General features: G+C 73.4%; 56 protein-coding genes (1 of these 56 only partly in view). 21 read left to right on the top strand and 35 right to left on the bottom strand.

From position 1 onward, the window contains the following. The 5 genes in view from BGP03_RS32035 to BGP03_RS32015 are tightly spaced (at most 17 nt apart) and all read right to left on the bottom strand, a layout consistent with a single transcriptional unit that may run on beyond the window. Nucleotides 1–714 carry the 5' portion of a cysteine desulfurase gene (locus tag BGP03_RS32035; protein WP_296376302.1) on the bottom strand. The gene continues 534 nt to the left of window position 1, outside the view, so 714 of the gene's 1,248 nt are visible here — the first part of the coding sequence; it begins with the start codon at nt 712–714; its stop codon lies beyond the left edge, outside the window. Next, a complete protein-coding gene (gene sufC, locus BGP03_RS32030) occupies nt 714–1,478 on the bottom strand; it encodes a Fe-S cluster assembly ATPase SufC (protein ID WP_296376303.1) in 765 nt (254 codons plus the stop codon). The genes BGP03_RS32035 and sufC overlap by 1 nt, the downstream gene beginning before the upstream one ends. A 17-nt stretch (nt 1,479–1,495) precedes the next feature. Further along, nucleotides 1,496–2,671, bottom strand: coding sequence for a Fe-S cluster assembly protein SufD (sufD, locus tag BGP03_RS32025; RefSeq protein ID WP_296376305.1), 1,176 nt, complete (start codon nt 2,669–2,671; stop codon nt 1,496–1,498). Next, nucleotides 2,668–4,095 (bottom strand): Fe-S cluster assembly protein SufB, encoded by a 1,428-nt coding sequence (sufB, locus tag BGP03_RS32020; RefSeq protein WP_296376307.1) that lies wholly within the window; start codon nt 4,093–4,095, stop codon nt 2,668–2,670. Before sufB ends, sufD begins: the two co-directional genes overlap by 4 nt. Further along, complete coding sequence (locus BGP03_RS32015; protein ID WP_296376323.1) at nt 4,079–4,774, bottom strand: transcriptional regulator; 696 nt, start codon at nt 4,772–4,774, stop codon at nt 4,079–4,081. Before BGP03_RS32015 ends, sufB begins: the two co-directional genes overlap by 17 nt. 295 nt (nt 4,775–5,069) lie before the next feature. On the opposite strand from BGP03_RS32015, the gene mptB reads away from it, so the two are divergent. The 3 genes from mptB (at nt 5,070) to BGP03_RS32000 (ending at nt 8,371) form a co-directional block, all read left to right on the top strand. Beyond that, nucleotides 5,070–6,638, top strand: coding sequence for a polyprenol phosphomannose-dependent alpha 1,6 mannosyltransferase MptB (mptB, locus tag BGP03_RS32010; protein WP_296376308.1), 1,569 nt, complete (start codon nt 5,070–5,072; stop codon nt 6,636–6,638). A 9-nt stretch (nt 6,639–6,647) separates the two neighbouring features. Then, a complete protein-coding gene (locus BGP03_RS32005; protein WP_298800566.1) occupies nt 6,648–7,583 on the top strand; it encodes an ABC transporter ATP-binding protein in 936 nt (311 codons plus the stop codon). 71 nt (nt 7,584–7,654) lie between these two features. Then, entirely contained in the window at nt 7,655–8,371 is a 717-nt protein-coding gene (locus BGP03_RS32000) for an ABC transporter permease (protein WP_298800636.1), read from the top strand. Nucleotides 8,372–8,906: 535 nt separating this feature from the next. Here BGP03_RS32000 and BGP03_RS31995 read toward each other — a convergent pair. From BGP03_RS31995 to BGP03_RS31975, 5 genes are all read right to left on the bottom strand, one after another. Then, a complete protein-coding gene (locus BGP03_RS31995; RefSeq protein ID WP_298800567.1) occupies nt 8,907–9,179 on the bottom strand; it encodes a hypothetical protein in 273 nt (90 codons plus the stop codon). A 2-nt stretch (nt 9,180–9,181) separates the two neighbouring features. Next, on the bottom strand, nt 9,182–9,835 hold the full coding sequence (locus BGP03_RS31990) for a cation transporter (RefSeq protein WP_298800568.1): 654 nt from the start codon (nt 9,833–9,835) through the stop codon (nt 9,182–9,184). Further along, nucleotides 9,814–10,935, bottom strand: coding sequence for a DUF2332 domain-containing protein (locus BGP03_RS31985; RefSeq protein ID WP_296376314.1), 1,122 nt, complete (start codon nt 10,933–10,935; stop codon nt 9,814–9,816). Before BGP03_RS31985 ends, BGP03_RS31990 begins: the two co-directional genes overlap by 22 nt. 5 nt (nt 10,936–10,940) lie before the next feature. Then, a complete protein-coding gene (locus BGP03_RS31980; RefSeq protein ID WP_298800569.1) occupies nt 10,941–11,438 on the bottom strand; it encodes a DUF6069 family protein in 498 nt (165 codons plus the stop codon). 73 nt (nt 11,439–11,511) lie between these two features. Further along, complete coding sequence (locus BGP03_RS31975) at nt 11,512–12,624, bottom strand: polysaccharide deacetylase (RefSeq protein WP_298800570.1); 1,113 nt, start codon at nt 12,622–12,624, stop codon at nt 11,512–11,514. A gap of 169 nt (nt 12,625–12,793) precedes the next feature. Here BGP03_RS31975 and BGP03_RS31970 point away from each other — a divergent pair, with 169 nt between their 5' ends. Genes BGP03_RS31970 through BGP03_RS31950 form a run of 5 tightly spaced genes read left to right on the top strand, consistent with a single transcriptional unit; the run spans nt 12,794 to nt 19,217 of the window. Next, complete coding sequence (locus BGP03_RS31970) at nt 12,794–14,629, top strand: acyltransferase family protein (protein ID WP_298800571.1); 1,836 nt, start codon at nt 12,794–12,796, stop codon at nt 14,627–14,629. 39 nt (nt 14,630–14,668) lie between these two features. Beyond that, nucleotides 14,669–15,205 carry a hypothetical protein gene (locus BGP03_RS31965; protein ID WP_298800572.1) on the top strand — a complete coding sequence of 179 codons (537 nt, stop codon included), beginning with the start codon at nt 14,669–14,671 and terminating at the stop codon, nt 15,203–15,205. A gap of 37 nt (nt 15,206–15,242) precedes the next feature. Further along, a complete protein-coding gene (locus BGP03_RS31960) occupies nt 15,243–16,208 on the top strand; it encodes a COX15/CtaA family protein (RefSeq protein ID WP_298800573.1) in 966 nt (321 codons plus the stop codon). A gap of 7 nt (nt 16,209–16,215) precedes the next feature. Continuing rightward, nucleotides 16,216–17,226: a quinone oxidoreductase gene (locus tag BGP03_RS31955; RefSeq protein WP_298800574.1), complete on the top strand. Its 1,011-nt coding sequence runs from the start codon at nt 16,216–16,218 to the stop codon at nt 17,224–17,226. Next, entirely contained in the window at nt 17,223–19,217 is a 1,995-nt protein-coding gene (locus tag BGP03_RS31950; RefSeq protein WP_298800575.1) for an alpha/beta fold hydrolase, read from the top strand. Before BGP03_RS31955 ends, BGP03_RS31950 begins: the two co-directional genes overlap by 4 nt. Before the next feature lie 230 nt (nt 19,218–19,447). Here the strand turns inward: BGP03_RS31950 and BGP03_RS31945 are convergent, their stop codons facing one another. Continuing rightward, nucleotides 19,448–20,341 (bottom strand): hypothetical protein, encoded by an 894-nt coding sequence (locus BGP03_RS31945; protein ID WP_298800576.1) that lies wholly within the window; start codon nt 20,339–20,341, stop codon nt 19,448–19,450. Nucleotides 20,342–20,485: 144 nt separating this feature from the next. Further along, the gene (locus BGP03_RS31940) at nt 20,486–21,406 is read right to left on the bottom strand and encodes a heme o synthase (protein ID WP_296377102.1); all 921 of its coding nucleotides are present in this window, start codon (nt 21,404–21,406) and stop codon (nt 20,486–20,488) included. A 271-nt stretch (nt 21,407–21,677) separates the two neighbouring features. Between BGP03_RS31940 and tkt the strand changes: the two genes are divergently transcribed. The 7 genes from tkt to BGP03_RS31905 all read left to right on the top strand — a co-directional run bounded on the left by tkt (nt 21,678) and on the right by BGP03_RS31905 (nt 30,207). After that, the gene (gene tkt, locus BGP03_RS31935; protein WP_296377089.1) at nt 21,678–23,765 is read left to right on the top strand and encodes a transketolase; all 2,088 of its coding nucleotides are present in this window, start codon (nt 21,678–21,680) and stop codon (nt 23,763–23,765) included. A gap of 8 nt (nt 23,766–23,773) precedes the next feature. Continuing rightward, entirely contained in the window at nt 23,774–24,892 is a 1,119-nt protein-coding gene (gene tal / locus BGP03_RS31930) for a transaldolase (RefSeq protein ID WP_298800577.1), read from the top strand. 68 nt (nt 24,893–24,960) lie between these two features. Then, on the top strand, nt 24,961–26,451 hold the full coding sequence (locus BGP03_RS31925) for a glucose-6-phosphate isomerase (RefSeq protein ID WP_296377087.1): 1,491 nt from the start codon (nt 24,961–24,963) through the stop codon (nt 26,449–26,451). Between the two features lie 70 nt (nt 26,452–26,521). Continuing rightward, nucleotides 26,522–28,060 (top strand): glucose-6-phosphate dehydrogenase, encoded by a 1,539-nt coding sequence (gene zwf, locus BGP03_RS31920; RefSeq protein WP_296377086.1) that lies wholly within the window; start codon nt 26,522–26,524, stop codon nt 28,058–28,060. 28 nt (nt 28,061–28,088) lie between these two features. After that, a complete protein-coding gene (gene opcA / locus BGP03_RS31915; protein ID WP_296377085.1) occupies nt 28,089–29,051 on the top strand; it encodes a glucose-6-phosphate dehydrogenase assembly protein OpcA in 963 nt (320 codons plus the stop codon). Beyond that, the gene (gene pgl / locus BGP03_RS31910; RefSeq protein WP_296377101.1) at nt 29,051–29,833 is read left to right on the top strand and encodes a 6-phosphogluconolactonase; all 783 of its coding nucleotides are present in this window, start codon (nt 29,051–29,053) and stop codon (nt 29,831–29,833) included. The genes opcA and pgl overlap by 1 nt, the downstream gene beginning before the upstream one ends. After that, on the top strand, nt 29,830–30,207 hold the full coding sequence (locus tag BGP03_RS31905) for a hypothetical protein (protein ID WP_298800578.1): 378 nt from the start codon (nt 29,830–29,832) through the stop codon (nt 30,205–30,207). Before pgl ends, BGP03_RS31905 begins: the two co-directional genes overlap by 4 nt. Nucleotides 30,208–31,305: 1,098 nt before the next feature. Here BGP03_RS31905 and BGP03_RS31900 read toward each other — a convergent pair. Beyond that, the gene (locus BGP03_RS31900; RefSeq protein ID WP_298800579.1) at nt 31,306–31,806 is read right to left on the bottom strand and encodes an Lrp/AsnC family transcriptional regulator; all 501 of its coding nucleotides are present in this window, start codon (nt 31,804–31,806) and stop codon (nt 31,306–31,308) included. Between the two features lie 90 nt (nt 31,807–31,896). Between BGP03_RS31900 and BGP03_RS31895 the strand changes: the two genes are divergently transcribed. Continuing rightward, nucleotides 31,897–32,298 carry a rhodanese-like domain-containing protein gene (locus BGP03_RS31895; RefSeq protein ID WP_296377082.1) on the top strand — a complete coding sequence of 134 codons (402 nt, stop codon included), beginning with the start codon at nt 31,897–31,899 and terminating at the stop codon, nt 32,296–32,298. Here the strand turns inward: BGP03_RS31895 and BGP03_RS31890 are convergent. Then, complete coding sequence (locus BGP03_RS31890) at nt 32,295–33,557, bottom strand: TrpB-like pyridoxal phosphate-dependent enzyme (RefSeq protein WP_296377081.1); 1,263 nt, start codon at nt 33,555–33,557, stop codon at nt 32,295–32,297. The genes BGP03_RS31895 and BGP03_RS31890 overlap by 4 nt on opposite strands. A 33-nt stretch (nt 33,558–33,590) precedes the next feature. Between BGP03_RS31890 and BGP03_RS31885 the strand changes: the two genes are divergently transcribed. The 4 genes from BGP03_RS31885 (at nt 33,591) to BGP03_RS31870 (ending at nt 36,272) form a co-directional block, all read left to right on the top strand. Continuing rightward, on the top strand, nt 33,591–34,070 hold the full coding sequence (locus BGP03_RS31885) for a glutathione peroxidase (RefSeq protein WP_298800580.1): 480 nt from the start codon (nt 33,591–33,593) through the stop codon (nt 34,068–34,070). Between the two features lie 28 nt (nt 34,071–34,098). Then, on the top strand, nt 34,099–34,617 hold the full coding sequence (locus BGP03_RS31880; RefSeq protein WP_296377079.1) for a hypothetical protein: 519 nt from the start codon (nt 34,099–34,101) through the stop codon (nt 34,615–34,617). Between the two features lie 94 nt (nt 34,618–34,711). Further along, nucleotides 34,712–35,119 (top strand): YciI family protein, encoded by a 408-nt coding sequence (locus BGP03_RS31875; RefSeq protein ID WP_296377078.1) that lies wholly within the window; start codon nt 34,712–34,714, stop codon nt 35,117–35,119. 7 nt (nt 35,120–35,126) lie between these two features. Then, nucleotides 35,127–36,272: a DUF6596 domain-containing protein gene (locus BGP03_RS31870; RefSeq protein ID WP_296377100.1), complete on the top strand. Its 1,146-nt coding sequence runs from the start codon at nt 35,127–35,129 to the stop codon at nt 36,270–36,272. On the opposite strand, the gene BGP03_RS31865 is transcribed toward BGP03_RS31870, so the two are convergent. From BGP03_RS31865 to uvrC, 10 genes are all read right to left on the bottom strand, one after another. Beyond that, nucleotides 36,262–37,059, bottom strand: coding sequence for a class I SAM-dependent methyltransferase (locus tag BGP03_RS31865; protein WP_296377077.1), 798 nt, complete (start codon nt 37,057–37,059; stop codon nt 36,262–36,264). The genes BGP03_RS31870 and BGP03_RS31865 overlap by 11 nt on opposite strands. 6 nt (nt 37,060–37,065) lie before the next feature. Then, complete coding sequence (locus BGP03_RS31860) at nt 37,066–37,407, bottom strand: RNA polymerase-binding protein RbpA (RefSeq protein WP_296377076.1); 342 nt, start codon at nt 37,405–37,407, stop codon at nt 37,066–37,068. 10 nt (nt 37,408–37,417) lie between these two features. Continuing rightward, the gene (secG, locus tag BGP03_RS31855; RefSeq protein ID WP_296377075.1) at nt 37,418–37,654 is read right to left on the bottom strand and encodes a preprotein translocase subunit SecG; all 237 of its coding nucleotides are present in this window, start codon (nt 37,652–37,654) and stop codon (nt 37,418–37,420) included. 68 nt (nt 37,655–37,722) lie between these two features. Beyond that, nucleotides 37,723–38,508: a triose-phosphate isomerase gene (tpiA, locus tag BGP03_RS31850; protein WP_298800583.1), complete on the bottom strand. Its 786-nt coding sequence runs from the start codon at nt 38,506–38,508 to the stop codon at nt 37,723–37,725. Continuing rightward, a complete protein-coding gene (locus tag BGP03_RS31845) occupies nt 38,508–39,686 on the bottom strand; it encodes a phosphoglycerate kinase (RefSeq protein ID WP_298800584.1) in 1,179 nt (392 codons plus the stop codon). The genes tpiA and BGP03_RS31845 overlap by 1 nt, the downstream gene beginning before the upstream one ends. After that, nucleotides 39,683–40,696 (bottom strand): type I glyceraldehyde-3-phosphate dehydrogenase, encoded by a 1,014-nt coding sequence (gene gap / locus BGP03_RS31840; RefSeq protein WP_296377072.1) that lies wholly within the window; start codon nt 40,694–40,696, stop codon nt 39,683–39,685. Before gap ends, BGP03_RS31845 begins: the two co-directional genes overlap by 4 nt. A gap of 146 nt (nt 40,697–40,842) precedes the next feature. Next, nucleotides 40,843–41,829 carry a DNA-binding protein WhiA gene (gene whiA, locus BGP03_RS31835; protein WP_296377071.1) on the bottom strand — a complete coding sequence of 329 codons (987 nt, stop codon included), beginning with the start codon at nt 41,827–41,829 and terminating at the stop codon, nt 40,843–40,845. 46 nt (nt 41,830–41,875) lie between these two features. Continuing rightward, nucleotides 41,876–42,841: a uridine diphosphate-N-acetylglucosamine-binding protein YvcK gene (yvcK, locus tag BGP03_RS31830; protein WP_298800585.1), complete on the bottom strand. Its 966-nt coding sequence runs from the start codon at nt 42,839–42,841 to the stop codon at nt 41,876–41,878. Beyond that, entirely contained in the window at nt 42,838–43,713 is an 876-nt protein-coding gene (gene rapZ / locus BGP03_RS31825) for an RNase adapter RapZ (protein WP_298800586.1), read from the bottom strand. The genes yvcK and rapZ overlap by 4 nt, the downstream gene beginning before the upstream one ends. After that, nucleotides 43,710–45,719 carry an excinuclease ABC subunit UvrC gene (uvrC, locus tag BGP03_RS31820; protein WP_298800588.1) on the bottom strand — a complete coding sequence of 670 codons (2,010 nt, stop codon included), beginning with the start codon at nt 45,717–45,719 and terminating at the stop codon, nt 43,710–43,712. Before uvrC ends, rapZ begins: the two co-directional genes overlap by 4 nt. Before the next feature lie 155 nt (nt 45,720–45,874). Here uvrC and BGP03_RS31815 point away from each other — a divergent pair, with 155 nt between their 5' ends. After that, a complete protein-coding gene (locus tag BGP03_RS31815) occupies nt 45,875–46,597 on the top strand; it encodes a DUF2786 domain-containing protein (RefSeq protein ID WP_298800589.1) in 723 nt (240 codons plus the stop codon). Nucleotides 46,598–46,607: 10 nt separating this feature from the next. On the opposite strand, the gene BGP03_RS31810 is transcribed toward BGP03_RS31815, so the two are convergent. The 11 genes from BGP03_RS31810 to def all read right to left on the bottom strand — a co-directional run bounded on the left by BGP03_RS31810 (nt 46,608) and on the right by def (nt 56,057). Further along, a complete protein-coding gene (locus BGP03_RS31810) occupies nt 46,608–47,333 on the bottom strand; it encodes an HAD-IA family hydrolase (RefSeq protein ID WP_298800590.1) in 726 nt (241 codons plus the stop codon). A 69-nt stretch (nt 47,334–47,402) separates the two neighbouring features. Further along, nucleotides 47,403–48,437, bottom strand: coding sequence for a dihydroorotate dehydrogenase (locus tag BGP03_RS31805; protein WP_298800591.1), 1,035 nt, complete (start codon nt 48,435–48,437; stop codon nt 47,403–47,405). Between the two features lie 30 nt (nt 48,438–48,467). After that, a complete protein-coding gene (locus BGP03_RS31800; protein WP_298800592.1) occupies nt 48,468–49,373 on the bottom strand; it encodes a crotonase/enoyl-CoA hydratase family protein in 906 nt (301 codons plus the stop codon). A gap of 6 nt (nt 49,374–49,379) precedes the next feature. Then, entirely contained in the window at nt 49,380–49,838 is a 459-nt protein-coding gene (locus BGP03_RS31795) for a PH domain-containing protein (protein WP_298800593.1), read from the bottom strand. Beyond that, a complete protein-coding gene (ribH, locus tag BGP03_RS31790; protein ID WP_296377061.1) occupies nt 49,835–50,335 on the bottom strand; it encodes a 6,7-dimethyl-8-ribityllumazine synthase in 501 nt (166 codons plus the stop codon). Before ribH ends, BGP03_RS31795 begins: the two co-directional genes overlap by 4 nt. A gap of 4 nt (nt 50,336–50,339) precedes the next feature. Continuing rightward, the gene (locus BGP03_RS31785; RefSeq protein WP_296377059.1) at nt 50,340–51,641 is read right to left on the bottom strand and encodes a bifunctional 3,4-dihydroxy-2-butanone-4-phosphate synthase/GTP cyclohydrolase II; all 1,302 of its coding nucleotides are present in this window, start codon (nt 51,639–51,641) and stop codon (nt 50,340–50,342) included. Between the two features lie 11 nt (nt 51,642–51,652). Then, nucleotides 51,653–52,282 (bottom strand): riboflavin synthase, encoded by a 630-nt coding sequence (locus tag BGP03_RS31780; RefSeq protein ID WP_298800637.1) that lies wholly within the window; start codon nt 52,280–52,282, stop codon nt 51,653–51,655. 88 nt (nt 52,283–52,370) lie between these two features. Next, on the bottom strand, nt 52,371–53,057 hold the full coding sequence (rpe, locus tag BGP03_RS31775) for a ribulose-phosphate 3-epimerase (protein ID WP_296377057.1): 687 nt from the start codon (nt 53,055–53,057) through the stop codon (nt 52,371–52,373). An 18-nt stretch (nt 53,058–53,075) separates the two neighbouring features. Continuing rightward, on the bottom strand, nt 53,076–54,557 hold the full coding sequence (locus tag BGP03_RS31770; protein WP_296377055.1) for a transcription antitermination factor NusB: 1,482 nt from the start codon (nt 54,555–54,557) through the stop codon (nt 53,076–53,078). Between the two features lie 22 nt (nt 54,558–54,579). Next, on the bottom strand, nt 54,580–55,512 hold the full coding sequence (gene fmt, locus BGP03_RS31765; protein ID WP_298800594.1) for a methionyl-tRNA formyltransferase: 933 nt from the start codon (nt 55,510–55,512) through the stop codon (nt 54,580–54,582). Beyond that, the gene (gene def, locus BGP03_RS31760; RefSeq protein ID WP_298800595.1) at nt 55,512–56,057 is read right to left on the bottom strand and encodes a peptide deformylase; all 546 of its coding nucleotides are present in this window, start codon (nt 56,055–56,057) and stop codon (nt 55,512–55,514) included. Before def ends, fmt begins: the two co-directional genes overlap by 1 nt. Between the last annotated feature and the right edge of the window lie 146 nt (nt 56,058–56,203).

Here is a 56,203-nt window from a genome sequence, read left to right as displayed (position 1 = left end):
GATGCCGGTGGGGCCGAGCATCTTGTGGCCGGAGAACACCGCGAAGTCGACGCCCGCCGCCGTGAGGTCCACGGGCATGTGCGGCACCGACTGGCACGCGTCGAGCAGCACCAGCGCACCGACCGCGCGGGCCCGGCGCACCAGCTCCGCCACCGGCAGGATCGTGCCGAGCACGTTGGACTGGTGGGCGAACGCCACGAGCTTCGTGCGCTCGGAGAGCTCGATCGAGTCGAGGTCGAGCCGACCCTCGTCGGTGATCGAGTACCAGCGCAGCGTGGCCCCCGTGCGCCGGCACAGCTCCTGCCACGGCACGAGGTTGGCGTGGTGCTCCAGCTCGGTGACCACGATCTCGTCGCCCGGGCCCAGCACGAAGCGCTCGGCACCGTCGAAGCCGGTGGCGTTGCTCATCGCGTACGCCACCAGGTTGATGCCCTCGGTGGCGTTCTTCGTGAACACCAGCTGCTCGGGCAGCGCGCCGACGAACGCCGCGATCCGGGCACGCGCCGACTCGTAGGCGTCCGTGGCCTCCTCGGACAGCTGGTGCGCGCCGCGGTGCACGGCCGCGTTGTGCTGCTCGAGGAAGGCCCGCTCGGCCTCCACCACCTGGCGCGGGTGCTGCGAGGTGGCGCCGGAGTCCAGGTAGACGAGCGGCTTCCCCTCCCGCACGGTGCGCGACAGGATGGGGAAGTCCGCCCGGACCTTCTGGAGATCCATCAGACCGCGGCAGCCGGGCTGGTGAACCGCTCGTAGCCGTTCTTCTCGAGCTCGTCGGCCAGCTCGGGCCCGCCCGACAGGACGACCTTGCCGCCGGCGAAGACGTGCACGACGTCGGGCTTGATGTGCTGCAGGATCCGCGTGTAGTGCGTGATCAGTAGGACGCCGACGTCGCCGGAGGCCTTGTAGCGGTTGACGCCCTCACTCACGACGCGCAGCGCGTCGACGTCGAGGCCGGAGTCGGTCTCGTCGAGCACGGCGATCTTCGGGGCCAGCAGCGCGAGCTGCAGCACCTCCTGGCGCTTCTTCTCACCGCCGGAGAAGCCCTCGTTGACGTTGCGGTCGCCGAAGGCGGGGTCGATGTCGAGATTGGACATCGCGGTCTTGACCTCCTTGACCCAGGTGCGCAGCTTCGGCGCCTCGCCGCGGACGGCGGTGGCGGCGGCGCGCAGGAAGTTCGACGTCGAGACGCCGGGCACCTCCACCGGGTACTGCATGGCCAGGAAGAGGCCGGCGCGGGCGCGCTCGTCGACGGTCATGGCCAGCACGTCGACGCCGTCGAGCGTGATGGAGCCGGAGGTGACCTCGTACTTCGGATGCCCGGCGATCGCGTACGCGAGCGTGGACTTGCCGGAACCGTTCGGACCCATGATCGCGTGGGTCTGGCCGCCCTCGATGGTGAGGTCGACGCCCTTCAGGATCTCCTTGGGGCCGTCGTCGGTGGCGACCGAGACGTGCAGGTCCTTGATCTCCAAGGTGGACATGTAGCTACTGGCTCCGTTCAGATTCCGGTCACGGCGAGCTCGGCCTCGATGGCCGCCTCGAGCCGCTCGCGCAGGTCGGGAAGGGTGATCTTGGACAGGATCTCGCCGAAGAAGCCGCGGACGACGAGCCGGCGGGCCACGTCCTCGGGGATGCCGCGGCTCTGCAGGTAGAACAGCTGCTCGTCGTCGAACCGGCCGGTGGCGCTGGCGTGCCCCGCCCCGGCGATCTCGCCGGTCTCGATCTCCAGGTTGGGGACGGAGTCGGCGCGGGCGTGCTCGGTGAGCACCAGGTTGCGGTTGAACTCGAACGTGCGGGTGTTCTCGGCGGTGGCGCGGATGAGCACGTCACCGATCCACACCGTGCGGGCGTCGGTGGTGCCCTTCCGGCCCTGCAGCGCGTTCTTGTACAGCACGTTGGACGTGCAGCTGGGCTCGCCGTGGTCGACGAGCAGGCGCTGCTCCAGGTGCTGCCCGGCGTCGGCGAAGCCCAGGCCGGCCAGCTCGGCGTCGCCGCCGGGGCCGCGGTACTTGACGGTCGGGCTGATGCGCACGAGATCGCCGCCCAGGGCCACCGAGGTGGCACGCAGGGTGGCGTCGCGGCCGATGGAGAGGTGCTGCGCGCTGACGTGCACGGCGTCGTCGGCCCACTCCTCGGTGACGACGAGCGTGAGCTTGGAGCCGTCGGCGAGCACGACCTCGATGTTGTCGGCGAGCGTGCCGGAGCCCGAGAACTCGACGACGACCGTGCCCTCGGCGTGCGGGGTGGTGCGGATCTGCAGGTGCGCGGCCGCGACGGCGCCCTCCCCCGGGCCCGTCACGCGAACGGTGACGGGCTCGGGGGTGCCGTCGATCGTGACGACGGTCGCTTCGGTGAACGCGGTCCACGCGGCAGCGGCCACGCGGTCGGCGGGGACGCCGCCCTGGCCGATCCGCGCGTCGTCCCGGCCGACGGTCTCCGAGGAGCCGTCGACCGTGATCGTGGCCGAACCGTCGAACCGCGCCGTGCCGTCGTGCAGGCCGCGCAGCCGCTTCATCGGTGTGAAGCGCCAGTTCTCCTCACGACCGCCGGGGACCTCGAAGGCGTCCAGGTCGTAGGAGGTGAAACGCTCGCTCGCCGAGGCCAGGGGCTTGCTGCCCTGGCCTTCCTTGGCACCGGCCAGCTCAGGGGCGAGACCGGAAACTACGTCGGTCATCCGACCGAGCCCTCCATCTGCAGTTCGATGAGCCGGTTGAGCTCCAGCGCGTACTCCATGGGCAGCTCGCGCGCGATGGGCTCGACGAACCCGCGCACGACCATGGCCATGGCCTCGTCCTCGGTGAGCCCGCGGCTCATCAGGTAGAACAGCTGGTCGCCGCTCACCTTGGAGACCGTGGCCTCGTGGCCCATCGACACGTCGTCGGTGCGGACGTCCACGTAGGGGTACGTGTCGGACCGCGAGATCGTGTCGACCAGCAGCGCGTCGCACTTCACCGTGGAACGGGAGTTCCTCGCCCGCGCGTTGACCTGCACCATGCCGCGGTAGGACGTGCGACCGCCGCCGCGCGCCACCGACTTCGAGATGATCGTGGACGACGTGTTCGGCGCCATGTGCACCATCTTCGCGCCGGCGTCCTGGTGCTGGCCCTCGCCCGCGAACGCGATGGAGAGCACCTCACCCTTGGCGTGCTCGCCCATCAGCCAGACGGCCGGGTACTTCATGGTGACCTTGGAGCCGAGGTTGCCGTCGACCCACTCCATGGTGGCGCCCTCTTCGGCCTTCGCGCGCTTGGTCACCAGGTTGTAGACGTTGTTCGACCAGTTCTGGATGGTCGTGTAGCGGCAGCGGCCGCCCTTCTTCACGATGATCTCGACCACCGCGGAGTGCAGGGAGTCCGACTTGTAGATCGGCGCCGTGCAGCCCTCGACGTAGTGCACGTAGGCACCCTCGTCGACGATGATCAGCGTGCGCTCGAACTGGCCCATGTTCTCGGTGTTGATCCGGAAGTAGGCCTGCAGCGGGATGTCGACCTTCACGCCCTTGGGCACGTAGATGAACGACCCGCCCGACCACACGGCCGAGTTCAGCGCGGAGAACTTGTTGTCACCGCTGGGGATGACCGAGCCGAAGTACTCCCTGAACAGCTCCGGGTGCTCGCGCAGCCCGGTGTCGGTGTCCAGGAAGATGACGCCCTGCTCTTCCAGGTCGGCCCGGATCGAGTGGTAGACGACCTCGGACTCGTACTGCGCCGCGACACCGGACACCAGGCGGGCCTTCTCGGCCTCCGGGATGCCCAGCTTGTCGTAGGTGTTCTTGATGTCGGCGGGCAGGTCGTCCCAGGTGGCGGCCTGCTTCTCCGACGAGCGCACGAAGTACTTGATGTTGTCGAAGTCGATGCCGGAGAGGTCGGCACCCCAACGCGGCATCGGCTTCTTCTCGAACATGTCGAGGGCCTTGAGCCGGAAGTCGAGCATCCACTGCGGCTCGGACTTCAGGGCGGAGATGTCGGCGACGACGTCGGCGGACAGGCCGCGACGTGCCGTGGCGCCGGCGGCGTCCGGGTCGGCCCAGCCGAAGTCGTAGCGGCCGAGCGACGCGAGAGTCTCCTCCTGCGTGAGTTGCTCAGGAGCGGTCGTCATGTGCGGACTGCCTCCCTCTCGGGATTGTCGTTGCCACGGGGCGAAGCCCCGAGATCGTGGTGGTGGTGCTACCCCGCCGGCGTTCGGGAGCCGCTGGTGGGACGTGTGTGGTGCACGCGGAATCACCGCGCGCGATGGTGGAGAGGCGCTGGACGTGGGTGCCGAGCAGCTCCGCGAACGCGTGCGTCTCGGCCTCGCACAGCTCGGGGAACTCGGCGGCGACGTGGGCGACCGGGCAGTGGTGCTGGCACAGCTGCACGCCCGAGCCCGCCTCGCGGGTCTGGGCAGCGTAGCCGCGCGCCGTCAGGACGTCGGCGAGGACGTCGGCCCGGGCGTCGGCGCCGTCGGCCGCGTGGATGCGCGCGGCGCCGTCGCCGAGCATCTCGTCGACGCGGCCCTGCGCGAAGTCGGCGACGGCGTCGGGGCCGCCGTGCCGGGCGAGGTAGCGCAGCGCGGCCACCGCGAGATCGTCGTAGCCGTGCCCGAAACGGGCGCGGCCGGTGTCGGTGAGCAGGTACTGACGGGCCGGTCGGCCGCGGCCCCGGGGGCCCCGGTGCGACGCCTGGCGGGCCTCGGCCTCACCGTCGGCGATCAGGGCGTCGAGGTGCCGGCGGACGGCGGGTGCGGAGAGCTCCAGCGCCGACGCCACCGCGGCCGCGGTGATCGGCCCCTGCTCCATGAGGAGCCGGGCCACGGCCTCGCGGGTGCCGCCGTCGCCGGAGCCCGGCGCGTGCGCACCGACCTCCGGGAGCTGCTCTCCGCTTTTCACAACACCAGTGTTGCTTATATGGCGCGCCGGGGCAACGCGGCCCTCCCTTCGGGTGAGGGCGGTCACGATTCCGCCTCCACGGGAAGGAGTGTGTCGGCGGCACGATTCCGCCTCCACGGGAAGGAGTGTGTCGGCGGCACGATTCCGCCTCCACGGCAGAGAGTGTGTCGGCGGGCACGTCGGCACCCCTCGCTACTCTCCTCGTATGGTCGCACCGGAGCTGGAGGAGACGCCCCCGCCCCTGCGTACCGCTCCGCCGCGCGACCCCAGCCGCATCGCGCGGCGACTCGGGCTCACCGGCGCGTTGATGATGGCCGGCGGCGCACTGGGGGCGGGCGCCCTGCCGGTGCCCAACCCGCTTTTCGGCCTCCGCGTGCTCGGGCTTCCCGGTCGCAACATCACCGTCTCGCTGGCCGTCACCTACGCCGGAATCGGCCTGCTCGTCCTGTCCTGGCTGTGGGTGGGCAAGATGCTCCGCTCGCGCGGCGCCGTGGCCCCGGCCCCGACGCTGGCGCAGATCGGCCGCACCGCGATCATGTGGACGGTCCCGCTGGCCGTCGCGCCACCCCTGTTCTCCCGCGACGTCTACAGCTACCTCGCCCAGAGCGCCACGCTCGCCCGCGGCATCGACCCCTACGTCCTGGGCCCGGCGGAGGCGCTCGGCGTCGACGACCCGCTCACACGCAGCATCCCGACCATCTGGCGTGACACCCCCGCCCCGTACGGCCCCCTGTTCCTCATGCTGGGCCGCGGCATCACGGCGCTCACCGGCAACGACATCGTGCTGGGCATCCTGCTGCACCGGGTGCTGGCCCTGCTCGGGCTCGCGCTGGTGGTCTGGGCGCTGCCGCGGATCGCGAAGCGCTGCGGGGTCGACGCCGGGCTCGCCCTGTGGCTCGGCGCGGCCAACCCGCTGGTGCTGTTCCACCTGGTCAGTGGCATCCACAACGAGGCCCTGATGATCGGGCTGTTCCTCACCGGGATGGAGATCGGGCTGCGCGCCGGTGATCGGGTCCTCGATCCGCGGTTCCTGGGCGGGGCCGCGCTGATCGTCGCGGCGTCGGCGGTGAAGCTGCCGGCCCTGATGGTGCTCGGTTTCCTCGGCATGGAGATGGCGCGCCGCCGCGGCGGCCGGGTCGTCGACGTCGCGGCCGCCGCGGGGGTGCTGCTGGGCGTCACCCTGGTGCTCTACGTGCCGATGTCGCTGATCCCCGAGGTCGGGCTGGGCTGGGCCACCACGCTCGACGTCCCGGGGTTGATCCGCAGCTGGATGTCGGTGTCCACCGATCTCGGGCTGCTCGGCGGCCAGATCGGGGTGCTGGGCGGTCTCGGCGACCACACCGACACGATCCTGCCGCTGTTCCGCGGCATCGGGCTGGCCGCGGCCGCCGTCGTCACCGCGGTGCTGCTCTGGAAGACGCTCAAGGGCGGGATCGACCCGATCACCGCCATGGCGGCCGGGCTCGGTGCGGTCGTGCTGCTCGGCCCGGTCGTGCACCCCTGGTACCTGCTGTGGGGCCTCATCCCCCTCGCCGCCACGAAGACGCTCCCCCGCTACCGGCGCGCTCTCCTGGCCGTCTCCGCGATCCTCGCGCTCGTCGAGCCACCCACCGGGTCCGACTTCAACTTCCGCGCCTACCAGCTCCCGATGGCCGTCTTCGCCGGGCTGATCATCCTGGTCCTCGTGCTGGTCGTGCAGCGCCGTCAGCTCGACGGGCAGGAGGGCGTCGACATCGACGCCCTGCCCGGGCGGTCCGCGCACACCCCCTCCTAGAATCACGGGGTGAGTTCGCGCCCCGCACCGCCCGCCGTCTCGGTCCGGGGTCTTGTCAAGCGCTTCGGGCGCACGACGGCCGTCGACGGCCTCGATCTGGATCTTCCCGCCGGTTCGGTGCTCGCACTGCTCGGCCCGAACGGCGCGGGCAAGACCACCACCGTCGAGATCTGCGAGGGCTTCCTCGACGCCGACGCGGGCGAGATCCGGGTGCTCGGCACCGACCCCGCCGGTGCCCCCGAGGCCCTGCGCGCCCGCATCGGCGTCATGCCCCAGGGCGGCGGCGCCTACCCGGGCGTGCACGCGGGCGAGATGCTGCGGCTCGTGGCCGCGTGCGCCGCCCACCCGCTCGACCCGGCGTGGCTGCTCACGGTCCTGGGCCTCGACTCGGCGGCCCGCACGCCCTACAAGCGGCTGTCCGGCGGCCAGCAGCAGCGGCTGGCGCTGGCCTGCGCCGTGGTCGGGCGCCCGGAGCTGGTGTTCCTCGACGAGCCCACCGCCGGCATGGACCCGCAGGGGCGCCGGCTGGTGTGGGAGCTCATCGAGGCGCTGCGCCGCGACGGGGTGGCCGTGCTGCTCACCACGCACCTCATGGAGGAGGCCGAGGCGCTGGCCGACGACGTGGTGATCGTCGACCACGGCAAGGTCGTGGCACACGGCAGCCCGATGGCGCTGACGTCGGGCGGCCAGCAGCGCGAGCTGCGGTTCCGGGCCAAGCCCGGCATGGACCTCGACGGCCTGGCCGCCTCGCTGCCCGCCGACTACCGCGCCGCGGAGACGAAGTCGGGCCGCTACCTCGTGCAGGGGCGCATCGACCCGTCGGTGCTCTCCACGATCACCGCGTGGTGCGCCCAGCAGGGCGCGCTGGCCGACGACGTGCAGGTGGCGCGGCGCAGCCTGGAGGACGTGTTCCTGGAACTGACGGGCAAGGAGCTCAGACAGTGACCTCCGATCATGGGACGCGGTTCGACCCCGGCACCTTCACCCCGGACGCCGGCGCCGGGCGGCCGTTGCGGATGCTCGCGGCCCAGTCGGGCGTCGAGATGCGGCTGGCGCTGCGCAACGGCGAGCAGGTGCTGCTCACGCTGCTGATCCCGGTGGTGCTGCTCGTCGGGCTCACGCTGCTGGGCATCGTGCCGCTGCCCGAACCCCGGGTCGCGACGGTGGCGCCGGGGGTGCTCGCCCTGGCTGTGATGTCCACGGCGTTCACCGGGCAGGCCATCGCACTGGGCTTCGACCGCCGCTACGGCGTGATCCGGCGGCTGGCCGCCACCGCGCTGCCCCGCTGGCTGCTCGTGGCGGGCCGGCTCGTCGCGATGCTCGGTGTGGTCGTCGTGCAGATGGTGATCCTCGTCGCGATCGCGGTCGCGCTGGGCTGGCGGCCCGCCGCGGCCGGCATCGGGTGGGCCGTGCTGCTGGTGCTGCTGGGCGTCGCGGCGTTCGGGTCGCTGGGGATCCTCGTGGGCGGCACGCTGCGCGCGGATGTCACCCTCGCCGTCGCCAACCTGGTGTGGTTCGTGCTGCTGCTGGCCGGGGGCATCGTGATCCCGGTGGGTCAGCTGCCCGGCGCGATCGGGGCCGTGGCGCAGTACCTGCCCAGCGGTGCGCTGGCCGAGGGCCTGCGCACGGCGCTGGCCACAGGTACGGGGCCGGGTCTCACGCCGGTGCTCGTGCTCGTCGGGTGGACGGTGGTGGCGGGCGGCATCGCCGTCCGGGCGGTCCGCCTCCGCTAGCTCGCCACCATGATCGGCTTCGTCGCACGTTGTCGCCCTGCCGAGGACGATGCCGTGCGGAGGAACGCGATCATCCGGGGCACCGGCCGTTCATGATCGGCACGAGCCGCGCGGCGCCCCCACCGGGCGGACTCGTGCGACGGGATGCGATCACAGGGTAGGCCCGGCGACCATGATCGGCGCGGTTCGCACCTCAGCGCCCCCCGCGGGGCAGATTCGTGCGGACGGACGCGATCACCCCGCGCACCGGCCAACCGTGATCGGCGGCCACCGCACCCCTCGCGCCGGGGGCTGGGCGAGGAGTTGCGGCCGACAGCGTTCACCCGTCCGTTCCGCTACAGGCCTCCATGATCAGCCGCTCGGGACCCGCCACCGTCCAGCAGGCGGTCCCGCGTCCCCGATCGGCGATCATCACCGTGGAGATCGTCGTTTCGGGAGCGCTGGCCGGGCTCGACGCCATGATCGGCACCTCAGCGTCCCACCGGCGCGGGATTCGCGCGGCCCTCCGTGATCAGCGTGAACGATGATCATCGTGCTACAGCGCCCAGCGGCGGTCAGCCGTGAAACCGACCGACATCGACACCGGCAGCTCCTCCTCGGCGAACCGGGCCTCCAGCTCCGCCCGCACCCCGTCGAACTCGTGCACCGTGCGGGCCGTCGAGGCGTCGTCGAGCACGAAGTCGATCTCCACGTCGAGCCGCCCTCCCACCTTCGACGCCCGAACGAACGACTCGGCGAACCCGTGCGCGGCCTCCACCTCGCCCACGACATCGCGGATCCGGCCCAGCAGCTCCGGCGGGGGTGACATCGTCAGCACCTCGCGGAACCCGCGGACCACCAGCCGGGCGGGCACCGGCAGGAACGCCGCGGAGACCACCACGACCATCGCCGGGTCGACGTAGCGGGCCAGGTCGCCGCGGCCCACCGCGTCGAGCACGAACGCCAGCACGAACCCGGCCAGCACACCGAGCGAGAGCAGGGTGTCACCCGTCCACTCGGCCGCCTCGGCGCGCACCAGGTCGGAGCCGCCCGGCTGCGGCGCCGCAGCACCAGCGACACCGCGACGCCGCCGAGCGTGGCGACCACGCCGTAGGCCAGCGCCCACCCGACCTCGACGTCCCGGCCGCCGGCGAGGATCTCCCCCACGCCGCCGACCAGCGCGTACAGGCACAGACCGGCGATCGCGGCGGCCTTGACCACCACCGTGAGCGGCTCCCACACCTCGCGGCCCCACGGGTAGCGCTCGTCGGGGCCCTTGCGGGCGGTCCGCAGCGCCAGGACGGCGAGCAGCGACAGCCCGACGCCGGCGAACGAGTACAGCCCGTCGAACACGATCAGCTGCGAGCCCGTGGCCAGACCCCAGACCAGCGCCAGCACGGCGAACGCCACCGACGCCCACACGGAGATCAGCAGCGCCCGGCCGTCCGGGTCGGGGGCCACGCTCAGCCCGTCCAATCGAGCCACGCCGCCCCGGGGTGCGCGCGGCCGAGCACCGTGCCGGTGCGCACGCCGTCGCGGACCGAGACGCGGCCGACCACGCCGAACACCCCGCCGTCGCGGTTGTCCGCGACCCACTCCGGCGGCACGTCCAGGCCCTGCACCGTGCGGCTGCCCTCGGGGCCCAGCGGCACGAGCGGATCCACCGACACCCACTCGACGTCGCGGCCGAGCCCGTCCAGGAGGCGGTCGAACCGCTCGAGGTCCGCGGGTGGCAGGAACACGTGCACGTAGGTGTCCACCAGGCAGGGCAGCACGTCCGGCGGGATCGACGCGACGACGTCGGTGAGCACGGCGAGCAGGTCGCCCCGCACCGACCGGGCGGGGTTCTCCCGGGCCAGCTCGGCCGCGGCCGCGAACCGGGTGACGGCCCCGGCCTCCGGTGGGACGCACGCGGCGAGCCACGCGTGCGTGGCCGGATCACCGAGGTCGAGCGGCTCGACATCGACGCCGACCCGGTCCACGACCACCGGCACCGCCGCGGGAACGGGGGGTGCACCCGTGCGGACCGGGCACTCCAGCCGCACCGGCGACGCGGGGTCGCCGACCGAGCGCGTCGAGCCGTCGGGGGCGAGGTAGGTGTAGTGGTAGCGGTCCAGCCCCAACGTCAGGCCCGCCCCGGTGCCGAGGTCGACGACGGCGAGCGGCCGGTGGTCCCCGGCGGCGATCGTGGCGAGCACCGGGAGGACGTCGGCGCAGCGGCCCACCTCGTTCATCTGGTAGCGGTGCCCCGCGCACAGGGCGGCCAACGCGGGGGCGTGCTCGCGGGCGAACGCGGCCAGCTCGGCGCCGAACCCGGGGTCGCGCGGCGGCTGCGGCCCACCGGGTCGCGGGTAGTGCCGCCCGAGCGCGGTGCCCGGGGCGAGGTACCCGACGGCCGCGGCCAGCAGCAGTGGGGGCAGCCGGTCGGACGGGACCGCGACGGCGAGGTCGAGCAGCTCGTCGTGCTCGGCGATCGCCGCGAACGTGGCCGCCGTGAGCCACCAGCCCTCCGGGGCCCCCGGTGGCGACCAGGCGTGCGCGATCGCCCGCGCCTGCCCGGCCACGACGTCCCGCGCGCTCGGCACGGCGGCTAGCCGAGCCCGGGCGACCGGCGCGGCGGCCCGGCCGGGCGCAGGGCCGCCGCGGCGGCCCCGGTGACGAGGCTGCCGATCGCGAGGCCGATCACGAGGTGGATGATCGCGTGCGCCGCCTCCACGGGGAACGGGCCGCCGGAGATGAACGGCAGGAGCACGGCCACGGCGGTGAGCAGCCCGCCGATCCAGCCGAAGTACGCGAGCGGGCGCGGGGTGGCCAGCAGCAGCAGGTGGACCAGCCCGGTGCCGGCCAGCGCGGCGACCGCCGCCGCCACGCACAGCACCACCGTGCCCGCGTTGTCGAAGGACGAACCGCCCGCGGTGTAGCCGACGAGCTTGAACACGGCGCGCACGACCAGCACCCCGACCAGTCCCAGGAGGGCGGCCACGATCGCGGTGGCGACTCCCCCGGACCACAGTCGGGCCACGTCGACCTGCGGGGACGGCGTGCCGCCGCGCGCCGCGGGCGCCGTCTCGTCGTAGTGGGCGGCCATCTCGGCGTCTCCGTCCCTCGTGCTGCTGACGGAGGCATTGTGCTGGGCGCCGCCCGCCGCGGTCGAGGAGGGGCTAGGCGGGCACCTGCGCGTGGGGCAGGGCGCTCCAGGTGGCCAGCACCGCCGGGTCCTGGAGGTCCATCCAGGCGTTGACCTCGGAGTACGTGGCGCAGACGGTCTCCGGACGCACGCACACCTCGGGCAGGAACTGCTCCACCGCGCCGAAGAAGGCACCACCCGACCAGGTGTTGAAGTGGTTGCCGACCACGATCGGGGCCCGGTTGCCGGTGAATGCGGCGTCGTAGGCGGCGCGGTAGGTGTCCAGGGTGGCCGTGGTGAACTCCGTGGCCCTCGACGGGTCGTCCTTCGCGCCGTTGAGGGAGTACCAGAGGTTGTAGTCCATCATGATCACCTTCTTGTGCAGCGCCGGTACCCGCACCGTCGGCATCCAGAACTCCCGGATGCCGTCCTGCTCGGTCGGCCACGCGATGCCGTCCGAGGGCCGGCTGCTGTCGTAGGTGAGGCCGTGGGCGCGCATGGCGGGGAACGCCTGGTCCCAGCGGCCCTCCAGGCACGGGGTGCGGCCACCCTTGATGGTCGCGGGGTCCAGCTCCAGGCCCCGGGCCCGTGCGCCGTCGACGAAACCGAAGAACTCGTCGAGCTCGGTGCCCCACATCGCCGACGTCCACTTCCCGACGCTCGGCTCGGAGCCCGCACAGAAGTGGCCGTTGTAGTGGGTGCCGATCTCGTGGCCGCGCGAGCGGGCCTCGTTCAGGTCGGACACCAACGTGGCGACGTCGGCGTCGGAGCCGCCGAACCCGATCGACGACTTCCCCGGCGCGTGGCCGGGCCCCCGGTACTGCTGCTTCCCGCTGTCGTCGAGCAGGTAGAGGCCCGACAGGAAGCCCGTGACGCGCGCGTCGGCCGGGCCCGCGAGCGCCATGATCTTCTGCCAGTGGTCGTGCGACCCGGCGCCGTCGAAGGAGAACAGGACGAACTGCGGCGGCTTCTCCCCCGACGCCAGCGGGTGCATGACGGCCGCGAGGCGCGCGGCCGCCCGGTCCGGTGCCGGGACCCCGGCCAGGGCCCGGGCCGGTGCCACCGGGATCTGGTTGCCGATCACCATGGCCACGGCCAGCAGCAGCGCCACGGTGAGCGGGATGTGGTTGCGGAGCAGTCGTCGCACGTCAGGCCCCCTTCGCCCACATCGGACGGTAGCCATCCGTCCCACGATGGTGGTGGCGGCGCGCCGACGGGCGGGTCACGGCGCGCCTCCACGGCGCGACTGTGACCACGTGCGATCTTTCACCGGGTCGGGGGACCGCTCATCGAGTGTGCGTCAGGGAGGGTGCGGCGTGGGGGACGAGTTCCGTGCTGCGCCGGTCCGGATCCCGCCGCGGGCGCCGGCCGTCCGCCCCGGCCTGCGCCACGTCCCCGCGCTCGACGGCCTGCGGGCGGTCGCCGTGCTGGCCGTGCTGGCCTACCACCTGGACCTGACGTGGGCCGACGGCGGGTTCCTGGGGGTCGAGGTGTTCTTCACCCTCAGCGGCTTCCTCGTCACCGGGCTGCTGGCCGCGGAGCTCGCCCGGCGCGGGCGCGTCGACCTGGCCGGCTTCTACCGGGCCCGCGGCCGCCGCCTCGTGCCGGCGCTGGTCGTGTGCGTGCTCGGCACGATCGTCCTCGACACGGCCGTGCTGGGGACGGACGCACCCGACCTGCGTGCGGACGCGGTCGCGGCGTTCGCCTACGCCCAGAACTGGCACCTCGTGCTCGACCACGTGCCCTACGCCGAGGCCTTCGACCGGCCCTCGCCGCTGCTGCACCTGTGGTCGCTCGCCGTGGAGGGGCAGCTCTACCTGGTGTGGCCGGTCGTCCTCGTCGCGGTGCTCGGGGTGCTGCACCGGCGGCTCGTCGTCGTGGTCACGCTCGCGCTGGCCGGGCTCTCCGCCTACGCGATGGCCGTCCTCTACGACCCCGACGACGTCGGCCGCGTCTACTACGGCACCGACACGCGGGCGGCCGGGTTCCTCGTCGGCGCCGCCCTGGCCCTCGCGCTGTGGCCGCGGGCCGCGCCCCGGACCCCCGGCCGGGTGCTCGGGGCCGTCCTCGACCTCGCGGGCGGCACTGCGCTGGTGGTGCTGCTGGTCGGGCTCGTCGTCACCTCCGAGTTCGACGACCCGCTCTACCAGCGGGGCGGGTTCGCCGGCACGGCCCTGCTCACCGCCGTGGTGATCGCGGCCGCGACCCGTCCCCGCACCCGGCTCACCACCGTGCTCGGCCGGGCGCCGCTGGTGTGGCTCGGGCAGCGCTCCTACGGGATCTACCTCTACCACTGGCCGATCGTCGTGCTGACCCGTCCGGGGGTGGACGTGCCCGGCCCCGCGTGGCTGGTCGACCTCGGCCGGATCGCCGCCACGCTGCTGGTGGCGGAGGTGTCCTACCGGCTCGTGGAGCTGCCGATGCGCCGGGGTGCGCTGGGCCGGTGGGCGGAGGCCCTGCGCCACGGCACCCGCTGGTCGCCGGCCGCCGGGCTCGCCGCCGCCGGGCTGCTGGTGGCCACGCTCACGCTGAGCTGCGGGCCGCAGGTGGCCCTGCCCGGGACGCCGGCGGCGGCCCCGACCATCGCTCCCTCGGCGCCTGCGCCCCCGCCCGCCCCGGCCACCACCCCGGCGGTCACGTCCCCGGCGGCAACGGCACCGGCGGCGCCCGCAGCGGCGGCCCCGGCCGCCACCGGCGGCGCACTCGTCGTCGGCGACTCGGTGGTCCTCGGCAGCGCCGACGCGCTGGAGGCGGCGCTGGGGCCCGGCACCACCGTCGACGGCAAGGTGGGCCGCCAGTTCGACCGCGGCCCGGCCATCGTCGACGCCTGGACCGCGTCCCACCCCGGTCCGGTGGTGGTGCACCTGGGCAGCAACGGCATCGTCCGCGACGAGGACGTGGCGCAGATCGTCGACGCCACCCGGGGCCGGACGCTGGTGTTCGTGAACGTCGCGGTGCCGCGGCGCTGGCAGGAGCCCGACAACGAGCTCCTCGCGCAGACCGCGGCCGAGCATCCCGGGCAGGTGGTGCTCGTGGACTGGGCCGCGCTCGTCGCGGCCGACCCGGGCCTGCTCGGCCCCGACCACGTCCACCCGAACCAGCGGGGCCGCGAGGCCCTGGCCGCCGCGATCCGGGCCGGGCTCGCGCGCTGAGCCCGGTTTGGCCCGTTCGCCGGACAGGACGCCGCCTCCGTGATCTCTGAAGTGGATCGATGGCACATCCGCACGAACGAGCGGGTGCGGATCGCCGGGCGCCCCGACCTGATCCGCCGCCGGGGCGGGCTGACGTTCGCCGTGCTGCGCGACCGCACCGGCACCGTGCAGCTGTTCGTCGACACGGCGGTGGTTCACCGCGTTCGGCGACGTCGGGGGGCTCGCCGGGGCGCGCGCGTGGGCGAGCCGCACGCCGACGTCGCCGAGACCGTCACGCAGCTGTTCGGCGGCTCCCAGCCGGCCTTCGCCGCGAACGAGCCGTCGGACATCCTGGCCGCACAACGGTTCCCGGACCTGGGCGGCTGGTTCCAGGTCGGGTCCGCCGACGCCGAGCCGCCGGCGGCGATCGGGCAGCTCGCGCCGCTGGCGCGGGCCGCAGGGAGCACCACCTGCCTCGTGACGATGCCCGACCGGGGGCACACGTTCGACGTCCGGTCGGCCGCGTTCGCGCAGTCGCTGCCCTTCTTCGCGGGCCGCCCGGGCCTCGCCCCGGCGGGGGCGTGCCCTGCGGGGTAGGCAGGCCGCCACGCGCCGCCCAGCCTACGATCGGACCGTGGCCCGACCCGCGTTCCTCGACCGCATACCCCCCACGTCGCCCACCGTCATGCGGCGGCTCGCGATCCTCACCGTGATCGGCCAGGCCGGCATCGCGGTCACGGGATCCGTGGTGCGCGTGACGGGATCCGGGCTCGGCTGTCCGACGTGGCCGCAGTGCTTCCCCGACAGCCTCGTGCCCACGCCGCACCCCGAGGTCGCCGCGCTCACCCAGTGGATCGAGTTCAGCAACCGCCTGCTGACGTTCGTGCTGGTCGTGGCGACCGGGCTGGCGTTCCTCGCCGCGGTCAACACCCGGCCCCGGCGCCGCCGGCTCACCTGGCTCGCGCTCGCGCAGCCCCTCGGCGTCGTCGCGCAGGCCGTCATCGGCGGGTTCGTCGTGCTGGCCGGGCTCGTGTGGTGGAGCGTCGCGATCCACTTCATGGTGTCGATGTTCTTCGTGTGGATGGCCGTGCAGCTCGTCGACGCGGCGGGCGACGGCGACGGGCCGGCCACACGGGTCGTCCCGGGCGCGGTGCGCGGGCTGATCGCCACCAGCAGCGTGGTGCTCGTCGCGCTGCTGGCCGCGGGCACGTTCGTGACGGCCTCCGGGCCGCACGCGGGCGACGCCAAGACCCCCCGTCTCGGGCTCGGGGTGCAGGCCACCGCGCAGCTGCACTCCGACATCCTGTTCGCCTACCTCGGGCTCGTCGTCGGCATCGGGTTCGCGCTGGCGGCCACCGGGGCGTCGCGGCGGATGTGGCGGCGCTACACCGCGCTGGTGGTGCTGGTGATCGCGCAGGGCGCGCTCGGCGGCATCCAGTACGCGCTGGGGGTGCCGGAGGTGCTCGTGTCGTTCCACGTGCTGGGCGCGGGGCTCGTCACGATCGGGGCGGCGTTCCTGTGGTCGGGCACCACCGAGCGCACGCATCCCACCGACGCCGTCGCGCCCACAGCCGACCTGGTGGGCACCGGACGGGCATGATCTGGGCGTGCGCGCCATTCAGATCACCGAGGCCGGTGGGCCCGACGTCCTGACCCCCGTCGACATCCCGGAGCCCGAAGCGGGGCCGGGCGAGCTGCTCGTCGAGGTGGCGGCGGCCGGGGTCAACTACATCGACACCTACCAGCGCGAGGGCATCTACCCGATGTCGCTGCCCTACGTGCCCGGGCTGGAGGGCGCCGGGCGCGTCCTCGCGGTGGGCCCGGACGTCACGGAGTTCGCCGTCGGCGACCGCGTCGCCTGGTCGGAGACCCTCGGCACCTACGCCGAGCGCGTCGCCGTCCCGGCCGCGAAGGCCGTGCCGGTGCCGGACGGCGTGTCCGACGAGGCCGCGGTGGGTGCCCTGCTGCAGGGCATGACCGCCCACTTCCTCGTCCACGACACGTTCCCGGTGGCCGAGGGCGAGACCGTGCTCCTGCACGCCGCCGCGGGCGGGGTCGGGCTGCTGCTCACCCAGATGCTCACCGCCCGGGGCGTGCGCGTGATCGCCACCGTCTCCACGGCGGAGAAGGCGGCCCTGGCCCGCGGGGCCGGGGCCGCCGAGGTGATCAACTACAGCGAGGTCGGCAGCGCTGATTCCGCCTCCGCGAAGGAGAGTGCGTCGGCGCGTGTGGCCGCCGCGGTCCGCGCGCTCACCGACGACGAGGGCGTGGCGGTGGTGTTCGACAGCGTCGGTCGCACCACCTTCGACGCGAGCCTCGCGAGCCTTCGGCGCCGCGGCGCGCTCGTGCTCTTCGGCGCCGCCAGCGGCCCGGTGCCGCCGGTGGACCCCCAGCGCCTCAACGCCGCGGGGTCGATCTTCTTCGTCCGGCCCAAGCTGTTCGACTTCGTCGTCACCCGCGAGGAGCTCACCACCCGGGCCGCCGCGGTGTACGCCGCCGTCGCCGACGGCACGCTCGACGTCCGGATCGGGCACCGCTACCCGCTGGCCGAGGCCCGCACCGCCCACGAGGACCTGCAGGGCCGCCGCACCACCGGGAAGGTGCTGCTCGTCCCATGATCGGTGACCTCCAGGCCTACCAGCGGATCCCCCGGGTCGCTGGGCTCGCACTCTCTTCCGACGGCACCCGGCTCGTCGCCGTCGTCTCGACGCTGGACCCCGACGGCACGCGGTTCCGGCCCGCGCTGTGGGAGATCGACCCGGCCGGTGCCGCCTCGCCCCGACGCCTGACGCGGGGCACCACCGGTGAGTCGTCCCCGGTCTTCACCCCTGCGGGTGGGCTGCTGTTCACCTCCGCCCGACCCGACCCGTCGGTCAAGGAGCAGCCCGCCGACGCCCCGGCCGCCCTGTGGCTGCTGCCCGCGACCGGGGAGCCCTACGTGGTGGGCACCCGTCCCGGCGGCCTCGGCGACCCCGTGGTGGCCAGGGGCGCCGGCACGGTGGTCGCCACGGCGATGACGCTGCCCGCGGCCGTCACCGGCGAGGACGACGAGGAGCGCCGCAAGGACCGTCGCGAGAAGAAGGTCACCGCGATCCTGCATGCGGGCTACCCCGTGCGGTTCTGGGACGCCGATCTCGGCCCGGACGAGCCGCGCCTGGTGGCGGGCACGGTCTCGCCGGAGGGCCCCGTGACCTGGACCGACCTCACGCCGACGCCCGGCTCCGCGTTCCGCAACACCTCCTACGACGTCACCCCCGACGGCGCCACGGTCGTCGCGGCGCGGCGCACTCCCGGGCCCGGCGGCGTCACGCACGTGTCGCTCGTGGCGATCGACGTGGCCACGGGCGAGCAGCGCACCCTCGCGGCCGATCCGGCGTTCGAGTTCTCCGGGCCCGTCGTCTCGCCCGACGGCACGCGGGTGGCGTGCTTCCGCGAGTCCCTGTCCACGCCGACCACGCCCGTGGACTCCCGCCTCGTCGTGCTCCCGCTGGCCGGCGGCGAGCCCGTGGACGCCGCACCCGGCTGGGACCGCTGGGCCACCTCGGTGAAGTGGACCTCCGACGGCACCGCGCTGGTCGTCACCGCCGACGACCAGGGCCGCTCCCCCGTCTTCCGCGTCGAGGACGGGCGGGTGACCCGGCTGACCGGCGACGACGGCGCCTACACCGACGTGCAGGTGGCCCCGGACGGCACGCTCTACGCGCTGCGCAGCGCGATCGACGCCCCACCGGCCCCGGTCCGCCTCGATCCGGCCACACCGGACCAGCAGCCGGTGCTGCTGCCCGCGCCAGGTACTCCCGAGGACCTGCCGGGCACGCTGACCGAGGTGCACGCCACCGCGGAGGACGGCTCGCCGCTGCGATCGTGGCTGGTGCTCCCCGCCGGCACCACCGCACCGGCGCCGCTGGTGCTGTTCATCCACGGCGGCCCGCTGGGCAGCTGGAACGCCTGGCAGTGGCGGTGGAACCCGTGGCTGCTCGCGGCCCGTGGCTACGCGGTGCTGCTGCCCGACCCGGCGTTGTCCACCGGATACGGCCTGGACTTCGTCGCCCGCGGATGGGGCGCGTGGGGCGCGGCGCCCTACACCGACCTGATGGCGCTCGCCGACGCCGCCATCGACCGGGACGACATCGACGCCGACCGCACGGCCGCGATGGGCGGCTCGTTCGGCGGCTACATGGCCAACTGGGTGGCCGGCCACACCGACCGCTTCCGGGCGATCGTCACCCACGCGAGCCTGTGGGCCCTCGACCAGTTCGGCCCCACCACCGACGACGCCGGCTACTGGCTCCGCGAGATGACCCCGGCGATGGCCCGCGACAACAGCCCGCACCGGCACGCCGACGCGATCACGAGTCCGATGCTGGTCATCCACGGCGACCACGACTACCGCGTGCCCGTCGGCGAGGCCCTGCGGCTGTGGTGGGACCTGGTCAGCCGCCACGAGGGCGAGCCGGAGGAGATGCCGCACCGCTTTCTCTACTACCCCGACGAGAACCACTGGATCCTGACGCCGAACAACGCCGTGACCTGGTACGAGACGGTGCTGGCCTTCCTGGACCACCACGTCCTGGGTCAGGACTGGTCGGTGCCCGACGCCCTCCGGTAGCCGACCTCGCAGCCCGCGGATCTCGTCGCAGCACGCCGGCGGGCTGCGACGTGGCAACACGGGCTGCGAGATGCACGACGGGCTGCGACGTCGGACGGCGGCTGCCGCCACCCTCGCCGACGGCCCGCGGCCCCGACGCGCCCACCGCGCAGCCGGTAGGACACCTCGCAGCCCATAGATCTCCTCGCAGCACGCCGGCGGGCTGCGAGGTGGCAACACGCGCTGCGAGATCAGCGCAGGAGGTACCGCAGGCGGGTGGCCACCTCGTCGAAGGGGGACACGTCGCGCCACGTCCACCGCGTCATGCGCAGGTCCTCGTCGCGGATGGCGTCCTCGCGGATCTTCTCCTCGAACACCGCATCACCCGGAGCCTGGCCCGGGCGCAGCAGACGGCCGTACTTGATCTTCCCGTCGAACTCGGCGACCACGCGGAACCGCGGCCAGGCGAAGTCGACACGGCCCAGCGACAGGCCCGACCGCGTCACGACCTCCCACTGCAGCACCGGCGCCGGGATCCCGGCCATCGTCATGGCGACGCGACTGCGGGACTCGCCCACGCTCTCGCTCAACCCGTCGGCGAACCCGATGGCCCGGCGCGCCGCGGGGCTGCCCGGCCGCCGCACGCAACGGGCCAGTGCCCCGTCCAGCTCGCCCACGGTGACCAGCTTCCTGTGCAGCGCCGAATCCGCCACCACCACGGCCTGCTCGAACGGCACCGACCGCGCGATGTCGGCGACCGTGCGCGCCCGCGTCGTGACCGTGATGCCGTCCACCGAGGTGATCTCGTCGGGTTCCAGAGGCGCCGCGCGCAGGTGCACCCCGGCCCCACGGCGGGCCCCCGACCGGCGGGAACGCGTGGCGCCGACCCTCCCGAGCGGGATTCCCCACGCGTCCATGCCGTGCAGCAGCGCCGCGGAAACGTGGCTGATCACCGCGTCCGGCGCGAGGTCGGGCACGGCAGCCCGGACGGCCACGAGGTGCCGCAGCTCGGGCTGCGACGGCGGCGCGCCGAGGGTGTAGCTGCCGCGGCGCACCGGGGCCAGCCGCCCGTCACGCAGGAACTGCCGCACCTCGGACGGCGCGTACCCCGAGGCGAGCAGCTCACTGCGTCGGGTGATCTCCATGGGAGAAGCGTGGCGGGCCGCAGCCCGACGCGGGGCCGGTTCGCCCGATCTGTGGACAACCCCGACCTCGCAGCCCGTGTGGTGTCCTCGCAGCTCGCCGGCGTGCTGCGAGGAGCACGACGGGCTGCGACGTCGAACGAACCGCTAGAAGGGCCAGCCCAGGACCGGCAGGCCCACCGCCGCGTCCACCGCGATGGCCAGGAACAGGCCGCAGAGGTACATGTTCGAGAGGTGGAACAGCTTCATCGGCTTCGGCTCCTGGCCCCCGGCCACCTCGTGGTGGAGGCGGTGGGCCTTGAACACGAAGTAGGCGCCGCCCAGCACGGCCACCGCGGCGTAGATCCAGCTCGTGGCGGGCAGCAGCAGGAACGTCCAGGCCGCCATCACCCAGGAGTAGGCGACGATCCGGCGCGACACCTGCACCGGCGTGGCCACCACGGGCAGCATCGGGACGCCGGCGGCGGCGTAGTCGTCGCGGTAGCGCATGGCCAGGGCCCAGAAGTGCGGCGGTGTCCAGAAGAAGATCACACCGAACATCACCAGCGCCGGCCACTGCACGGTGCCGGTGACCGCGGCCCACCCGATGACGACGGGCATGCAGCCCGCGGCCCCGCCCCACACGATGTTCTGCGAGGTGCGGCGCTTGAGCAGCAGCGTGTAGACGAGCACGTAGAACGCGATGGCCGCGACGGACAGGCCGGCGGCGAGCCAGTTGGTGGTGAACCCGAGCCACACCGCGGAGAGCGCCCCGAGCACCAGGCCGAAGATCAGCGCGTTGCGCGGGGGGACCTCGCCCTTGGCCAGCGGCCGCCGGGCGGTGCGCTTCATGACCTTGTCGATGTCGGCGTCGACCACGCAGTTGAGCGCGTGCGCGCTGGCCGCCGCCGCGGCGCCGCCCACCAGGGTGGCGATGATCAGCCACACCGACGGGATGCCGCGCTCGGCCAGGAACATCGCCGGGACCGTGACGACCAGCAGCTGCTCGATGATGCGGGTCTTGGTGAGGCCGAGGTAGGCCTGCACGGTGTCCCGGGTCCGCTGCAGAACCGACGGTGCCGGGGGCACCTGCGTGGGTCCCGAGTGCGACACAGGCACAGTCACCGGGCAAACCTCGAATCCACATGTGGTGGGAGTACTTCTACGGCTTGTCGATGGTAGCCGCAGGTATGGGTGCGGGGCATGCCGGGTAGACCGCGGGTGACAACTCCCCGCGACATCGCCGGGAGATCACACCTACCACGCCGACGTGGCTAGGCTGACCCGCAGAGCCGGGCGCCGGCATCCCTGCCACGCGTACCGCCTGCCCGAACCCCACCAGAAGTCCCCAGGGAGTGCTGTGGCTGACACCGACATCGAGACGCTGACCCGGGCTGTGCTGCCCGACGACTGGACCGAGCTCGACACGCGCGCCGTGAACACGGTGCGCGTGCTCGCGGCCGACGCCGTCCAGAAGGTCGGCAACGGTCACCCGGGCACGGCCATGAGCCTCGCCCCGCTGGCCTACACCCTGTTCCAGCGCGTGATGCGCCACGACCCGAGCGACGAGGACTGGATCGGCCGCGACCGCTTCGTGCTGTCGTGCGGCCACTCCAGCCTCACGCTCTACATCCAGCTGTACCTCTCCGGCTACGGCCTGGAGCTCGACGACCTCAAGGCGCTGCGCACCTGGGGCTCCAAGACCCCGGGCCACCCGGAGCACCGCCATACCCCCGGTATCGAGATCACCACGGGCCCGCTGGGCCAGGGCCTCGCGTCCGCCGTGGGCATGGCGATGGCCGCGCGCCGCGAGCGCGGGCTGTTCGACCCCGAGCCCGCGGTCGGCGAGAGCCCGTTCGACCACCAGATCTACGTCATCGCCTCCGACGGCGACATCGAGGAGGGCGTCACCTCCGAGGCGTCGTCCATCGCCGGCACCCAGCAGCTGGGCAACCTGACGCTGGTCTACGACGACAACAAGATCTCCATCGAGGACGACACCACCATCGCGCTGTCCGAGGACACCGCCGCGCGCTACGCCGCCTACGGCTGGCACGTGCAGGTGGTCGAGGGCGGCGAGAACGTCGTCGCCATCGAGGCGGCGCTCAAGGCCGCCAAGGAGGAGACGACGCGCCCGTCGCTCATCCTGCTGCGCACGATCATCGGCTACCCGGCGCCCAAGAAGATGAACACGGGCAAGGCGCACGGCTCGGCACTGGGTGACGAGGAGGTCGCCGCGGTCAAGGTCGCGCTGGGCTTCGACCCGGACAAGACCTTCGAGGTGGCCGACGAGGTGCTCGCCCACGCCCGCAAGGTCGGCGAGCGCGGCACCGCGGCCCGCAAGGAGTGGACCACCTCCTTCGACGCCTGGGCCGAGCGCGAGCCCGAGCGCAAGGCGCTGCTCGACCGGATGCTCGGCCGCACCCTGCCCGACGGCTGGGAGAAGGCGCTGCCCAGCTGGGACGTCGACCCCAAGGGCATCGCGACGCGGAAGGCCTCCGGCGAGGTGCTGCAGTCGCTGGCCGACGTGCTGCCCGAGCTGTGGGGCGGCTCGGCCGACCTCGCGGAGAGCAACAACACCACGATGGAGGGCGCCGACTCGTTCGGCCCCGCCTCCACGAAGACGAAGATGTGGAACGCCCAGCCCTACGGCCGCACGCTGCACTTCGGCATCCGCGAGCACGCGATGGGCTCGATCCTCAACGGCATCGCGCTGCACGGCCCCACCCGCCCCTACGGCGGCACGTTCCTCGTGTTCAGCGACTACATGCGCGGCGCCGTCCGGCTGGGCTCGCTCATGAAGTCGGCCGTCATCTACGTCTGGACGCACGACTCCATCGGTCTCGGCGAGGACGGCCCCACCCACCAGCCGATCGAGCACATGGCGGCGCTGCGGGCCATCCCGGGCCTGTCGATGCTGCGCCCCGGTGACGCCAACGAGACCGCGGCCGGCTGGAAGGCCGCGCTGGAGCGCCCCGAGGGGCCCGTGGGCATGGCGCTGTCGCGGCAGAACCTGCCCGTGCTGGAGGGCACGTCCGCCGAGGGGGTGGCCAAGGGCGGCTACGTCCTCGCCGACGCCACGTCGGGCACGCCCGAGGTGATCCTCATCGCCACCGGCTCCGAGCTGCAGCTCGCCGTGGAGGCACGGGAAACCCTCGAGGCCGACGGCGTGCCCACCCGCGTCGTCTCGATGCCCTGCGTCGAGTGGTTCGACGAGCAGGACGCCGCGTACAGGGAGTCCGTGCTCCCGGCGGACGTGAAGGCGCGCGTGTCCGTCGAGGCGGGAATCGCCATGCCGTGGCACCGGTTCACCGGTGACGCGGGCGAGAACATCTCGATCGAGCACTTCGGCGCCAGCGCCGACGCCGCCACGCTGTTCCGCGAGTTCGGCTTCACGGCCGAGAACGTCGTCGCCGCGGCCCGCCGCAGTCTCGCCAAGATCTCCTAGGAGGAACAATGAGCACCGACCGACTGGGCGACCTCGCGGCCGCCGGAGTCTCCATCTGGCTCGACGACCTGTCACGGGAGCGCCTCGCCACGGGCAACCTGCAGGGCCTCATCACCGACAAGCACGTCGTCGGCGTCACCACCAACCCCACGATCTTCGCCGGCGCGCTGTCGAACGGCGAGTTCTACGACCAGCAGGTGCGCGAGCTCGCCGGCCGCGGCGCGTCCGTCGACGAGGCGGTCAACGAGATCACCGTCGCCGACGTCGTGCACGCCTGCGACCTGTTCGCCGGCACCTACGAGGCCACCGGCGGCCTCGACGGGCGGGTGTCGCTCGAGGTCGACCCGCGGCTGGCCCACGACACCGCCGCCACCGCCGCGCAGGCGCTGGACCTGTGGAAGGCCGTGGACCGGCCCAACCTGCTGGTCAAGATCCCCGCCACCGAGGACGGCCTGCCCGCCATCACCAGCGCGCTCGCCGAGGGCGTGTCCGTCAACGTCACGCTGATCTTCTCCGTCGAACGCTACCGCCTGGTCATGGCCGCCTTCCTCGACGGGCTGGAGCAGGCCGCGGCCAACGGGCACAACCTCGCCGGCATCGCGTCGGTGGCGAGCTTCTTCGTCTCCCGCGTCGACACCGAGATCGACAAGCGGCTCGAGGCCATCGGCACCGACGAGGCGCTCGCGCTGCGCGGCAAGGCCGGGGTCGCGAACTCCCGGCTCGCCTACGCGGCGTTCCAGGAGATCTTCTCGGGCCCCCGCTGGGAGGCCCTGGAGGCCAAGGGCGCCAAGGCCCAGCGGCCGCTGTGGGCGTCCACCGGCGTGAAGAACCCGGACTACTCCGACACCCTCTACGTCACCGAGCTCGTCGTCGCCGACACCGTCAACACGATGCCGGAGAAGACGATGATGGCGTTCGCCGACCACGGCGAGCTGGTGCCCGGTGGCGACGCCGTCACCGGCACCGCGGCCGAGGCCCAGAAGGTGTTCGACGCCGTCGCAGGCGTCGGCATCGACCTCACCGACGTGTTCCTCACGCTGGAGAACGAGGGCGTCGAGAAGTTCGAGAAGTCCTGGGCCGAGCTGCTGGAGACCGTGCAGGGTCAGCTCGGTGGAGCGAAGAAGTAGCGGCCCATGACCCCGCCGATCAGCATCACGGCGAGCGTTCGCTCGGCGCCACCGGTGGAGGAGCACGCGTGAACCCTGACGCGGTGGCGCTCGCCGTCCCGCCGCCGGCCGACGTGGTCGAGCGGCTGGTCGGCGACGCCGTCGCGTCCCGGATCGCGGCGGGCGACACCACCGTCTGGCCGCGCGCGGCCAGACCGGGCTGGGTCTCCGCCGCGCGCGGGGCCCGGCCGCTGGTCGGCGAGATCGAGGGCCTGCACGAGCGGCTGCGCGTCGCCGGGCTCACCCGCGTGGTCCTGGCCGCGGCCGGCGGGGTCGGCGTCGCGGCCGAGGTGATCGCCGACGCCGGCATCCTGCCCACCCGGCTCATCGTGCTGGACGGCACCGATCCCGTGCAGGTCGCCGACGCGGTCGCCGGCGACCTCGACGCCACGGTGCTGGTGGTCAGCGCGCCCCCGGGCGAGGACACCACCGCGGTGGAGCTCCTGTGGGACACCGTCGCCACCGCGTTCCGGCTCGACGGGCTCGACCCGGACGAGCACACCGTGCTCGTCACCGCCCCCGACGGCCCGCTGCTGGCCCGGGCGGGCGGGGCCACCACGGTGCTGGGCCCGCCGGACGTCGACGGGCCGTGGGCGGTGCTCACGGCGTTCGCCATGGTCCCGGCCGGGCTCGCGGGCGCCGACGTCGGGGTCCTGCTGGCCGACGCCCTGGACACCGGCCCCGCGCTCGCCGAGGACCACGCCGACAACCCGGCGCTGGCCGTCGGGGCGCTGCTCGCGCAGGCCCCGCTGGTCGCGGTCGCCGGGGCCGGGCCGCTGGCCGAGTGGGTGGCGCAGCTCCTGGCCGGCGGCCTGGGCAAGGACGGCCGCGGCCCGCTGCCGGTGCTGGTCGAGGCCCCGGACGCGCCGGGCTGGACGGCGCCGGGTGTGCTCACCGTGGCCGTCGACGGGGCGGGCGAGGCCGACGTCACCACCGACGGCCCGGCCGCCATCCAGCTGCTGGTGTGGCTGTACGCCACCGCAGTGGCCGCGCACCTGCTGGCCGTCGACCCCACCGACCGGCCCGACGCCCGCACCCCGGTGATGGACGCGGCCGCCGCTCCGACGTTCGCCGACGGGATGGTGGACGTGCACGCCGGCGACTGGCTGCCCCCCGACACCGTCACCGTCGAGGGTGCGCTGCGGGCCCTGCTGGACGGTACGGGCACCGACCACCTCGCCGTCCACGCCTACCTCGACCGTCACGACGACGCCTCCGCCGCCGTCCTGCGCCCGGAGCTGAACCGCCGAACGGGGCTCGTCACCACGTTCGGCTGGGCCCCGCGGTGCCTGCCCGGGTCCGGCCAGCGCGACAAGGGCGGCCCCGCCGGCGGCGTGGTCTGCCAGGTGACCGGGTCCGGCGAACCCGACGAGGACGACGCCCTGGGCGCCCTGCAGATCGGCCAGGCCCGCGCCGACGCCGCCGCCCTCGCCGACCGGGGCCGCCGCGTCCTGCGGCTGCACCTCACCGACCGCGTAGTCGGGCTCGTGACGCTGGTGCGCGCCGTGCAACAGCTGTGACCACCGCACTGCCATGATGTGCCCGCCCCGCTGATCCACTACCGACCGTCACGAGCGACTGGGAGACCGAATGAGCACCGACGGGTGGAAGAACCCCCTTCGGGACCCACGAGACAAGCGGTTGCCGCGCATCGCGGGTCCGTGCGGGCTGGTCATCTTCGGAGTCACCGGCGACCTCTCGCGCAAGAAGCTGATGCCGGCCATCTACGACCTCGCGAACCGCGGTCTGCTGCCGCCGGGCTTCGCCCTCACCGGTTTCGCCCGCCGCGACTGGGAGACCCAGGACTTCGGCCAGGTCGTGCTCGACGCGGTGAAGGCCCACGCCCGCACCCCGTTCAACCAGACGGTGTGGGACCGGCTGTCGGAGGGCTTCCGCTTCGTGCAGGGCAGCTTCGACGACGACGACGCGTTCGACCGGCTCGAGCAGACCGTCGAGCAGCTCGACGAGATCCGCGGCACCAACGGCAACCACGCGTTCTACCTCTCGATCCCGCCCAACGCGTTCCCCGTGGTGTGCAAGCAGCTCGCACGCTCGGGCCTGTCGGCGCAGGAAGGGCTCGACCAGTGGCGCCGCGTCGTCATCGAGAAGCCGTTCGGCCACGACCTCAAGTCGGCGATCGAGCTCAACGGCATCGTCAACGAGGTGTTCCCCGAGGACTCGGTGTTCCGCATCGACCACTACCTCGGCAAGGAGACGGTCCAGAACATCCTGGCGCTGCGCTTCGCCAACCAGCTGTTCGAGCCGATCTGGAACTCCCACTACGTCGACCACGTCCAGATCACGATGGCCGAGGACATCGGCCTCGGCGGCCGCGCGGGTTACTACGACGGCATCGGCGCCGCCCGTGACGTGATCCAGAACCACCTTCTGCAGCTGCTCGCGTTCATCGCGATGGAGGAGCCCACCTCGTTCAGCTCCAACGAGCTGCGCAGCGAGAAGATCAAGGTCCTCAACGCCACCAGGCTCGTCGGCCCGCTCGACGAGACCACCGCCCGCGGCCAGTACGCCGGCGGCTGGCAGGGCGGCGAGCTCGTGCCGGGGCTCAAGGAGGAGGAGGGGTTCAACCCCGAGTCCCACACCGAGACCTACGCGGCCATCACCTGCGAGATCGACACCCGGCGCTGGGCCGGTGTGCCGTTCTACCTGCGCACCGGCAAGCGCCTGGGCCGCCGCGTCACCGAGATCGCGGTGATCTTCAAGCGCGCGCCGCACCTGCCGTTCGACGCGACGATGACCGAGGAGCTCGGCCAGAACGCGTTCGTCATCCGCGTGCAACCCGACGAGGGTGTCACGATGCGGTTCGGGTCGAAGGTGCCGGGCAGCCTCATGGAGGTCCGTGACGTCACGATGGACTTCGGCTACGGCAGCGCGTTCACCGAGGCCTCCCCGGAGGCCTACGAGCGCCTGATCCTCGACGTCCTGCTCGGCGAGCCGTCGCTGTTCCCGGTGAACGAGGAGGTCGAGCGCTCCTGGGAGATCCTCGACCCGGTCATCGAGCACTGGGCCGCCGAGAAGGCCGGACCCGATCCCTACCCCGCCGGGTCCTGGGGCCCGGAGTCGGCCAACACCATGCTCGCGCGCACGGGCCGCACCTGGAGGCGTCCATGATCCCCGAGTCCGAGCTTGCGAGGCGAGCATGATTACCGATCTTCCTTCCACCTCCGTCTCCGCGGTCAACAAGAAGATCGTGGAGCTGCGCGACAGCGGCGGCGTCATGGCGCTGGGTCGAGTACTGACCCTGGTCATGATCACCGACGACGGCAACAACATCGAGAGCTCGATCGAGGCGGCCAACGCGGCCAGCCGCGAGCACCCGTGCCGCGTGATCGTGCTGGCCCGGGGCGTCCGCAAGGCCGCCCCGCGCCTCGACGCGCAGATCCGCGTGGGCGGCGACGCCGGGGCCAGTGAGGTCGTCGTGCTGCGCGGCTACGGCCCGCTCGCCGTCGAGGACGCCGGAGCCGGCATGGTCATGCCGCTGCTGCTGCCCGACGCGCCAGTCGTGGCGTGGTGGCCGGGCGAGGCGCCCGCCAACCCGTCGCAGGACCCGGTGGGCAAGCTCGCACAGCGCCGCATCACCGACGCGCTCGCGTCGAAGAACCCGCTCAAGGCGTTCGAGCAGCGCCGGGCCAACCACGTCGCCGGCGACACCGACCTGACCTGGACGCGGCTGACGCCGTGGCGGGCCCTGCTCGCCGCCGCGCTGGACCACCCGCCGCACGAGCCGGTCACCGCGGCCACCGTCGCGGGCGAGGCGGTCTCGCCGTCCACCGATCTGATGGCGGGCTGGCTCGCCGCGCGGCTGGGCACGAAGGTCAAGCGCTCGCCCGCGGCCACCGGCCCCGGCCTGGTGTCGGTGCGACTGGAACGCTCCGGCGGGCCGGTGGAACTGGTCCGGCCCGACGGCAAGGTCGGCAGCCTGCGCCAGCCCGGGCAGCCCGACCGGCTCGTGGCCCTGGCCCGGCGCGAGGTGCGCGACTGCCTCGCCGAGGAGCTGCGCCGCCTCGACCCCGACGAGACCTACGGCGAGGCCCTGGCCGGCGTCGCCACGATCTCGAAGGGCCGCACCGCGGTGAAGATCCCCACGTTGGCGGGCACGTGATGGCGGCCGCCGCCGATGTGGCCGTCCACGCCGACGCCAACGTGCTCGCCACGGCGGCGGCGGCCCGCCTGATCACGCGGCTCGTCGACCTGCAGGCCGCCGGCAACGTCCCCAAGATCGTGCTGACCGGCGGTGGGGTCGGCGTCGCGATGCTGCAGCAGGTGCGGGCCACCGTCGCCCGCGACGCCGTGGACTGGAGCAACGTCGAGTTCTACTGGGGCGACGAGCGGTTCCTGCCGCCCGGCGACCCCGAGCGCAACGACACGCAGGCCCGCGCCGCGCTGCTCGACCACATCCGGGTGGACCCCGCGAAGGTGTTCCCGATGGGTGCCGACACGGGCACCGGCCCGTCCGGGGCGGAGGCGGCGGCGCAGGAGTACGCGGAGCTGCTGGCGTCCAAGGCGCGGCCCGAGGACCACGGGCCCACGCCCTCGTTCGACGTGCTGATGCTCGGGATGGGCGGGGAGGGCCACACCGCGTCGGTGTTCCCGCACTCCCCCGCGGTCTACGAGACCGAGCGCACGGTCGTCGCGGTGCACGGCTGCCCCAAGCCGCCGCCCACCCGCGTGTCGATGACGCTGCCCACCATCCGCCGCGCCGCCGAGGTGTGGATCATCACGGCGGGCGAGGAGAAGTCGGCCGCGGTCGCGATGGCGCTGGGCGGGGCGGGCGAGGTCGCCATCCCCGTCGGTGGGGCGCAGGGCCGCCGCCGCACCCGCTGGCTGCTCGACCGGGCCGCGGCGTCCAAGCTCCCCCGGGACCTGGTGCCGGCGATCGGGTGATCCACCTGATCGTCGACGGCGCCAACGTCGTGGGCTCGCGGCCGGACGGCTGGTGGCACGACCGTCCGGGCGCGGCCCGGCGGCTGGCGGAGCAGCTGGTGTCGGCCGACCTGACCGGACTGACCGGCGCCCCTCTGACGGTGCACCTGGTGCTGGAGGGGAAGGCGAAGCGGGCCCTGCTCCCCGACGCCCCGGGCTTCCACATCGTCCTGGCCGAGGCCGACGGAGACGCGACGATCGCCGCTCTGACCGCGGAGCTGGCGGCGGACCCGGTGCTGGTGGTGACCGCCGACCGCGCTCTCCGCGCCCGCGTGGAAGCGGTGGGCGCGGGGACAACAGGCCCCGGCAGCCTCCTGAAGCTCCTCGGCGGCTGACCCGCTCCCCGCGAGTCGCCCGATTCAGGAGGGCGAGTCGCCCGATCCGCCCCGGCGGGTTCGCCATCTCGCGGCCCGAGTTCGCCATCTCGCCGCCGCTCCGCTGAGAGCAGCACCTGAGTGCGTCGATCGTGACGAAGCCGCGCTGTGGTTGCAGTCGACTCTCGGTCGGGTGTACCCAAGGCGACGGCAGTGGCGCGGGGGACGGTGCCGGGCGGCGGGGCGGAGCCAGGCGGCGGGGCGGAGCCAGGCGGCGGGGCGGAGCCGGGCCGGGGAGGCGGAGCCGGGCCGGGGAGGCGGAGCCGGGCCGGGGGGTGCCCGGCCGGGGGGCTGCCGGAACGGGGGGCTGCCGGAACGGGGGGCCGGGCCGGGGGGGCGGTGGCAGCGCGAGGTGAGGCCAGCGGCGCGTGGGACAGCGGTGAGGCAGGTCAGCGGTGAGGCAGGTCAGCGGCCGCAACCGACCGACCACAGCTCCGGCGCCGGCTCGCAGTGCGCCTCACCGGTGACGCACCAGGAGCGCCGCCCACCAGCACCCCGATCGCCGGGTTCGCCGCGGTGGCCACCACCAGCGGCATGATCAACGCTTGGGGACCTCGCACCGTGTCGGGTACGGTTCACGGCCCCCGGACGACGATCGTGAACGGGTCGTGTGGCCATGATCGTCGGCCGGGGACGCGTAGCCGTCTGCCGTGCGGTTGCCGGTCCCGACGTGATGGTCACCCCTGCGCCGCCGACGATCTCCGGCTCGACGCAGCACCGGAGAGCCCCGGCACCGGCCGAGCCCGCCCTACCGGCCCACCCAGCACCAGTGGCGCAGTCCCCTGCGAGCGCACACCGGGCCGTGTTCCCACCAGCACAGCGCTCCCACCAGGCGACCGGCTGGTCCGACCGCGCCACCGTCCGACTGCGCCACCGTCCGACCGCGCCACCGTCCGACCGCGCTACCTCCTGACCGCACCACCGTCCGACTGCGCCACCGTCCGACCGCGCTACCTCATGACCGCACCACCGTCCGACGCACCACCTCCAGACCGCGCCACCGTCCGACGCACCACCGGCAGACCGCTGCCGTTCAGGCCCGCCCGTCGGCTCCGCCCCTCAGGCCCGCCGGCGGGACGCGCTCGCCGCTGCCCCGCTGGCCCCGACCGCGCTGCCCACCACCGGCCGCCGGGGAAGCGGGCTGGAGTAGACGACGCTCGTGGTGACCGCGCCGAGGCCGGAGACGCGGCCCGTGACCTCCTCCAGGTGCTTCATGGACCGGGCCCGGACGGTGAGCACGAAGCAGTCCTCGCCCGTGACGTGGTGCGCCTCCCCCACCTCAGGCGTGCTGGCGAGCAGGGCGTGGAAGGGCTTGTAGTTGCCGTGCGGGTAGCGCAGGCGCACCAGCGCGAGGATCGTCAGCCCGAGCTTCTCCGGGTCGACCTCGGCGGCGTACCCGGTGATCACACCGGTGTCCTCCAGCCGCCGCACCCGCTCGGTCACGGCACTGGGCGAGAGCCCGACGAGCCGGCCCAGGTCGGCGTAGCTGGCCCGGCCGTCGCGCTGCAGGGCCTCCAGCAGGCGCCAGTCGACATTGTCCAGGTTTTCCACGGCCACCATCCGACAATACCGTGGATTCCCTGACCTGTTCAGCGTCGGACCGTGGAATGTGTCTTCGCGAGGAGAGGGTGCGCTCGTAGCGTTCCCGCCATGGACCCCGTCGCCTTCTTCACCGCCCGGCTCACGTTCCAGACCGACGTCTCCGACGTCCACGCCGCACTCCCCGGGCGCGGCTTCGTGCTGGTCGACTCCCGCAGCACCGCCGCGTGGAACCAGGGCCACATCCCCGGGGCCGTCCACCTGCCCACCGCGGAGATCCCGGACCGGGCCGAGGTGCTGCTCGACCCGGCCGTCCCGGTGGTCACCTACTGCTGGGGCCCCGGATGCAACGGCGCCACCCGCGCCGCCCTCGCGCTGGCGCGGCTCGGCTACGACGTCCGGGAGATGATCGGCGGGTTCGAGTACTGGTCGCGCGAGGGGTTCGCGGTGGACGGACCGGCCGGGCTCGTGGAGCACCCGGCCGATCCGCTCACCGCGCCCTGTGGCTGCTAGCTGCCCTGCTCGTCCGGCAGCCGGCCGTTGTTGTACTCGTCGTACGCAGCGAGGTCGAGGAAGCCGTGGCCGCAGTAGTTGAAGAGGATGACCTTCTCCTCACCGGTCTCCTTCGCGGCCAGTGCCTCGTCGATCGCGGCGCGGATGGCGTGCGCGCACTCGGGCGCCGGGATCTTGCCCTCGGTCCGGGCGAACTGGACGGCGGCCTCGAACACCTTGCCCTGCGGGTACGCCACCGCCTCCATCCGCCCGTCGCGCACGAGCTGGGAGATCAGCGGCGAGTCGCCGTGGTAGCGCAGCCCGCCCGCGTGGATCGACGGTGGTACGAACTTCGCGCCCAGGCTGTACATCGGCAGCAGCGGGGTGAGGCCCTCGGTGTCGCCGAAGTCGTAGCCGAACTCGCCCTGGGTCAACGTCGGGCACGACAGCGGCTCCACCGCCAGCAGCCGCACGTCCGCGTCGGGCACGAACGGGAACGCGATGCCGCCGAGGTTGGACCCCCCGCCGCACGGCGCGATGACGACGTCGGGCAGCCGCTCCCCCGCCAGCGCGAGCTGCTCCTTGGCCTCGATGCCGATCACGGTCTGGTGCAGCAGCACGTGGTTGAGAACGGATCCCAGCGAGTAGTGGGTGTCGGCGCGGCCGACGCAGTCGCGCACGGCGTCGGAGATGGCGTTGCCGAGCGAACCGGGGTGCGACGGGTCGTCGACCGGGGAGGCGACGACCTCACCGCCCCACGTCTCCATCGCGATGCGCCGGTAGGGCTTCTGGTCGTAGGAGGCGCGGACCATGTAGACCTTGAGGTCGAGGTCGAACTGCGCGCACGCGAACGACAGCGCCGTGCCCCACTGCCCCGCGCCGGTCTCCGTCGACAGGCGCGTGATGCCCTCGGCCTTGTTGTAGAACGCCTGCGGCACCGCGGTGTTGGTCTTGTGGCTGCCCGCGGGCGAGCCGGACTCGTCCTTGAAGTAGATGCGCGCCGGCGTGCCCAGCGCCTTCTCCAGCCGGACGGCCCGCTGCAGCGGCGTCGGGCGCCAGAGCTTCAGGATGTCGAGCACCTCACCGGGGATGTCGATCCACGGCTCCGCACTCACCTCCTGCCCGATCAACGCCATCGGGAACAGCGGCGCGAGGTCGTCGGGGCCGACCGGCTCCCGCGTGCCCGGGTGCAGCGGCGGCTGCGGGGGGCTCGCGAGATGGGGCACCACGTTGAACCAGGCCGTGGGGATCGAGGAGGGGGGCAGCGTCCACCGCGTCATTTCCGGAGAGTAGCGCGACGTAGGGTCGAGATCATGCCCCTTCTCGACACCCCCATCGCGGCTCTCGACGGCACCCCGCTCGACCCGCCCACCGGCAAGACGGTGCTCATCGTCAACGTCGCCTCCCGGTGCGGCCTCACCCCGCAGTACACCGGGCTCGAGCAGCTGCAGGAGCGCTACGCCGACCGCGGATTCACCGTCCTCGGCGTGCCGTGCAACCAGTTCGGCGGCCAGGAGCCCGACACTCCTGCGGAGATCGCGACGTTCTGCTCCACCACCTACGGCGTCAGCTTCCCGATGACCGAGAAGATCGACGTCAACGGCGCCGGCCGGCACCCGCTCTACGCCGAGCTCACCACCACCCCCGACGCCGACGGCACCGCGGGCGACGTGCAGTGGAACTTCGAGAAGTTCCTCGTCGGCCCGGACGGCACGGTGCTGGCACGTTTCCGGCCGCGCACCGAGCCCATGTCGCGCGAGGTCACGGCCGCCATCGAGGCCGCGCTCGGCTAGCACCGGACCCGCATGGCACCCTGGGCCCGTGCACCGGACGGGGGGACTGGCGACCGCGGGAGTGCTGCTCGTGGCCGCCGGCCTGCTCACGGGGTGCACGAGTGAGCCCGCCGAGCCCGTCCCGCAGGCCCAGCCGCCCGCACCCCCGGCCGCGTGCCTGCTCGACGGCGCGGAGCTGGCCGCCACCACCGGCGTCACCTGGATCCCGGACCAGTCGATGGCCACCGACACCCGCTGCGTCTACGACCCCGCCGGCAACCCCGGTCCGGCCGGTTTCCTGGCCGTCGACGTCACCTCGTCCACCGACGACGCCGCCAGCGAGCTCGACACGATCGCCCAGCTGTGCGAGAGCGGGTCCCGGGCGGACGTGAAGGCGGCCGACGGCGGGTTCGTGTGCCGCTTCGACGGCGACGGCGTGTACGCCGCGCTCGTGCAGGGCGGGCGGGTGGTGACGGTCGCGTCCTCCGCGGTGCCGCCCGGCACCACCACCGCGCGCCTGGCCGTGGCCTTCACCCAGCAGCTGACGGCGATCGGGAGAACGTCCTAGAAGTACTCCGGCCCCGGTGTCGAGAACGACGGGGCGGCTCCGTCCCAGGGGCGGATGCGGCCACCGGGGCCGCACCGGACCGAGGAGAACCACCATGGCGAAGTACCTGCTTCTCAAGCACTACCGCGGCGCCCCCGAGGCCGTCAACGACGTCCCGATGGACCAGTGGACGCCGGGCGAGGTCGAGGACCACTTCCGGTACATGAACGACTTCGCCGCCCGGCTCGAGGGCACCGGCGAGTACGTCAGCAGCCAGGCGCTCTCCCCCGAGGGCACCTTCGTCCGCCACGACGGCGAGGGCCGGCCGCCGGTCACCGACGGGCCGTTCGCGGAGACGAAGGACCTCATCGCCGGCTGGATGATCATCGACGTCGACACCTACGAGCGGGCGCTGGAGCTCGCCGGCGAGCTGTCGGCCGCACCCGGCGCCGGCGGCAAGCCGATCCACGAGTGGCTCGAGCTGCGCCCGTTCATGGGCGAGGCGCCGACCGTCACCGAGTGATCCGGTGATCGACGAGCTGCTGCTGCGGGAGCTGACGCCCGCGGTGACCGGCGTCCTCGTGCGTCGCGGGGTGGACTTCGCGACGGCCGAGGACGCCGTGCAGGAGGCGCTCCTCCAGGCCACGCGGACGTGGGCGGAGCAGCAGCCGGCCGACCCGAAGGGTTGGCTGGTCACGGTGGCCTGGCGCAAGTTCCTCGACGCCCACCGCGCCGAGACCTCGCGCCGGCACCGGGAGGAGCGGGTCGAGACCGAGCCGCCGCCCGGGCCCACCGAGAGCGCGGACGACACGTTGGCTCTGTTCTTCCTGTGCGCCCACCCGTCGCTGACGCCGGCATCCGCGGTGGCGCTCACGCTGCGCGCCGTCGGCGGGCTGACCACCCGGCAGATCGCCGCCGCCTACCTCGTGCCGGAGGCGACGATGGCGCAGCGGATCAGCCGGGCCAAGCGGACGGTCGCCGACGTGCGGTTCGACCAGCCGGGCGATCCGGCGACCGTGCTCCGCGTGCTCTACCTGGTCTTCAACGAGGGGTACACCGGCGACGTCGACCTGGCGGCCGAGGCGATCCGGCTCGCCCGGCAGCTGGCGTCGGTGACCCGGGACGAGGAGACCGCCGGGCTGCTGGCGTTGATGCTGCTGCACCACGCCCGCCGCCCGGCCCGGACCCGCGACGACGGCAGCCTCGTTCCCCTGGCCGGGCAGGACCGCTCCCGCTGGGACACCGCGCTCATCGCCGAGGGCGTCGCGATCCTGCAGGCGGCGCTGGCCCGCGACCGGCTCGGCGAGTACCAGGCCCAGGCCGCCATCGCCGCGCTGCACGCCGACGCGCCGCGCGCCGAGGAGACCGACTGGGCGCAGATCGTCGGCTGGTACGACGAGCTGCTGAGGCTCACCGGGAGCCCGGTGGTCGCGCTCAACCGGGCCGTCGCGGTCGGCGAGGCCGACGGCCCGTCGGCCGGGCTCGCGGCCCTGGCCGAGGTGGACCCCGGACTGCCCCGCCACACCGCGGCCTCGGCGTATCTCCACGAGAAGGCCGGAGACCTGCCGGTCGCCGCCCGGCTGTACGCCGACGCGGCGCGGTCCGCGCCCAACCTCGCCGAGCGCCGCCACCTCACCCGGCAGGCGGCGCGGATCAGCCAGCAGATCAGCCGGTGATCCGGACGACCACCTGCTCGTTGTCGAGCGTGTACGCCTCGTAGGTGAAGCCCACGCCGTACGCCGCGACGTACTCGGCCCAGGCGCGGGCCTCGTGGGCCTTCCAGCCGGGGTAGTTGAAGAACTCGTCGAACACCACGACGCTGCCCGGCCGCAGCCGCGGCCCGACCTGCTCCAGCACCGTGACGGCCGAGCCGTACAGGTCGGCGTCGACGTGCAGGAGGTCCACCGGGCCCGGGTGCGCCGCCAGGAAGCCCGGAAGCGACTCGTCGAACAGACCCACCACCAGGTCCGCGCCCGGCACCTCCGGCGGCGCCTCGACGTCGAACGTGCCGCAGGCGAACCCGGCCCGCCAGTCCTCCGGCAGGCCGTCGAAGGAGTCGAAGCCGAACACGCCACCCTCGCGCCGGGCAGCGATGATCTTCAGCGTGGTGCCCGTGTAGACCCCGAACTCCAGCGCCATGCCGCCCGTCGGCGCCAGGGAGAGCGCGTGTTCGAGGGTGGCGTGGGGATGGCCGAAGTGGCGGGCCCCGGTCATCTCCCGCTGCACGAACCGGGCGGTGGACGCCACGGCCTCGCGTTCCGCGGCCGCGAAGGTGTCGCGTCGGTCGCGGATCTCGACGGCGCGCAGCTCCTCGAGCACCCGGTCGGCCACCCGGTCTGCCTCCGCGCGGAACTCCGCGCGGAGCCGGGCGACGAGCTCCTCGGTCTGCTCCGACCGGTGCCGGGCGACGGACTCGTCCACCGCCCGCACCAGCCGGGCCCGCAGTGCCGCGCGGATGCCCACCGGGACCTACAGCTCCCGGGACGCTCGCAGCCGGCCGAGAGCCTCCTCGAGGATGGCCGCGCCGTCGGCGTCGCTGCGGCGCTCCTTCACGTACGCGAGGTGGGTCTTGTACGGCTCCGTGCGGGGCGCGGCCGGCGGGTTGGTGTTGTCCTGGCCGCCGGGGAGGCCGCAGCGCGGGCAGTCCCACGAGTCGGGGATCTCCGCGTCGGCCGCGAACGACGGCGTGGTGACGTGCCCGTTGGTGCAGTAGTACGGGATGTGCAGCCGGGCGGCGGTCTCGCCGCGCTCGGACTCGCCCATCGGACCGGCACCCACCCTGGTGCCGCGGATCGCGTTGCCGCCTGACATGGCCATCTCCTCAGACCCCGATCTTGACGAGCAGACCGGTGCCGATGATGGCGATGATCCAGATGGCTCCCACGAACAGCGTGAGCCGGTCGAGGTTCTTCTCGACGACGCTGGAGCCCGAGAGGCTCGACTGCACGCCACCACCGAAGAGCGTCGACAACCCGCCGCCGCGACCGCGGTGCAGGAGGATCAACAGCACCAGCACGACGCTGGTGACGATCAGCACGATCTGCAGGGCGAGTTGCATCCATCCTCATTCTCGTCACGCGCGAGACCACTCTGCGTCGCGCCCGGACGACCAGGGTACAAGCAGCCCTACGGCAGGGGTCCACCGGCCGCGATCGCGCACAACTGCGGGAACTCGTCGACGTCCAGGCTCGCCCCGCCGACCAGTGCCCCGTCGACGTCGGCCTCGGCCACGATCTCACCGACGTTCTTGGCCTTCACCGAGCCGCCGTAGAGCACCCGGACGCCGGCGGCGAACGCGTCACCGTAGAGCGACGCGAGGGTCTGGCGCAGCGCGCCGCACACCTCCTGGGCATCGGCCGCGCTGGCCACCCGCCCGGTGCCGATGGCCCAGACCGGCTCGTAGGCGACCACGAGCTCCTCGGCCTGCTCCGCGGTGACGCCCTCGAGAGCCGCCGTGAGCTGCGCCGTGCAGTGGGCCACGTGCTTGCCCGCCTCGCGGACCTCCAGCCCCTCACCGACGCACAGGATCGGCGCGAGGCCGTTGCGGATGGCCGCCTGCACCTTGCTGCCCACCACCGCGTCGGTCTCGCCGTGGATCTCGCGACGCTCGGAGTGCCCGACGATCACGTACGTGCAGCCGAGCTTCTTGAGCATGACGCCCGAGATGTCGCCGGTGTAGGCGCCGGAGTCGTGCGGGGAGAGGTCCTGCGCACCGTGGACCATCAGCAGCCCGTCGCCGTCGATCATGGTCTGGACGCTGCGGATGTGGGTGAACGGCGGGATCACCGCCACCTCGACCTTGGCGTAGTACTTCTCCGGCAGCCCGTAGGCGAACTTCTGCATCAGGGCGATGGCCTCGAAGTGCGTGAGGTTCATCTTCCAGTTGCCCGCGATGAGCGGCTTTCTCGCCATCAGGTGTTCTCCAGAACTGCCACGCCGGGAAGGGTCTTGCCCTCGAGGTACTCCAGCGACGCGCCGCCGCCGGTGGAGATGTGGGAGAAGCCGTCCTCGGGCAGTCCCAGGGTGCGCACGGCCGCGGCCGAGTCGCCGCCGCCGACCACGCTGAACGCCGTGCCGTCGACGATCGCCTGCGCCACCCCGCGGGTGCCCTCGGCGAACGGCGCCAGCTCGAACACGCCCATCGGGCCGTTCCAGAAGACGGTCTTCGCGCCGGCCAGCACCTCGGCGAACGCCGCGACCGAGGCCGGGCCGATGTCGAGACCCTTCCAGCCGTCGGGGATCGCGTCGGCGTCCACGGTCTGCGTGGTCGCCTCCGCCGAGAAGTCGTCGGCCACCACGACGTCGGTGGGGAGCATGATCTTGCCCGACTCCAGCAGCTTGCGGCAGGTGCCGATCTGGTCGGACTCCAGCAGCGAGTCCCCCACGCCGTAACCCTGCGCGGCCAGGAACGTGAAGCACATGCCGCCGCCGACGAGCAGCGCGTCGACCTTCGGCAGCAGCGCCTCGATCACCGCGAGCTTGTCGGAGACCTTGGAGCCGCCGAGCACCACGGCGTAGGGCCGCTCGGGCTTCTCGGTGAGCCGGCGCAGGACCTCGACCTCCGACAGCACGAGCCCGCCCGCGTAGGCGGGCAGGATCTGCGCCACGTCGTAGACCGACGCCTGCTTGCGGTGGACCACGCCGAACCCGTCGGAGACGAACGCGGCGTCGTCGCCCACCAGCGCGGCGAGCTCACGGGCGAACGCCGCGCGGTCGTCGTCGTTCTTGCTGGTCTCGCGGGGGTCGAAGCGGATGTTCTCCAGCAGCACGACGTCGCCGGCGGCCATGTTCGGCAGGTGCTTCGCGCCGAACTCGACCAGCCGCACCGGGGCACCGAGCAGGTCGCTGAGCCGGTCGGCGACCGGCGCGAGCGAGTACTTCTCCTCCGGGCCGCCCTTCGGCCGGCCCAGGTGCGCGGTGATCACTACCAGGGCACCCGCGCCGGAGAGCTCCTGGATGGTGGGCAGCGAGGCGCGGATGCGCCCGTCGTCGGTGATGGTCGTGCCGTCCAGCGGGACGTTCAGGTCCGACCGGACGAGGACGGCACGACCCTCCACACCCTCGTCGATGAGGTCGTCGAGCGTGTTCACAGCTTCGACGCCACCAGGCCGGTGATGTCGACGAGGCGGTTGGAGTAGCCCCATTCGTTGTCGTACCAGCCGACGATCTTGACCTGGTCGCCGATGACCTTCGTCAGGCCCGCGTCGAAGATGCAGGAGTGCGGGTCGGTGACGATGTCGGAGGAGACGATGGGGTCCTCGGTGTAGAGCAGGATGCCCTTGAGCGGGCCCTCGGCGGCGGCCTTCATCGCGGCGTTGACCTCGGCGGCCGTGGTCTCGCGGCCGACGGTGACCGTCAGGTCGGTGGCCGAGCCCGTGGGGATCGGCACGCGCAGCGCGTAGCCGTCGAGCTTGCCCTTGAGGTGCGGCATGACCAGCGAGATCGCCTTCGCGGCGCCGGTGGAGGTGGGCACGATGTTCAGCGCGGCGGCGCGGGCGCGACGCAGGTCCTTGTGCGGGCCGTCCTGCAGGTTCTGGTCCTGCGTGTAGGCGTGGATCGTGGTCATCAGACCCTGCTGGATGCCGACGAGGTCATCGAGCACCTTGGCCATGGGGGCGAGGCAGTTGGTGGTGCAGGACGCGTTGGAGATGACGTCCTGGCTACCGTCGTAGTCGCCGTCGTTGACGCCCTTGACGATCGTGATGTCCTCGCCGGTGGCCGGCGCGGAGATGATGACCTTCTTGGCGCCGGCCTCGAGGTGCTTGGCGGCCGCCTCGCGCTTGGTGAAGATGCCGGTGGACTCGACCACGACGTCGACGCCGAGGTCCTTCCAGGGCAGCTCGGCGGGGTCGCGCACGGCCAGGCCCTTGAAGCCCTTGCCGTCGACGATGATCTCGTCGTCGGTGGAGCTCACGCCGTAGGGCAGGCGACCCAGGATCGAGTCGTACTTCAGCAGGTGCGCCAGCGTCGCGTTGTCGGTGATGTCGTTCACCGCCACGATCTCGATGTCGCTGGTTCCGGCCACGCGCTGCGCGTCGACCGCGCGCCAGAAGTTGCGTCCGATCCGTCCGAACCCGTTCACGCCAACCCGCACCGTCACGGTGCCTCCTTCGACCTCGTAGGACGACCACTCGATTCGGTGCCCACCCTATCGGCCGCGCGACGCGCCCGGGACCCCCCGTTCGGAATCGATCCACCGCCCGTCACGTGCGACGACGGTTGGACGTGTCGTCCGACACCTCCGGTTCAGGCCTCTTCCTCGAGCATCTCCGCCGTGACGGCCGACTCGGTGTCGGGGATGCCCAGGTCGGCGGCGCGCTTGTCGGCCATGTGCAGCAGCCTGCGGATGCGGCCGGCCACCGCGTCCTTCGTCATCGGGGGGTCGGCCAGCTGGCCGAGCTCCTCCAACGAGGCCTGCGTGTGCTCCGCGCGCAGCCGGCCCGCCGCCAGCAGGTGCTGCGGCACGTCGTCACCGAGGATCTCCAGCGCCCGCGCCACTCGGGCCGCGGCCGCGACGGCCGCGCGGGCCGAGCGGCGGAGGTTGGCGTCGTCGAAGTTGGCGAGGCGGTTGGCCGTGGCGCGGACCTCGCGGCGCATCCGCCGCTCCTCCCACGCCATGACGCACTCGTGCGCGCCCATCCGCGTGAGCAGCGCGCCGATGGCGTCGCCGTCGCGGACGACCACGCGGTCGGCCCCGCGCACCTCGCGGGCCTTCGCCGTGACGCCGAGCCGCCGCGCCGCGCCCACCAGCGCCAGCGCCGCCTCCGGCCCGGGGCAGGTGACCTCCAGGGCGGAGCTGCGGCCGGGCTCGGTCAGCGAGCCGTGGGCGAGGAAGGCACCGCGCCAGGCCGCCTCGGCGTCGCACACCCCGCCGGAGACGACGGGTGGCGGCAGCCCGCGGACCGGCCGGCCGCGGGCGTCGAGCAGGCCGGTCTGACGGGCCAGCCCCTCACCGTCGCGCACCACGCGCATGACGTAGCGCGCACCGCGGCGCAGCCCGCCCGCGGTGATCACGTGCGCCTCGCAGGTGTGGCCGTAGAGCTCGTGGATGTCGCGGCGCAGCCGGCGCGCGACCGAGCCGGTGTCGACCTCGGCCTCGATCACGACCCGGCCGCCGACGATGTGCAGGCCGCCCGCGAAGCGCAGCAGGGCCGCGACCTCCGAACGTCGGCAGCACGGCTTGGTGACGACGAGCCTGCTCAGCTCGTCCTTGACCGCTGCGGTCATCGCCATCGGTGGGACCTCCGGACGGGGTGCGGATCGGGACTACGGAACACGGTCACGTCCTCCTCGGGGCGGCCGCGGCCAGCACAGAGCCGAGGGCCTCGGCCAGCGCCACCGGGTCGTGACGCGGCACCATCGGATCCACCGCGGCGACCGGCGCCAGGTGCACCCGTCCCCCCGGCGACAGCATCGCCGCAGCCGCCTGCTGCAGCCGCTCCGGAACCGCGACGGCGGCGACGTCGGCGAGCACGGCGTCGACCCGCAGGGCCGGGGCGTGCTCTGAGAGTACGGCCAGGTGCTGCTCGGGCGAGAACCCGGCGGTCTCCCCCGGCTCCGGCGCGAGGTTGAGCACCACCACGCGGCGCGCCCGGCTGCCGATGATCGCATCGCGGAGATCGGGGACGAGCAGGTGGGGCAGCACGCTGGTGAACCACGAGCCCGGCCCGAGGACCAGCACGTCGGCGTCGCGCACGGCGTCGAGGGCCTCCGCGCACGCCTTCGGGGCCTCGGGCAGCAACCACACGCGGCGGACGCGGCCGGGCGTGGCCGCCACGGCGACCTGCCCGCGGATCCGGTGCGTCCGGCCGGAACCCCCCAGCCCGGTCACCTCGGCCTCGATGTCCAGGGGCTCGCAGCTCATCGGCAGCACCCGGCCCCGGACACCGAGCAGCACCCCCACCTCGTCCAGGGCGGCGACGGGGTCGCCGAAGGTGTCCATGAGCCCGGCGAGCAGGAGGTTGCCGACGGCGTGCCCGGCCAGCGCGCCGGTGCCGCCGAAGCGGTGCTGCACGAGCTCGCTCCAGCGCGCGCAGGTCGGGTCGTCGGCGGCGAGCGCGGCCAGGGCCATCCGCAGGTCGCCGGGCGGCAGCAGGCCCAGCTCCCGGCGCAGCCGCCCCGACGAGCCGCCGTCGTCGGCCACCGTGACCACGGCCGTGACCTCGTCGGTGAGCAGGCGGACGGCCGACAGCGTGGCGTGCAGCCCGTGGCCCCCGCCGAGCGCGACGACCTTGGCTGTCGTCATTCGCGCCCCAGGTCGCGGTGCGCCACGCTCACGCGGACGCCCTCGGCGCCCTCGAGCCTGCGGGCGATCTCCTCGCTGATGGCGACGCTGCGGTGCTTGCCGCCGGTGCAGCCGATGGAGACCGTGAGGTACCGCTTGCCCTCGCGCCGGTACCCGGCCCCGACCAGGCCGAGCAGCTCCAGGTAGCGCGCGATGAACTCCTCGGCGCCCTCCTGGCTCAGCACGTAGTCGCGGACGGGGTCGTCGCGGCCGGTCTGGTCGCGCAGCTCCGGGATCCAGAACGGGTTGGGCAGGAAGCGGACGTCGGCAACGAGATCGGAGTCCATCGGCAGGCCGTACTTGAAGCCGAACGACAGCACCGTGACGCGCGTGACCTGCTCGGACTCGACGCCGAACGTGCGCTCCAGGGTGCCGCGCAGCTGGGGCACCGACACCGTGGAGGTGTCCACCACGAGGTCGGCGCTCTCGCGCAGCGGCCGGAGCAGCTCGCGCTCGGCGGCGATGCCGTCCGACAGCCGGCCGTCGCCCTGCAGCGGGTGGCTGCGGCGCACCTGCTCGAAGCGGCGCACCAGCACGGCGTCCGACGCCTCCAGGAACAGCAGCCGGGGCCGGTAGCCCCGCGCGTCGAGGTCCTTGATGACCGCGCCGAGGTCGGCCGAGAACGCGCGGCTGCGCACGTCCATCACCACGGCGATGCGGGTGACCTCGCCGCGGGCGCGCGCGCCCAGGTCGACCATGGTGGCGATCAGCTCGGGCGGGAGGTTGTCGACGACGAACCAGCCCAGGTCCTCCAGCACCTTCGCGGCGGTGCTGCGGCCCGCGCCGGACAGGCCGCTGACCAGCGCGACCTCGATGCCCGACGGTTCGCTCACCGGGTGCCCCCCAGCGCTTCCAGCACCGCGGCGGCCGTGCGGGGCCCGAACCCGGGCAGGGCCGCGATCTCGTCGACGCCCGCCGCCTTGAGCCTGCGGACCGACCCGAAGTGCTTGAGCAGTGCCGCGCGCCGGGCCGGACCCAGCCCCGGGACGGCGTCGAGCTCGGAGCTCGTCATGCCTGTGGAACGACGCTGACGGTGGTAGGTGATGGCGAAGCGGTGCGCCTCGTCGCGGACGCGCTGCAGGAGGTAGAGCCCCTCGCTGGTGCGGGACAGGATCACGGGATCGGGTTCGCCGGGCAGCCAGACCTCCTCCAACCGCTTGGCCAGGCCGCACACGGCCACGTCGGTGACGCCGAGCTCGGCGAGCACGTCGGCCGCCGCCTCCGCCTGGGGCTGCGCGCCGTCGACGACGAGCAGGTTGGGCGGGTAGGCGAACTTGCGGGGCCGACCGGTCTCGGGGTCGATGCCGGGACGGTGGGCGGGAACGGTGTCGGGAGCGATACCGGTGGTGTCGGCGACGGCACCACTACCGTTAACACCGCCCTCGTCACCGTCCGTGATCGCGGTGTCCCCTGCGGTCTCGGCGAGGTAGCGGCGGAAGCGGCGGCGCACCACCTCCGCGATGGACGCGACGTCGCCGAGCTCGGCGGCATCGCGGATCTCGAAACGGCGGTAGTCGGACTTCTTCGCGAGACCGTCCTCGAACACCACCAGCGACGCGACGACGTTGGTGCCCTGGACGTGGGAGATGTCGATGCACTCGATGCGCAGGGGCGCGGTGTCGAGGCCGAGGCCCTCCTGGATCTCCTGCAGCGCCGCCGAGCGGGCCGTCAGGTCGCCGGCCCGGCGCAGCTTGTGCTGGGTGAAGGCCTCCTTGGCGTTGCGCTCGACGGTCTCGGCCAGCGCCCGCTTGTCGCCGCGCTGCGGCACCCGGATGCCGACCCGCGAGCCGCGCAGGCCCGAGAGCCAGTCGGCGAGCGCGTCGACCTCCCCGGGCAGCTCGGGGACCAGGATCTCCTTCGGCACCGGCTGCTGGGCGTCGTCGCTGGACTCGGCCAGCGCCGCCTGCTCGCCGTAGAACTGCGTGAGGAAGCGCTCGACGAGCTGCGCGGTGTCGGTGGGCTCCACCTTGTCGATCACCCAGCCCCGCTGGCCGCGGACCCGGCCGCCGCGCACGTGGAAGACCTGGACGGCGGCCTCCAGCTCGTCCTGGGCGAACGCGACGACGTCGGCGTCGGTGCCGTCGCCCAGCACCACGGCCTGGCGCTCCATCGCCCGCTTGAGAGCACCGATGTCGTCGCGCAGCCGGGCCGCCCGCTCGAACTCCAGGTCGTCGGACGCCTGCGCCATCTTGCGTTCCATCTGGCGGACGAGGTGGTCGGTGCGCCCGGCGAGGAAGTCGCAGAAGTCCTCGACGATGTCGCGGTGCTCCTGCGCGTCGACGCGGCCGACGCACGGCGCCGAGCACTTGTCGATGTAGCCGAGCAGGCAGGGCCGGCCGATCTGCCCGTGTCGCTTGAACACCCCGGCCGAGCAGGTACGGGCCGGGAAGACGCGCAGCAGCAGGTCGAGCGTCTCGCGGATGGCCCAGGCGTGGGCGTACGGGCCGAAGTAGCGCACGCCCTTGCGGCGCGGGCCGCGGTAGACCGCCAGCCGCGGGAACTCCTCGTTCATCGTGACGGCGAGGACGGGGTAGGTCTTGTCGTCGCGGTAGCGGACGTTGAACCGCGGGTCGAACTCCTTGATCCAGTTGTACTCGAGCTGCAGCGCCTCGACCTCGGTGCCCACCACCGTCCACTGCACCTGCGAGGCCGTGGTGACCATCTGCCGGGTGCGCGGGTGCAGGCCCGAGACGTCGGCGAAGTAGGAGTTGAGGCGCTGGCGCAGGCTCTTGGCCTTGCCCACGTAGATGACCCGGCCGCGGGGGTCGGAGAAGCGGTACACGCCCGGCTGCTCCGGGATGGACCCGGTGGCGGGGCGGTAGGTGGAAGGATCAGGCATGGCCCCTCCAGGGTAGGACCGCCCACCGACAACGGCGCCCGGGCCACCTCCCTCGCGGCCTCCGGGGCCTGGTGTAGGCGGCCGGTCCCGAAGAATGTCGGACCCCGGTGCTAGGACATCACCCGAGCACGAACACCCGTTCGAGGGAGGCACCCATGGGAACCGACAAGCTGGACGTCGTCCGCAAGCTGCTGGCCAAGGCCGACCGCGCGGCCACGCCCGAGGAGGCGCAGACCTACACCGCCAAGGCGGTGGAGCTGATGGCCCGCCACGGCATCGACGCGGCACTGGTCGACGCGGCCCGACCGGGTCACGACGAGATCGGGGGGCAGCAGATCCCGATGGACGACCCCTACAGCGCGGGCAAGGCCCGATTACTCGCGTGGACGGCGTCCGCGCTGCGCTGCCGGGCGACCCTCCACGAGGCCTGGGGCGGCAAGGTCGCCGCCGTCACGCTGTTCGGGTTCGCGTCCGACCGCGAGCGCGTCGAGTTGCTGTACACGTCGCTGCTGCTGCAGGCCGGCACCCAACTGCTGCGTCAGCGCCCCAGGCACCGGGGCGAGTCGGTGGCGGCCTACCGGCGCTCCTGGCTGCACGGGTTCGCGGTGGAGGTCCACCGCAGGCTCGTCGAGGCCGAGAGCAGCGCCGTCGCCGAGCGGCCCGCGCCGCAGGACAGCGGCCGGTCCGTGGCCCTGGTGCTGGCCGACCGCACCGACCGGGTCGACCGCGCGTACGCCGAGGCCTTCCCCGGTGTGGGCCGGGCACGTCGCGCCACCCTGTCCGGATCGGGCTTCGGGGCCGGCGCCGCCGCGGGCGAGCGCGCCGACCTGGGCCGGGACTCCGTCGGGAGCGGCCGGCAGCGGGCCCTCGGTGCGTAGCGGCGCGCATTCAGTTGGGCAGGGCCAGCAGGCGGTCCACCACCACGTCGAGGCGTTCGGCGGCCACGTGGGGGCGGGCCACCGTGTCGGGCACGGCCCCCTCCAGCCGCGTGGCGAGGCCGCCCACCATCCCGGCCCGCACGGCGCCGTGCACGTCCCAGGAGTGGGCCGCCACCAGCGCCACCCGGTCCACCGGGGCGTCCACCTGCCGGCAGGCCCACTGGTACACCCGCACCGGTGGCTTGAACGCCTGGATCTCCTCCGCGCTCAGCACGCTCCGCAGGTAGGTGCGCAGGCCGGCCTTGTCGAGGGCGTCGCAGGCCACCTGGGCGGCACCGTGGGTGAAGGCGTGGACCGGGATCCGGGCCCGGGCCAACGCGGCGAGGGCCGGCTCCACGTCCGGCTGCGGCGGCAGCTCGCGGAAGCCGTTCAGCACGTGGTCCAGCGCCTGATCCGAGAGCGTGTGCCGCACCGTGGTGCGCAGCGCGGCCCGCGCCACCTCGCCGAACGGTCGGGCGGCGCCGGCCAGGGTCAGCGCCATCCCGTCACGCAGGGTGCGGGTGAAGAAGAGCTCCCACTCGTACGCCGGGCGCCCCACGTCCACGAAGCGGCTGCCCAGGTCGCTCACCTGCAACATCGTCTCGAAGACGTCCAGGAGCACCACCCGCGGACGCCGCGCCGGGGCGCGCATGCGGTCGATATTGCCCGGGCTGCTCGTGGTGTGTCGCGGTTCCACCGCGCCTCCCGCTCGTCGTTCCGGAGCGGATCGAGCGACCGGCTCCGGCGTACGAGTGAAGATCGTTGCTCAGCGCGACTCAGCGGATCCGACCGCGTGCGGTCCGTAGCGCCGAACGGCCTTCAGTACGCGCCGAACGTGCAGCGCGCGGAGCGGGCTGAGGGCGTAACCGGGGTAGCTCGCGAGCCACACGGCGCTGCCGAGGCTCACCGCGTCGGCCCCGGCCCAGAAGTACTCGCGGCAGTCGTCCAGGGTGCGGATGCCACCGGTCGCGATGATCGGCAGGGTCACGCCCGATTCGCGGAGCTCCGACACCACGCGCAGCCCGATCGGCTTGATCGCCCGACCGGACAGCCCGCCGTAGCGGTTGGCCAGGAAGGGGGTGCCGGTGCGGGGGTCCAGCCGCAGCGCCTTCACCGTGTTGATCGCGGTCAGCGCCGCCACGCCCGCCTTCGCCGCCTGACGGGCGTTGCGGAGGTAGTCGTAGTCGGGCGAGAGCTTGAGGATCACCGGGTGGTTGCTGCGGGGCACGGCCTCGTCGAGCACGTCCTGCAGGATCGTCGAGAAGTCGAAGTTGACGTTGTGGCAGGAGACGTTGAGCTCCACGGCGGCGATGTCGCCCGCGGGCACCGCGGCGTTGACCTTGTCCACCAGGGTCACGAACTCCTCGGCCGAGAACCCGCCGAGGGAGATGATCACGCGCTGGTCGCGGGTGCGGGGGTAGTAGTCGCGCAGGTAGGCGTCGATGCCCACGTTGCACCAGCCGAACGCGTTCACCCAGCCGCCGTCGGTGGCGCGCAGCACGGTGCCGTAGCGCTTGAGCAGCCCCGGCAGCTCGCGGGGCTTCCAGTCCTCGCGGGTGGTGAAGTGACCCTCGCGGGGCTCCACGGTCAGGGTGCGGGTGGTCACGGCGCCGAACTCGTTGAGCGGCACGAACAGCGCCACCGGGCTCATCCCGTAGAAGCCCGAGCTGGACACGCCGTACCCGAGCAGGCTCGACGACGTCACCAGCCGGTTGCGGAGCACGATGTCGCCGAGGCGCACGCTCTCGTCCCCTCCCGTGGTGTCACCGGCGGTCGGGTCCTGTTCGCGGGCTCGCAGCACGCTTCCGATGCTACGTGGGCGCCGGGAGTGTCAGCCGTCACGCCCGTCCGGGAGCGGGGTCCACGGCCGGTCCGGCCACCACGGGTACAGCGGTGGGAGGTCGGTCGACACCCGGTCCGGGAACCGCGCGGGCCGCTTCTCGAGGAACGCCGTGACGCCCTCGGCGGCGTCGGCGGAACGGCCGCGTTCGATGATCGCGCAGGAGTCCACGCGGTGTGCCTCGAGCGGGTGGTCGGCGCCGAGCATCCGCCACATCATCTGCCGGGCGATCGCCACGGACACCGGGGCGGTGTTCTGCGCGATCTCGGCGGCCAGGGCGTGGGCGGCGGGCAGCAGGTCGTCCGGCTCGTGCACGGAGCGCACCAGGCCGCCGTCGAGGGCCTCGGCGGCGTCGAAGACGCGGCCGGTGGCCACCCACTCCATGGCCCGGCTGATCCCCACCACACGCGGGAGGAACCAGCTCGACGCCGCCTCGGGCACGATGCCGCGGCGGGCGAACACGAACCCGAACCGCGCGGTGCTCGACGCCAGGCGCACGTCCATGGGCAGGGTCATCGTCACCCCGACGCCGACGGCCGGCCCGTTGATCGCGCCGATCACGGGCTTGGTGCACTCGAAGATCCGCAGAGCGACCAGGCCGCCGCGGTCCCGGTCGGGATCGGTGGCGGTGGCGGTGTTGGTGGCCTCGGCGGCCCGCTTGTCGTAGTCGAACGTCGAGCCGCCGCCGGCCAGGTCGGCGCCGGCGCAGAAGCCCCGCCCGGCCCCGGTCACCACCACGACGCGCACGTCGTCGTCGGCGTCGGCGCGGTCGAAGGCGGCGATCAGCTCCGTGGCCATCCGTGCGGTGAAGGCGTTGAGCCTCTCGGGGCGGTCGAGCGTCACGGTGAGCACGTGGTCGGCCAGCACCGTGGTCACGTGCGGGGTATCACCGCTCATGACAGGTCAGGCGCCCTTCGACGCCGCGTGCAGGGCACGCACCTTCCGGATGGCGTCCACGGCCCGGGCGCCGTCCACGGCCTGGATGGCCAGCATGGCGATGTACTCGTCGTCGGGCAGGTCCAGCCGGGCCCACGACGCCCCGTCGGGGAAGGCCACACGCCGCACGAGCGCCCACGGGAAGCGGCGGTTGAACAGCACGTTGCGCACCTCGATGCCCTCGGCGTCGGCGATCACGCGCGGGCGCGCGAGCAGCAGCAGCCCGGCGGCGATCAGCACGCCCAGGATCACCAGCGACACCTGGTCGGCCGCACGGAACCGCACGCCCGTGTCCGAGCTGCGCAGCACCACCGCCACCACCACGAAGAGCACCAGCACCGCGGTGGCCCCCACCCAGGCGGCGATGGAGACCTTGCGGGGGCGTACCACCACGCGGGTGTCCTGCACCTCGTTCACGTCGGTCACGGTGCCGTCTCCGCGCGGGCGCTCCCGCGCAGGTCCCGCAGCACCAGCGCGGTGTGCAGCGCCGCGAGGCACGCCTCGGCGCCCTTGTCCTCGGCGGAACCGGGCACGCCGGAACGGTCCACGGCCTGCTCGCGGGTGTCGCAGGTGAGCACGCCGTTGCCCATCGGGGTGTGCTCGTCGAGCGACACCCTGGTCAGGCCGGCCGTCACGGCGTCGCACACGTACTCGAAGTGCGGGGTGCCGCCGCGGATCACCACGCCCAGCGCCACCACGGCGTCGTGGGTGCGGGCCAGCTCCTGGCACACCACGGGCAGCTCGATGGTGCCCGGGACGCGCACCACGGTGGGCTCGGGCACCCCGGCCTCCTTGGCGGTGGCCAGTGCGCGCTCCAGCAGCTCGTCCACGATCTCGGCGTGCCAGGTGGCCGCGGCCACGGCGAGCCGCAGCCCGGACGCGTCGGGGGCCTGGGCGTGGTCGGGGCGTCCTTCTCCGCTCACGGGATCAGGCTCCCGCTCCGTCGGCCACCGTGCCGCCGGTGGCGGTGCCGTCACCGAGGTCCGGCAGGTCGTGGCCCATGCGGTCGCGCTTCGTGCGCAGGTAGCGCAGGTTCTCCGGGCTCGCCCGCACCGGCAGCGGCACGCGGCCCAGGATCGTCAGGCCGTAGCCCTCCAGCCCGGCGCGCTTGTCGGGGTTGTTGGTGAGCAGCCGCATGCTGCGCACCCCGAGATCGGAGAGGATCTGCGCGCCGATGCCGTAGTCACGGGCGTCGGCCGGCAGGCCCAGGGCGAGGTTGGCGTCCACGGTGTCGGCGCCCGCCTCCTGCAGCTGGTAGGCCTGCAGCTTGTGCAGCAGGCCGATGCCCCGGCCCTCGTGCCCGCGCATGTACAGCACGATGCCGCGCCCCTCCTCCGCCACGGCGGCGAGTGCGGCGTCGAGCTGCGGCCCGCAGTCGCAGCGCAGCGAGCCGAGCACGTCGCCGGTGAGGCACTCGGAGTGCACGCGCACCAGCACGTCCTCGCCGGTGCTGTCGGGCTCGGCCACGTCGCCGAGCACCATCGCGATGTGCTCCACGCCGTCGAGCAGGGAGTCGTAGCCGTAGGCGATGAACTCGCCGTGCGCCGTGGGGATGCGGGCCTGGGCCACCCGCACCACGTGCTTCTCGAACCGCCTGCGGTACGCGATGAGGTCGGCGATCGTGATCAGCGTGAGGTCGTGGTCGGCGGCGAACACGGCGAGCTCGTCGCCGCGGGCCATCTCGCCCTCGTCCTTCTGCGACACGATCTCGCAGAGCGCGCCGGCCGGGGCGAGGCCCGCCAGCCGGGCCAGGTCCACGGCCGCCTCGGTGTGGCCGGGCCGGCGGAGGACACCGCCCTCGCGGGCGCGCAGCGGCAGTACGTGCCCGGGACGCACGAGGTCGCCGGGACCGGCCGCGGGGTCGGCGAGCAGCCGGATCGTGTGGGCCCGGTCGGACGCCGAGATCCCGGTGGTCACCCCGTCCTTCGCGTCCACGGTCACGGTGAACGCCGTGCGGAAGTTGTCGGAGTTCGTGTGGTGCATCGGCGGCAGGTCGAGCCGGTCGCACTCGGTCTCCGTCAGCGCCACGCAGATGTACCCCGACGTGAACCGCACCGTGAACGACACCAGCTCCGGCGTGGCCATCTCGGCGGCGAAGATGAGGTCGCCCTCGTTCTCGCGGTCCTCGTCGTCCACCACCACCACGGCCTTGCCGGCCTTCAGGTCGGCGAGCGCACGCTCGATGGCCTCGAAGCCGCCAGGTGCACCGCTGCTCAGGCTGCTCTCCACTGCTCCACCGTTCACGAGACTCCACCATCCACGCCACCGGCGAGATACCCGGCAGCCAGCTTCTCGACGTACTTCGCCACCACGTCGACCTCGAGGTTGACCGTATCCCCAGGGTGCCGGATCCCGAGCGTCGTGTGCGCCAATGTCGTCGGAATGAGCGCCACAGTGAACGTGTCGCTCGTCACTCCGGCCACCGTGAGCGACACCCCGTCCACGGTGATCGAGCCCTTCTCCACCACGTACCTGGCCAGATCGGGCGCGAGGTTGAACACGAGCTCGTCGCTGCGTTCCGACGGATGCCGCGAGAGCAGCGTGGCCACGCCGTCCACGTGGCCCTGCACGATGTGGCCGCCGAGCCGGCCGGTCACGGGCATGGCGCGCTCGAGGTTGACCTTCGCGCCCTCCACCACGGCCCCCAGGCTGGAGCGCTTGAGGGTCTCGGGCACCAGCTCCACCGTGAACGTGCCGTCGGTGCTCCCCGCCGGGTCGATCACCGTCAGACACACGCCGTTCACCGCGATCGAGTCGCCGTGCGCCGCGTCGGAGGTCACCGTGCGGCCGAGCACGGTGAACACCACCACCTCGGCGCTCTCCCGCACGGTGAGGACCTCACCGATCTCCTCGACGATCCCCGTGAACATGTCGGTGGGCCCCTTCCGGTGCGCGTCGTGTGTCTGCTGCAACCCTGCGCGGTCCCTGATCGTTCCCGCGCCTCCCGGCGGTGCCCCGTCAGGCCGACCAGTGCCGGTGCGGCGAAGCGGTGAGCACCTGCTCGCGCAGCGCCCGCACCGCGCGGGCCGGGTCGTCGGCCCCGTAGACGGCGGAGCCGGCCACGAAGCAGTCCACGCCCGCCTCGGCGGCGGCCTCGATCGTGTCGGCGTTGATGCCGCCGTCGATCTCCACGAGCAGCCGCAGGTGGCCGGTGTCCACCATGCGGCGCACCGCCCGCACCTTGTCGAGCACCTCGGGCATGAAGCTCTGGCCGCCGAAGCCGGGCTCCACGCTCATGACCAGCAGGGTGTCGTAGTGCCGAAGCGTCTCCAGGTGCGGCTCCAGCGGGGTGCCCGGCTTGACCGACAGGCCGGCCCTCGCGCCGGCGGCGCGCAGGTTCGCGGCCAGGGCCACCGGGTCGCGGGCGGCCTCCACGTGCACCGTCACGTTGTGGGCGCCGGCCTCCGCGTAGCCGACGGCCCAGCGGTCCGGGTCCTCGATCATGAGGTGGCAGTCGATCGGCACGGACGTGGCCGCCAGCAGCGACTGCACCACCGGCAGGCCCAGGGTGAGGTTGGGCACGAAGTGGGCGTCCATCACGTCCACGTGCAGCCAGTCGGCGCCCACGCCCGGCGCGCCGGTCACCACGTCGGCCTCGTCGGCGAGGTGGGCGAAGTCGGCGGACAGCATGCTCGGGGCGATCATCGGCAGCACCCCGGCAGGCTACGCGGGGTGTCGAACGGCCTTGCGCAGGAGGCCGAGGAACATCGCGTCGGTGCCGTGCCGGTGCGGCCACAGCTGCACGGTCGGCCCGTCGCCCAGGTCCGGCACGCCCGGCAGGAACTCGCGCGCGTCGAGCAGCTCCACGTCCTTGTGCCGGCGCACCACCCCGGTGAGCACGCCCACGGTCTCCGCGAGGTGCGGCGAGCACGTCACGTACGCCACCACCCCGCCGGGCCGCACGTGGCGCAGCGCGGCGGTGAGCAGTTCGCGCTGCAGCTTCGCGAGCCCCGAGACGTCCTCGGGCCGGCGCCGCCAGCGGGCCTCGGGCCGGCGGCGCAGCGCGCCCAGGCCGGTGCAGGGCGCGTCCACGAGCACGCGGTCGTAGGCGCCCTCGGGCAGCGGCGCCTCGCGGCCGTCGGCGGTGTGCACGGTCACCGGCAGGTCCTTGGTCACCTTCCGCACCAGGTCGGCGCGGTGCTCGCTGCTCTCCACGGCGTCCAGGGTGCCGCCGTCGAGCGAGAGCAGCCCGCCCAGCAGTACGGCCTTGCCGCCGGGGCCGGCGCAGAGGTCGAGCCAGCGGCCGCCCTCGTCGCCGATCAGGGTGGCCCGCGACAGCGCCAGGGCCACCAGCTGGCTGCCCTCGTCCTGCACCACGGCGAGGTCCTCGGACACGGCGTCGAGGTCGCCGATGTCGCCGCTGCCGGGTTCCAGGTGCACGCCGTAGGGCGAGTACGGCGCCTCCTCGCCCCCGGTCACGAGCGCCAGCTCGGCCGCGGTGATCTCGCCGGGGCGGGCCAGCAGGTGCACGAGCGGGCGGGCGTCGTCGGCCGCGAGCGCGGCGTCGAGCTCGGATGCGGCGGCCGGGCCGAGCGCGTCGGCGAAGGCCTGCGCGATCCACCGCGGGTGGGCGTGCGCGAACGCGGCGTGCCCGAGCGGGTCCTCGTCCACAGGCGGCGCGAGCTGGGCGACCCAGGCGGCCTCGTCGCGCTGTCCGACCTTGCGCAGCACGGCGTTGACGAACCCGGCGGCGCGGCTCCCGGCCTCCACGCGCACCAGCTCCACGGTGGTGTCCACCGCGGCGTGCGACGGGATCCGGGTGCGCAGCAGCTGGTAGGCCCCCAGGCGCAGCGCGTCGAGCAGGGTGGGCTCCACGCGGATCAGCGGGCGGTCCACGCACTCCTCGATCACGGCGTCGAGCAGGCCGCGGGCCCGCAGGGTGCCGTAGCCGAGCTCCGTGGTCAGTGCGGCGTCGCGGTCGTGCAGGCGGTGCCGGCGCATGATCGCGGGCAGCGCGAGGTTGGCGTAGGCGTCACGGACGCGCACGGCGGTGAGCAGCTCCAGGGCGGCCTGCCGCGACGGGTCGAGCTCGGGCGGGCGCGGGGGGCCGTCGCGGCCGCGGGGCGGTCCGGCTCCGCGCGGTCCGGACGGGCGGGCCCGGCGCGGGCCGTCACGGCGCGGGCCGTCGCGGCGGGGCGCGTTCATGCCGCCCACCCGGTACTGGTGGTCATGCGAGCAACTCCCCTGCCTCGATGCGGACGCCGCGCGCCCAGTCCGGCGCCGCCATGGCGCGCTTGCCCACCGGACGCACCTCGCCCAGGACGAGCGGGCCGCCCGCCGTGCCCACGAGCACGCGCCGCTTCTCCACGTGCAGCTCACCGGGCTTCAGTGTGGGCAGCTCACCGTCGGCCGCGCGCACCGGGCCCAGTCCGAGCCGTTCGCCGCGGAACGTGGTCCACGCGCCGGGGGCGGGGGTCACCGAGCGCACGAGCCGGTCCACGGCGAGCGGGGCGGCCGCCCAGTCCACGCGGGCGTCGTCGGTGGTCACCTTCGGGGCGTGCGAGACGCCGTCCGACGGCTGCGGCTTCGCGTAGAGCGTGCCGTCGGCGATGCCGTCCATCGTGGCCACGAGCAGCGCGGCCCCGGACACGGCGAGCCGGCCCAGCAGGTCGCCCGCGGTGTCGGCCGGGCCCACGGCCTCGGTCACCACGCCGTAGGTGGGGCCGGTGTCGAGGCCCTCCTCGAGCAGGAACGTGGTGGCGCCGGTGATGTCGTCACCGGCCCGGACCGAGGCCTGCACGGGGGCCGCGCCGCGCCAGGCGGGCAGCAACGAGAAATGGAGGTTGACCCAGCCGTGGGCGGGGATGTCCAGGGCCACCCGCGGCACGAGCGCGCCGTACGCCACCACCGGGCAGCAGTCCGGTGCGAGGGCGCGCAGGGCGTCGAGGAAGTCGGGGTCCTTCGGCCGCGCGGGGGTGAGCACGGGGATGCCGGCCTCGTCGGCCACCTCGCCCACGGGAGAGCGGCTGAGCGTGCGACCACGCCCGGACGGCGCGTCGGGCCGGGTCACCACCGCGATCACGTCGTGCTGCGGCGCGTCGATCAGCGCGCGCAGCGACGGGACGGCGGGATCGGGCGTACCGGCGAAGACGAGCCGCACTAGCGGACCTTCCCGAACAGCGGGTGGGGGCTGACCTTGACCTCGGGCGCGGCGCCGAACCACTCGGCGGCGCGGATCTCGGCCATCGCCTGCTTGCGGGTCTCCGGATCGAGCCGGTCGACGAACAGCACGCCGTCGAGGTGGTCGGTCTCGTGCTGGATGCAGCGGGCCAGCAGCTCGCTGCCCTCCACCGTGAGCGGCTCGCCGTGCTGGTCCCAGCCGTGCGCCACGACGTGCAGGTGCCGGCGGCACTCCCAGCGCAGCTCCGGGATGGACAGGCAGCCCTCGAGCCCGTACTGCTCCTCGTCGCCCACCACGTCGAAGGTCGGGTTGACGAGGTGCCCGGCGAAGCCGTCGCAGTCGTAGGCGAACACGCGCAGGCTGATGCCGATCTGCGGCGCGGCCAGGCCGGCCCCGCCCTCGTCGTGCATGGTGTCGGTGAGATCGGCCACCAGCCTGCGCAGCTCCGCATCGAAGGTGGCGACCTCGACGGCCGGGGTGCGCAGCACCGGATCGCCGAAGAACCGGACGGGCTGGACGGACACGGATCTCCTCGCGGACGGGTACGGACGGTCGGAACGGGCGGGCGGTGTCGGGCGGGTCGCGGGGCACGGGACCGGGGGTCCGCAGTCGGCACCCGCCTCCGCCCACCCGGCACGACACCGGCGACCCACCATTCTGCCACGGCGGT

Source organism: Pseudonocardia sp. 73-21, from assembly GCF_001899645.1.
Lineage (GTDB): Bacteria > Actinomycetota > Actinomycetes > Mycobacteriales > Pseudonocardiaceae > Pseudonocardia.
Note: the sequence above shows the minus strand (reverse complement) of the source record. Positions and strands in the feature narration are given on the sequence as shown.

Excerpts from the sequence above, each read along its gene's own strand:
- sufC (WP_296376303.1), bottom strand. The coding sequence starts at position 1,478 with ATGTCCACCTTGGAGATCAAGGACCTGCACGTCTCGGTCGCCACCGAC.
- sufD (WP_296376305.1), bottom strand. The coding sequence starts at position 2,671 with ATGACCGACGTAGTTTCCGGTCTCGCCCCTGAGCTGGCCGGTGCCAAG.
- sufB (WP_296376307.1), bottom strand. The coding sequence starts at position 4,095 with ATGACGACCGCTCCTGAGCAACTCACGCAGGAGGAGACTCTCGCGTCG.
- BGP03_RS32015 (WP_296376323.1), bottom strand. The coding sequence starts at position 4,774 with ATGGAGCAGGGGCCGATCACCGCGGCCGCGGTGGCGTCGGCGCTGGAG.
- mptB (WP_296376308.1), top strand. The coding sequence starts at position 5,070 with ATGGTCGCACCGGAGCTGGAGGAGACGCCCCCGCCCCTGCGTACCGCT.
- BGP03_RS32000 (WP_298800636.1), top strand. The coding sequence starts at position 7,655 with ATGCTCGCGGCCCAGTCGGGCGTCGAGATGCGGCTGGCGCTGCGCAAC.
- BGP03_RS31995 (WP_298800567.1), bottom strand. The coding sequence starts at position 9,179 with ATGTCACCCCCGCCGGAGCTGCTGGGCCGGATCCGCGATGTCGTGGGC.
- BGP03_RS31980 (WP_298800569.1), bottom strand. The coding sequence starts at position 11,438 with ATGGCCGCCCACTACGACGAGACGGCGCCCGCGGCGCGCGGCGGCACG.
- BGP03_RS31950 (WP_298800575.1), top strand. The coding sequence starts at position 17,223 with ATGATCGGTGACCTCCAGGCCTACCAGCGGATCCCCCGGGTCGCTGGG.
- BGP03_RS31945 (WP_298800576.1), bottom strand. The coding sequence starts at position 20,341 with ATGGAGATCACCCGACGCAGTGAGCTGCTCGCCTCGGGGTACGCGCCG.
- tal (WP_298800577.1), top strand. The coding sequence starts at position 23,774 with ATGAGCACCGACCGACTGGGCGACCTCGCGGCCGCCGGAGTCTCCATC.
- zwf (WP_296377086.1), top strand. The coding sequence starts at position 26,522 with ATGAGCACCGACGGGTGGAAGAACCCCCTTCGGGACCCACGAGACAAG.
- opcA (WP_296377085.1), top strand. The coding sequence starts at position 28,089 with ATGATTACCGATCTTCCTTCCACCTCCGTCTCCGCGGTCAACAAGAAG.
- pgl (WP_296377101.1), top strand. The coding sequence starts at position 29,051 with ATGGCGGCCGCCGCCGATGTGGCCGTCCACGCCGACGCCAACGTGCTC.
- BGP03_RS31900 (WP_298800579.1), bottom strand. The coding sequence starts at position 31,806 with ATGGTGGCCGTGGAAAACCTGGACAATGTCGACTGGCGCCTGCTGGAG.
- BGP03_RS31895 (WP_296377082.1), top strand. The coding sequence starts at position 31,897 with ATGGACCCCGTCGCCTTCTTCACCGCCCGGCTCACGTTCCAGACCGAC.
- BGP03_RS31890 (WP_296377081.1), bottom strand. The coding sequence starts at position 33,557 with ATGACGCGGTGGACGCTGCCCCCCTCCTCGATCCCCACGGCCTGGTTC.
- BGP03_RS31885 (WP_298800580.1), top strand. The coding sequence starts at position 33,591 with ATGCCCCTTCTCGACACCCCCATCGCGGCTCTCGACGGCACCCCGCTC.
- BGP03_RS31875 (WP_296377078.1), top strand. The coding sequence starts at position 34,712 with ATGGCGAAGTACCTGCTTCTCAAGCACTACCGCGGCGCCCCCGAGGCC.
- BGP03_RS31860 (WP_296377076.1), bottom strand. The coding sequence starts at position 37,407 with ATGTCAGGCGGCAACGCGATCCGCGGCACCAGGGTGGGTGCCGGTCCG.
- secG (WP_296377075.1), bottom strand. The coding sequence starts at position 37,654 with ATGCAACTCGCCCTGCAGATCGTGCTGATCGTCACCAGCGTCGTGCTG.
- tpiA (WP_298800583.1), bottom strand. The coding sequence starts at position 38,508 with ATGGCGAGAAAGCCGCTCATCGCGGGCAACTGGAAGATGAACCTCACG.
- whiA (WP_296377071.1), bottom strand. The coding sequence starts at position 41,829 with ATGGCGATGACCGCAGCGGTCAAGGACGAGCTGAGCAGGCTCGTCGTC.
- yvcK (WP_298800585.1), bottom strand. The coding sequence starts at position 42,841 with ATGACGACAGCCAAGGTCGTCGCGCTCGGCGGGGGCCACGGGCTGCAC.
- uvrC (WP_298800588.1), bottom strand. The coding sequence starts at position 45,719 with ATGCCTGATCCTTCCACCTACCGCCCCGCCACCGGGTCCATCCCGGAG.
- BGP03_RS31815 (WP_298800589.1), top strand. The coding sequence starts at position 45,875 with ATGGGAACCGACAAGCTGGACGTCGTCCGCAAGCTGCTGGCCAAGGCC.
- BGP03_RS31800 (WP_298800592.1), bottom strand. The coding sequence starts at position 49,373 with ATGAGCGGTGATACCCCGCACGTGACCACGGTGCTGGCCGACCACGTG.
- BGP03_RS31780 (WP_298800637.1), bottom strand. The coding sequence starts at position 52,282 with ATGTTCACGGGGATCGTCGAGGAGATCGGTGAGGTCCTCACCGTGCGG.
- rpe (WP_296377057.1), bottom strand. The coding sequence starts at position 53,057 with ATGATCGCCCCGAGCATGCTGTCCGCCGACTTCGCCCACCTCGCCGAC.
- BGP03_RS31770 (WP_296377055.1), bottom strand. The coding sequence starts at position 54,557 with ATGAACGCGCCCCGCCGCGACGGCCCGCGCCGTGACGGCCCGCGCCGG.